Genomic DNA, 54,907 nt, shown 5'->3' with positions numbered 1-54,907 from the left:
GCGGTCGAAGAACCACGTGCCGATGTCCGGGACCAGCTCCAGCAGGTCCGGGAACAGGTCGCGGAACAGCCGCTCGACGTCGCCCGCGTCGCGCAGGGTCTCGAAGCTGCGCGGGCCGCGGAACGGCAGGACGCACGAGCAGGTGAACGAGCCGTCGCGGTTGGGGTGGGCGAACATCATGGTGTCGCCGCGCGGCCACAGGTGGAAGACGTCCGGGTCCATCCGGAACCCGCCGTCCGGCCGGGCCGGGATGTGCAGCTCGCGCCAGCCCCAGTCGAGGAACTCCTGCGTGTAGCCGGCGCGCTCGTCGCGCTGCAGGAAGCGGCGGACGGCGGAGAAGACGCCGTCGGCGCCGACCAGGACGTCCGCCTTCGCGGTCAACCCCTTGCCGGTGGTCTGGTCGACGAAGTACGCGGTCGCGGTGTCCTTCTCGATGCCGGTGCACCGCGCCTCGAAGACGAACCGGACGCCCGGGACCTTCGCGGCCGCGTCGACGAGCAGCGCGCCGAGGTCACTGCGCTGGATGGCCAGGATGCCGCCGTTGCCGTACGTCGAGAACCGCGTGCCGCCTTCGCGGTCGTGCAGCAGCCGGCCCCGCATCGGCATGACCAGGGCGTCCACTTCGGACCGGAGCCCGGCGTGCTCGAGGGCGTCGAGCCCCCGGCGGGAGAGGCCGAGGTTCATCGACGACCCCTCACCGGAGGCGACCCGCGGGTCCGGGCGGAGGTCGTAGACGGTGACCGTGTGGCCTTCGCGGCCGAGTGAAAGCGCGAGGAAGGCGCCGGCCATGCCGGCGCCCACGATGGTGAACTCCATGCGTACCCCTTCCGGGCGAAAGTGTCAGGGCGAGCGGACGGCGTCGCGGCGCTCCGTCAGCCGCCGGACGAGCTGGTCGCGGATGCGGGGCGGGATGTCCGGGGCGAACCGCCGCAGGTAGCTCTCGGCGTGCACCCCGGAGTCCATCAGGAACGGCAGGTCGAACACGACGAGCTTGCGGATGGCCAGCAGCGGCACCGGCGCGCGCAGCGCCTTGAAGTGCGGGTTCCACAGGCCCGGCTGGTCGCACGCCGGGTGGAACTGGCCGATCATCACGCCGTCGGCCACGAACCGGTCCTTCGCCCGCGCCTGCACGGCGTCGAGCGCGGCCGAGCTGAGCGGGTCGAGGTGCGGCAGCACGAGCAGGATGGTGAGCAGCTCGCGGTCCTGGCCGCCCAGCTCGGCCGCGAGCTTTTCGTACCACGATCGCAGGCTTTCGACGGCCTCGGTGATGTCGGCGCCGCCGGCGTCGGTGAGAGCGGCGAGGTGGAAGAGTCCTCTGTGGAGGGAGGGCTGGGTGTAGGGGCACACCGGTCCGCTGCGGCCGAGGCCGGGGTTCGACGTCACGAGGTATCGCCGGGCCCAGGCCAGGATCTCGGCCACCGGCGCGTGCTGCGCCGGCGGCACCTGCCCGTCGTCGACCTCGGTGGCGGTCCAGATGTGGACCCGGTCGTCACCGATCATCGCGGCCGATGCCCTGCTCGAAGGCGAAGAGCCCGTCCGGGTCCACCCGCCGCTTGATCTCCAGCAGGCGCGGGTAGTTGGCGCCGTAGTACGCCGTGCGCCAGTCCGCGCGGTCCGGGTCGGTGAAGTTCAGGTACGCCCCGCCGGAGGTGTACGGCGCCAGTGCCTCCTGCAGGCCGGTGAGCCAGTCGAGGTTGGCGCGGACGACGCCGGGTTCGTCGTGCTCGTCCCAGGACGTGTCCATCGACAGCAGGAACCGCGCGTCCCGGTGCGGGAACGCGGTGTCCGCCGCCGCGACGCGGTTGACCTCGCCGCCCCAGGAGAACAGGGCCGCGCCGCCGCCGTCCGGGTTGCCGCTGCCGGGCCACCGTTCGAGCCACGAGAGCAGCGTCGCCACGGCGTCGTCCGGCAGCGCCTGGCGGGTGAACGCCGTCCGCGTCGCGAACGCGCCCGCGGCGGTCTCGTGCCGCAGGAAGTCCTTGGCCTCCCAGAACGTCCGGTCGTCGACGTCGCACCGGAACGGGCGGGCCACCGCCAGCACCGGGTCGAGGATCTCGCGCAGCTCGGCGGCCGGGCCCAGGTGCTGCCCGATGGCCGAGACGACGGTGCCGTCCCCGGTCGTGGCGACGCCGATCCGCGCGGCGAACTCGTCGGGCGCGGTCCGGACGGTCTCCTGCAGCACCGAGAACACCTTCGGCGCGTCGGTGACGTGCCAGAGCAGCAGGTAGGTGGAGCAGTCCCGGACCGGGCGAGCCCGGAAGGTGAGGGACGTCGTGATCCCGAAGTTCCCGCCCCCGCCGCCGCGGCACGCCCAGAACAGGTCGGCGTTCTCCCGCGCGTCGCAGTGCACGACTTCACCGTCGGCAGTGACCAGGGTGGTCGCGACGAGCGCGTCGGCGGTCAGTCCGAACTTGCGCGACGTCGCGCCGTTGCCGCCGCCGAGCGCCAGGCCCGCGATGCCGACCGAATCCCCGTTGCCCAGCGCGAAAGCCATCTCGTGCGGCTGGAGCGCGGTGTACACATCGGACATCAGCGCGCCGCCCGCCGCCGTGACGAGCCCGGTCTCGCCGTCGGCGGTCACCGCGTTCAGCGCGCCGACGTCGAGGACCAGCCCGGTGCCGGTCGAGTAGCCCGCGAAGCTGTGCCCGCCCCCGCGGATGCTGACGCCGGTGCCGGTGTCGCGGGCCCAGGCGAGGGTCCGCCGGATGTCCTCGACGTTCGCCACGGCGACGCCGCCGGCCGGCACGGTCCCGGCGAACCGCCGGTTGAACGGCGTCCCCGGGCCGGGCTCACCCGGCGCGAACACCGGGCCGGTCACGGCGCCGGCCAGGTGCCGCCAGTCCGCCTCGGTCGCGGTCACTCAGGTCACCTCTTCGAGGTAGGAGACGCCGGTCGCCGCGTGCGGGCCGTAGCGCTCCCACACCTCACGCAGCCGGACCCGGCCGTCTTCGGTCACTTCCGGGGTGTTGACGGTGTGTCCGCTGATGACTTCGCCGCCCGCGAGCACGATGGTGTATCCCAAGTGGAGGGTCCCGTCCGCGGCCCGCGTGCCCGCGGTCGAACCGCGCAGCACCTCGCCGCCGGCGAACTCCGACCACACGACGTCGCCGTCCTGCCGGTACACGGTGACCGGGTTGGATTCGCTGCCGGTCTTGCGGAACTTCTTGCCGTCGTAGTCCAGCACCGGTTCAGCCCGCCTCGGCCGGCGTCGCCTGCCGCGCCAGGAACTCCTCCGACATCGAGGTGTCCCACCAGATCGCGTAGTACGCAACGTCTTCGTCGGTTTCGTTGACCACCTGGTGCGCCAGGCCGGGCGGCAGGAAAACCAGGTCCCCGGCGGCGATCTCGTACCGCTGCCCGCCGCCGCGCACCTCGGCCCGGCCGGACATGACGAAGAAGATCTCGCGGTCTTCGTGGGCGTGTTCGAGCGCGACGTCGCCGGGCCGCAGCACGCACCAGGCGCCGCGGAAGGGCGCCGCCACGCCGTCCCACGGCAGCAGCAGCTTGAGGTCGAGGCCGTCCATGCGGTGCAGGTGCTCGGGTTCCCGCTTCCGGATGGTCACGACGGCAGGTTCGAGGTCGGTCACGTCCCACTCCGATCGGTGGTGGATCAGGCTCAGGCTCAAGAGATGAGCCGAGGCTAAAATCGGCCGGTTCCCGCGGGATAGGGGAGCGGTTCCCGTCCGCCGGGGAATCGGTCCCGTGCGGTTCAGCCGCGGCCGAGCCCGGCGTCGCGCGCCATCACGATCACCCGCGCGCGGTCGGCCGTGCCGAGCTTCGTGAAGATCGCCGAGACGCGGTTGCTGATCGTCTTCGGTGCCAGGGCGAGCTCCCGCGCGATGGCGGGGTTCGACTTGCCGGCGGCGATGCGGTCGAGCACTTCCCGTTCCCGTGCGGTGAGTTGCGCGAACGGGTAGGGATCGAGGCCGGTGTCCGGGCGCAGCCACGCGCCGAGCCGGCCGGCGATCGCCTTGCAGATGATGGCCTCGCCCGCCGCCACGGCCTGCACGCCGCGCAGGATCTCCGCCGCGCCGGCGTCCTTGCCGAGGAAACCGCGCGCACCGGCGTGGAAGGCGGACGTGATCGCGCGGTCGTCGTCGACCTCGCTGAAGACGAGCACGGCGGTCCCCGGCGCGGTGCGCGAAACCCGGCTGATGACGGCGATCCCGTCGTCGTCGCCGAGCTGCACGTCGATGACGAGCACGTCCGGCCGCAGCCGGGTGGTCTCCGCGAGCGCCCCGGCGGCGGTGGCCGCCTCGCCGACGACGGTGACGGCGCCGGCGCGCTCGAGCATCGACCGGACGCCGCGGCGCACCGCCGGCCGGGTGTCGGCGAGCACCACGGTCGGTGCCGCGACATCGGGCACCGCGTCGATGTCGGCCGCGTGCAACCTGCCCCGCGGGTCCGGCATCCAGGTGATTTCGCCCGCGTTCGCCTGCTGCTCCACGTTTTCCCCCAGCACCCTTCGGCCCCGCCCCATCCGGGGACCGGCGAAGCTTCGCAGTCACCGTCGACAATCCGGTTGCAGTCCGTCGACACGGTGATGACAGCGGAGCCCTTGACAAGAAAAGTTGTCGGTGAGACGGTGGTGGCACGCGAGACGCACCGGGGAACCGCCGGTGCGGACGGTCCGGAGCAGCCGGATCGTCACCATCCGACCTCGAAAAACAGGGGGAGCAGTCATGTCCTTCCAGGCCTACCTCGACAACGCCGAGAAGCGGACCGGCATCACCCCGCGTGGCTTCCTCGACCTGGCGTCCGGCAAGAACCTGACGAAGCACGGCGAAATCGTCACGTGGCTCAAGACCGAGCACGGCCTCGGCCACGGGCACGCGACCGCCATCGCCCGGCTCGTCACCAAGGGTCCGGACTTCATCGCCGAGCACCACACCGAGGGTGTCCTGCACCTCGACGGCGTCGCCGCCCGGAGCTGACGGCCCCGGGCGGCACGGCGGGTCAGCGGTTCAGGCCGGGGCGATCGGGCCGAGGTGGGTGCCGCCGGAGACGTCGAGGGTGCGGCCGGTGATCCAGCGGCCGCCGGGGCCGGCCAGGAACCCGACCACGTCGGCGACGTCCTCGGGCTCGCCGATCCGGCCCAGCGCGGTGATCGACGCACCGGGGCGGTCAGGTCGGTCCGGATCGGGCCGGGCGCGACGGTGTTCACCGTGATCCCGCGGTGGCCGAGGTCGTTGGCCAGCGTCGGGGCGAGCGCCTCGACCGCCGCTTTGCCGACGGTGTAGGCGATCTGGCTCGACACGGCGATCCGCGAGGCCATCGAGCCGACGGTGACGATCCGGCCGCCGTCGGTCAGCAGCATCGGCGTCTTCACGTTGACGGCCAGCAGCCGGTCGAGCTCGTCCTCGGTGAGCTGGGCGAGCGTGCTGTGCGAGCCGATGCCCGCGTTGTTGACCAGGACGTCCAGCCCGCGATCGCCGAACGCCGCTTCGACCGCGCCGGCCAGCTCCTCGACGGCACCGGCGTCCTCGATCATCGTCACGGTCTCCTTGGCCGCGACCTCGTTGCCCCCGTGGTGCACCGCGACGACGGCCCCGTCGGCGGCCAGGCGGCGGGCGATCGCCCGTCCGATGCCCCGCGAACCCCCGGTCACCAGTGCGGTCTTCTCGGTCATGTCGGGCTCCTCCGGTCGGTGCCGGGCCGTGGCGACCCGGCACCGACCGAAGGTTTCCGCGCCCCGCCGACCGGACGCGCACCGCGCGCGAACCGGTCCGCGGCCGGCGGTTCACGCGCGTTGGGTGCTGCGGGGCAGCGCGACCGGTTTCGGGAGCCGGCGGACCAGCGAGACCATCACCGCGCCGAGCAGCCCGGCGAGAGCGAAGACGCCGAAGCCCGGCGCGGACAGCCCGCCCGCCACGAGGATTCCGCCCAGCCGCGGGCCGAAGACCGCGCCGAGCCGGCCGACTCCGGACACCCAGCCGAGCGCGGTGGCGCGGCTGTCGGCGGGGTAGTAGGCGCCGACGCTGGCGTAGATCAGCGTCTGCGCGCTGAACAGCCAGCCGCCGGTGAGGAACACGACCACGTACGTCACCAGGAGCGGCATCTTCAGCGCGAGCAGGCCGACACCGACCGCGGTGAGCGCGAACCACGTGATCGCGACCGGCCGCGAGCCGAACCGGTCGGCGAGCCGCCCGGCGACCAGCATGCCGGCGATACCGCCGACGTTGATCACCAGCAGGAAGCTGATCGCCGAGCCGAGGTTGTACCCGTGGGCGCGCATCATGGTCGGCAGCCAGGTGTTGACGCCGTAGACCAGCAGCAGCCCGGCGAACGACGCGACCCAGAACAGCAGCGTCGTCATCCGGACCGACGGCGCGAACAGCCCGCGCAGTCCGCCGCGGCGTTCGGGGCCGGGTTCGGGGGCGAACGCGTCCAGCGACACCGAGAACCGGTCGGCGATCGCCCGCGCCCGCTCGGTCTTTCCCTTGGCCAGCAGGAAGGTCAGCGACTCCGGCAGCATCACCGCGACCACCGGCAGCACGACGACGATCGGCACCGCGCCCAGCCAGTACACCGAACGCCAGCCGAGCGACTCGACGATCACCATGCCCAGCGCGCCGGCGAGCGCGCCGCCGGCCTGGTGGGCCGTCATCACCACGGTGACGGGGAGGTTCTTCCGCCACGGGGGCGCGTACTCCATGACCATGGCGATCGCCGACGGCAGCAGCCCGCCGAGCCCGACGCCGGCGACGAACCGCGCGCCCCCGAAGAACTCCACGCTCGGCGCCAGCGCGCACGCGGCCGAGGCGAGGGAGAACAGGACGACGCCGGTGAGGATGATCTTCCGGCGGCCGATCCGGTCGGTGATGACGCCCGAGGCGAGCGCGCCGAGCATCATGCCGAAGGTGGTCAGGCTGCCGATCGTGCCGCCGGTGACGGCGGTCAGCCCGAACCCCTTGTCGGCGAGCACGCCGGGCAGCGTCGCGCCGTAGACGAACAGGTCGAGGCCGTCGAGCAGGACGAGCACCCAGCAGAGCGCGGTCACCCGGACCGACAGGCGGCTCGAAGCGGCGGGGGAGGAATCCGGTGCGGACATCGATGTCCCTCTCGTCCGGAGATGGGGCGAAGGGGCTCGAAGTTACATCCGCCGAGATATTGTCCACAAGATTCGTGGCATGATTGTTCACAATTTAGGCGACATGGCCTAGTGATCGTGTGGTTCCTTCGACAGTTTCGCCAGCTGGTCCCGCGCCGCGCCCGCGACGTCCGACGGGACACCCAGGTCCTCGAGCATCTCCGCGGCGGCCGCCATCTCGGCCGTGCGGCGGACCGCGTGGGTGTACGACCCGGTGACCAGCCGCTCCACCGTGGACTCGTTCGCGGCGGTCAGTTCGTCGGTGATCAGCTGCCGCAGCCAGTCTTCGCACCCCGCCGCCCGCGCGGCCCGCAGGGCCTCGACCACCGCCGCCGACATGCCCTTGAAGAACACGCTGCGCAGCAGCTTCCGTTCGGCCGCCAGTCCGGCCTCGCCCGGCATGACGTCCACCGCCGCGCCGAAGCCGTTGAGCACCGCGGCCACTTCGGCGGCCGCGGTGCCGGTCGCGAGCATCGGCACCCGCAGCCCGCGGCCCGGCACCGGCGCCATGATCGCCACGTCCGCGAAGCCGGTGCCGCGCGAGGCCGCAAGGGTGTCCAGCCGCCGCTTCGCCGCTGGTGACGCCGTGTTCAGATCCGCCCAGAGCGCTTCCGGTGCCATCCCGGCGAGTCCGGCGGCGAGCGCGTCGTGGGCGGCCGACGCGCTGTTCACGCTCAGCACCACGTCCGCGCCCGTCGCCGCTTCGGCCTCCGAGCCGGTGGCGACGATCCCCTCCGGCGCGGCCACGGCGGGGTCGTAGCCCCGGACCACGGCGCCGGCCGCCGCCAGGTCGCGCGCGAGCGCGCCGCCCGCTTCGCCGAGCCCCAATACCGCGATGGTTCCGCGCATAGCACAATCCTCTCCGGGCACCTACGATCAAGTGAACGATCTGCTCGACAAAATTGTCAACAAACAGGGGTGGGAGTATGACGGAGACTGCCGCGGACCAGCGGCCGGCGGAACGATCCGTGGTGGCCGCGATCCGCGACGCCATCGTCCGCGGCGAGTTCGTCCCCAACCAGCGGCTGGTCGAGGCCGATCTGTCCGCCCAGTTCGCGGCCAGCCGCGCCAGCGTGCGGTCCGCCCTCATCGAGCTCACCAACGAAGGCCTGGTCGAGCGGGTCCAGAACCGCGGCGCGCGGGTGCGCGCGGTCTCCCTTGAGGAGGCCGTCGAGATCTCCGAAGTGCGGATGATGCTCGAGGCGCTGTGTGCGGCGAAAGCCGCCGAGCGCATCACCGACGCCGAGATCGCCGAACTGCGCGAGCTGGGGGAGGCGATGCGCGACGCCGTGTCGAGCGGCGACGTCGTCGGCTACTCCGGGCTCAACCAGCGGCTGCACCGCCGCGTCCGCGAGATCGGCGGGCAGCGCACCGCCGAGCAGGTGCTCGAACGGCTGCGCGGGCAGAGCGTGCGCCACCAGTTCCGCCTGGCCATGCGTCCCGGCCGCCCGCAGGTCTCGCTGCCCGAGCACCTGGCGATCATCGACGCGGTCTGCGCGCACCACCCGGTCGAGGCGGCCGAAGCCGCCCGGGTCCACCTGCAGAGCGTCATCGAAGCCCTGCGCGAAGCCGACGCGGCCGAGGTGTCCCACCTGCGCTGACCTGGTCCCGGCGTGCAGCGGCCAAGCGATCGTGTCGTCCATCCGCGTACGCGTGTCGTCCGTCTGAGTACGCGTGTCGTCCATCAAGGTCCACGCGAGCGTTCAGGTCGGCAGGCGCACCGGTGCCGGAACGGACGACACGCGTACCCCGGTGGACGACACGCGTACGCGGATGGACGACACGCGGGTCGGGCACACCGGAAGTATTTGTCGCCAAGATTGTTGACAATTTCGTCGGCGCTCTCTAGCGTCGACGGCATGAGACCGGTCATCGTCACGAACCCACCCCGCGCCGATGTCGGGCAGGTGACCCGGCTGGCGGAGTACGGCGTGGCCACGGTGCACGAAGCGCTCGGCCGCACCGGCCTGCTCGGCCCGCACCTGCGGCCGATCCAGGACGGCGCGCGGATCGGCGGCACGGCTGTTACGGCGCTGTGCTGGCCGGGGGACAACCTGATGATCCACGCGGCCGTCGAGCAGTGCCAGGAGGGTGACGTCCTGGTCGTCACCACGACTTCGCCGTCGCAGGACGGCCTCTTCGGCGAGCTGTTCGCCACCGCGCTGCGCCACCGCGGCGTGCGCGGGCTGGTGACCACCACCGGCGTCCGCGACGTCGCCGAACTGCGCGAGCTGGGCTTCCCCGTGTGGTCGGCCGCGGTCAGCGCGCAGGGCACGGTCAAGGCGACGGCCGGCGCGGTCAACGTCCCGGTCGTCGTGGGCGGCCAGACCGTCCACCCCGGTGACGCGATCCTGGCCGACGACGACGGCGTGCTGCGCGTCCGGCGCCAGGACGTCGAAGAGGGCTTGACGGCTTCCCAGGCCCGGCTGGAAAAGGAAGCTGCCGCGCGTGCGGCGTTCGCCGGCGGCCAGCTCGGCCTCGACCGTTACGGCCTGCGCGAGACGCTCGACGCGCTGGGTGTCCGCTACCTCACCGCCGAGGAGTACGAGAAGGAGCAGGGATGACCGGCGTGCGCTGCATGCTCATGCGCGGGGGCACGTCGAAGGGCGCCTACTTCCTCGCCGAGGACCTGCCCGCCGACCCGGGCGAACGCGACGACCTGCTGCTGCGGATCATGGGCACCCCGGACCCGCGCCAGATCGACGGCGTCGGCGGCGCGCAGCTCGTCACCAGCAAGGTCGCGATCGTCTCCCCGCCCGGTGGTCCCGACCGCGACGTCGACTACCTGTTCCTGCAGCTCGGGGTCGACGAGCCGACCGTGTCCGACCGGCAGACCTGCGGCAACCTGCTCGCCGGGGTCGGCCAGTTCGCCGTCGAACGTGGCCTGGTGCCCGCGGGCGGTGAGCGCACGAGCGTGCGGGTGCTGCTGGTCAACACCGGCGCGATCGCGGTCTCGACGTTCGCCACCCCCGGCGGCGAGGTCGACTACGCCGGAACGCTTGCCATCTCCGGTGTGCCCGGCACGGCCGCGCCGGTGGAGCTGGACTTCACCGAGACCGAGGGCTCGGTCGCCGGAAGCCTGTTGCCCACCGGCAACGTCCGGGACAACGTCGGCGGCCTCGAAGTGTCCTGTGTGGACAACGGGATGCCGGTCGTCGTGGCCCGGGCCGCCGATTTCGGGGTCTCCGGCTACGAACCGGTCGAGGAACTGACCGGTCTCGGCGACCGCATCGACGTCCTGCGTATCGAAGCCGGCAAGCTGATGGGGCTCGGCGACGTGAGCGGCAGCTCCGTCCCGAAGACGACGCTCGTCGCGGCCCCGCGCGCCGGCGGTGCCATCGCCACCCGGACGTTCATCCCGGTCAAGCCGCACCCGTCGATCGGCGTGCTGGGCGCGGTCAGCGTCGTGACGGCGCTGCTGCTCGACGGCGCGGTCGGGCACGAGCTGCTGGTCCGCCCGCCCGCCGGTGAGCCGATCGAGGTCGAGCACCCGAGCGGCACGCTCGGCGTCGGCGTCGAGTTCGACACGACGTCGGGGACACCGCGGGTGGCGCGCTCGACGGTTTTCCGCACCGCGCGGAAGTTGTTCGACGGCACCGTCTTCCCCCGTTCCTGAGGAGCCCGCCATGCCCGATCCCTCGCCCCGCCACGAGATCGCGCACCTCGGCCACGTCGAGCTGTTCACCCCGGAACCCGAGCGCAGCCTGGACTTCTTCGTCCGCGTGCTCGGCCTGACCGAGAACGGCACCGACGGCGATGCGGTCTACCTGCGCACGTGGGACGACTACGAGCACCACAGCCTCAAGCTCACCGCCGCGAAGACGTCCGGCGTCGGGCGCACGGCGTTGCGCGCGACGAGCGCGGAAGCGCTGGAACGACGGGTGAAGGCCCTCGAAGAGCGCGGCCTCGGCGTCGGCTGGGTCGACGGGGACACCGGCATCGGGCCGACGTACCTGTTCCGCGACCCGGACGGCCACGAGCTGGAGATCTACTGGGAAACCGAGCGCTACCGGCCGCCCGAGCACCTGCGGCCGGCGCTCAAGAACCAGGCGCAGGCCTACCCGGGCCGCGGGGCCGGCGTCCGGCGCCTCGACCACGTCAACTACCTGGCGCAGGAGGCGGCGGCCAACGGGCAGTTCGTCTGCGACGCGCTCGGCGGCCGCGTCACGGAACAGATCCAGCTCGACAACGGCGTGATTTCCGGGCAGTGGACGCACTTCGCGCAGAAGTCGTACGACCTCGTGTACACCACGGACTGGACGCGCTCGACCGGGCGGCTGCACCACATCGCGTTCGCCACCGACACCCGCGAGGACATCCTGCGCGCGGCCGACATCGCCCTCGACGCAGGCGTCCACATCGAGACGGGCCCGCACAAGCACGCGATCCAGCAGACGTTCTTCCTCTACGTCTACGAGCCCGGCGGCAACCGCATCGAGCTGTGCAACCCGACCGCCCGGCTGATCTTCGCGCCGGACTGGGAGCCGGTCACCTGGACCGAGGCCGAGCGGGCCAAGGGGCAGGCGTGGGGCCTCAAGACGATCGAGTCGTTCCACACCCACGGCACCCCGCCGGTGGTCTAGTCCTTGGCGGGTTCCTCCGGTTCCGCGTCGGCGTCGTCGCCGTGGGTCAGGGTGCGCAGCGAGGAGAACAGGCTGATGCGGCGCATGTCCATCAGCTGCCAGCCGCGGGCGATGCCGAAGGCCAGGTCGCCGATCAGCACGTAGTACAGCGTGCGCAGCGGGTCCCAGTTACCCGGTTCGGTGAGGAGCCGGACGCCGGCGTAGATCTCGAAGCCCGCGATCACCAGCAGGGCCGACGCCATGCGCAGCGAACTCCAGTGCCCCCGCCGGTGCCGCACCGCCGTGACGAGCGACCGGGTCGCCGCCGCGTCGAACACCAGGATGCCCGCCCCGGACGCGACCGCCCACCCACCCGGCGAGCTCCCGGGCACCAGGATCATCAGCGACAGCACCAGCGCGTTGGTGAACAGCAGCATCGCGGCGGACGCGCGCGTGTGGTACTCGGCGTGCGTCGTCGTCCGGTGGACGCGCTCCGGCGACACCGAGACGGCCACGAACAGCAGGCCGATCAGCGCGCCGCTCGCCCCGGCGACGGCGATCGCGAACTCGTGGTACTCGTCGGGGATGCCCATCGGCGCAACGTACTTCATCCGGGTGTGCCGCGCGCGGGCGATCTTTGTGGTGTGATCGAAGGCATGGGCGACACGATGCTGGCGGGCCGGCTGGATCTGGACAAACGGGAGTTCGGCGTCGAAGAGGTGCCGATCCCGGTGCCGGGGCCGGGGGAGGTGCGGATCGCGGTCGCCGCGGCCGGCGTCTGCCTGTCCGATCTGCACCTCATCGACGGCACACTGCCCGGCACCGGCCGGGTCACCCTCGGCCACGAGGTCTCGGGCACGATCGAGGCGCTCGGCCCGGACGTGCCGGAGCACCTCACCACCGGCCTGCGCGTGACGCTGCAGGCCGGCCAGTCCTGTGACGTCTGCGACCGCTGCCTGCGGCGCCTGCCGTGCCGGCGCTCGCGGGTGCGCGGGGTGCACTACGACGGCGGCTGGGCGGAGTACGCCCTCGCCCGGGCCGACACGGTCGTCCCGATCCCGGATGACCTTCCGTTCGACCAGGCGGCGATCATCCCGGACGCGGTGTCGACGCCGTACGCGGCGGTCGTCGCCACGGCCCAGGTCCGCCCGGCGAGCTCGGCGGGCGTGTGGGGCGCGGGCGGCCTCGGCGTCCACGGCCTGCAGGTGCTGCGCCTCGCGGGCGCGGCCCCGATCGTCGCGATCGACCCGCTGCCGGCGGCCCGTGAACGGGCGTTGACGTTCGGCGCGGACTTCGCGCTCGACCCGGCCGCGGCGGACTTCGCCGAGCGGATCGGCGCGTGGACCGAAGGCCGCGGCCTGGACTACGCGTTCGACTTCGCGGCAGTGCGCGAGCAGGCGGCGGGCGTCCTCGGCGCGCAGGGTGCGATGGTGCTCACCGGGCTCACCGACGCCCCGCTGCACCTCCCGGACAGCACCGGCCTGAGCGTGCGCGGCCAGCGGATCCTCGGGCACTTCGGCTCGTCGGGCGAGCACGTGCTCGAGCTGGTCACGCTGGCCCGGTACGGCCGGCTCGACCTGTCCCGTTCGATCAGCGCGCACATCCCGCTGGCCGAGGCGGACCGGGCGGTGAAGCAGCTGGCCGAGAAGTCGGGCGACCCGATCCGGCTGATCTTGGTACCGTGACGGACGTCCCATGTGGACGGTGCGCGTTCGACGGTTTCGACGGGCGCGCCGCGGCCGGCTGGAAGCCGGTGTAACGACTGGCCTTTCCGCGCCGATGTCGGGTCTGTGAGTCTGAAGGAAGCCCCGGTCATCAGCAACGGCTGGCGTGTCACGGCGAAGTTCACGATGACCGGTCGCGAGACCGAGATCCTCGACCTCATCGGTGAAGGCCTGCGCAACCACGAGATCGCCCGGCGGCTGGTGATGCGGGAGGCGACGGTGAAGACGCACATCAACAACCTCTTCGCCAAGGCGGGCTTCCACTCGCGGGAAGACGCGGTCCTGTACGCGATCGGCATCGCCGAGCCGGGCCGCTACCACCGCGCGGACTGACGCGGCGGCCACCGGTACCACCGCCACGGTTCAACCCGTGGCGGCGGCTCGGTCTCAGCTTCCGGTCACCGCCGGGGGTTCCGGCTTCGGTGTCGTCGAAGCCGCCGGGGCGTGGCGGGCGAGGAGCACGCCGATGGCCAGTGCGGTCAGCGGTGTCGTAGCCCGTCGGGGGCACCACAAGGAACCCGCTGTGCGCGGGCAGTAGAACCAGCCGTTACCGCCGCGGCGGCTCGGTCTCGGCTTCCGGTCACCGCCGCGGGTTCCGGCTTCCGTGTCACCGAAACCGCCGGGACGTGGCGGGGGAGGAACGCGGCGATGGCCATTGTGATCAGCGGTGTCGTAGCCCGTCGGGGGCACCACGAGGAACCCGCTGTGCGCGGGTAGCCGAACCGGCCGCTATCGCCGCGGCGGCCCGGTTCAGCTTCCGGTCACCGCCGGGGGTTCCGGCTTCCGTGTCACCGAAGCCGCCGAAGCGTGGCGGGCGAGGAGCACGCCGATGGCCAGCGCGGTCAGCGTCGTGTCGAAGCAGGTCGCGCGCACCACAGGGAACCCGCCGTGCGCGGGCAATAGAACCAGCCGCTATCGCCGCGGCGGCTCGGTCTCAGCTTCCGGTCACCGCCGCGGGTTCCGGCTTCCGTGTCACCGAAACCACCGGGACGTGGCGGGGCAGGAACGCCGCGATGGCCAGTGCGATCAGCGCCGCGCCCGAGCCCATCGCCAGCACCACGCGGAATCCGCTCTGTGCGGGCAAAATCACCGGTCCGAAGTGGACGGTCAGCTGGGCCAGCACCAAACCCGCCGTCGCGCTCGAGATCGACGTGCCGATCGAGCGCATCAGCGTGTTCAAGCTGTTCGCCGCGGCCGTTTCCGACACCGGGACGGCCGCCATCACCAGGCCCGGCATCGCGCCGTAGGCCAGGCCGATGCCGCCGCCGATGACGCACGAGATCAGGACCAGGTGCCAGACCTCGCTCATCAGCACGATGCCGATCGCGTACCCGATGGCGACGACGACCGCGCCGAGCATCAGCGTCGTCTTCGGGCCGCGCGTGCGGGAGATCCGCGCGGACACCGGCGCGAGCGCCATCATCACCAGCCCGGACGGCGCCATCACCAGGCCCACCACCAGCATCGACCGGCCGAGGCCGTAGCCGGTGGCCGCCGGCAGCTGCAGCAGCTGGGGCAGGACCAGCGACATCGCGAACATCGCGAAGCCGAACACCGCGGACGCGAGGTTGGTCAGCAGCACCTGGCGCCGCGCGGTGGTGCGCAGGTCCACCAGCGGCTGCCGGGTCCGCAGCTCCCACCGGCCCCACAGCAGCAGCACCAGCACCGCCGCGGCGAACAGGCCGAGCGTCGCCGCGCTGCCCCAGCCCCAGTCGGCCCCCTTGGAGATGGCCAGCAGCAGGCACACCAGGGCGATCGACAGCCCGGCCGCGCCGGGGACGTCGAAGCGGCCGCCGGTGCGCACCGGTGACTCGGGAACCAGCGCGACGACCAGCCCGGTGACGACCAGGCCGAGCCCGGCCGACGTCCAGAACAGCACGTGCCAGTCCGCGTGCTCGGCCAGCAGCGCCGCCGCGGGCAGGCCCAGCGCGCCGCCGACACCCAGGGACGCGCTCATCAGCGCGGTCGCCGAACCGAGCCGTTCGGCCGGGAGCTCGTCGCGCATGATGCTGATCCCGAGCGGGATGACGCCCGCCGCGAGGCCCTGCAGCGTCCGCCCGGCGACCATCGGCACCAGCGTGTCGGACAGCGCGCCGATCGTCGAGCCGGCGACCAGCGCGCCGAGGCTGATCAGCAGCATCCGCCGCTTGCCGTACATGTCGCCGAGGCGCCCGACCGTCGGCGTCGCGACCGCGCCCGCCAGCAGCGTCGCCGTGATGGCCCAGGTCGCGTCGGAGGCGGACGCGTGCAGCAGTCCGGGCAGCGCCGGGATCAACGGGATCACGAGCGTCTGCATCAAGGAGACCACGATGCCGGCGAACGCGAGAACGCCGACGACGAGGCTCGTTCTCGGCGCGGTTTCCGCGGCGGGAGCGGAAGGTCTGGACACGGGTGGATCCTCCAACGGGGGACGCAAGGGGGGAGGGATCGGGCGTTCGGGTCGAATTAAATCAACCGCTTGACTTAGCCTAGCAGCCTTCGGTTGACTGCTGACGAACTGACGGCCCACCACGAGGAGGATGCACGGTGACCGACGAGGTCCTGAGCTATCCGATGCCCGCCCCCGCGGCGCTGGAACCGCCCGCCGAGTGGGAGCGGCTGCGCCGGCAGTGCCCCGTCGCCGCCGTCCGGCTGCCCAGCGGCGACCAGGCGTCCCTGCTGACCCGCTACGACGACGTCAAGCAGGTGCTGTCCGACCCGCGCTTCACCCGCCTGCTCAACGCCTCCGACGCCGCGCGCCTCACCGACTCCGACTCGGGCGGGGTGTTCAACAGCGAGATGGCGAACACGCTGCCGCAGGAGGGTGACGGCCACCAGCGGTGGCGCCGGATGATCAGCAAGTGGTTCACCGCCAAGCGGATGGCGGCGCTGCGCCCGGGGGTCGTCGCGATGGCCGAGCAGCTCGTCGACGAGATGGTCGCCGCGGGCGCGCCGGCCGACCTCAAGGCGAGCGTCGGGTTCCCGCTGCCCGTCTGGGTGATCTGCGACCTGCTCGGCGTGCCCGACGCCGACCGCGCGAAGTTCGCGCACTGGTCCGACAACCTGCTCAACCTCACGCGCTACACGCAGGCCGAGACCGACGCCGCCCAGGCCGAATTCGGCGCCTACCTGCTCGCCCACATCACGGCCAAGCGCGCCGAACCCGGTGACGACCTGCTCAGCGACCTGATCACCGGGGCCGCCGAGCCACTGCCGGACGCGATCCTGGTGGCCACCGGACAGGCGCTGCTCGTGGCCGGGCACGAGACGACGGCGAACATGATCGGCAAGATGCTCGGCCTGCTGCTGTCGGACCGGCGGCGCTGGGAGCAGCTGCTGGCCGACCCGTCGCTGGTGCGCACCGCGGTGGAGGAGGCGCTGCGGTTCGACGCCAACCCCGGCATCGGCATGCCCCGCTACCTCGGCGAAGAGGTCGAGCTCGCCGGCGAGGTGCTGCCGCGCGGCACCACGGTGCTGTGCAGCATGGCGGCCGCGAACCGCGACGAAGGCGCGTTCGCCGCCGCCGGCGAGATGGACCTGACCCGCAGCCCCAACCCGCACCTGGCCTTCGGGGCGGGCTCGCACTCGTGCCTCGGCCAGGCGCTGGCGCGCACCGAGCTGCAGGTCGTCCTGGAAGTGCTGGTGCGCAAGCTGCCGTCGCTGGCGCTCGCCGTCGAACCGGGGAAGCTGCGGCGCGTCGAAGGGCTCGCCGTCGGCGGCCTGCGCGAGCTGCCGGTGCGGTGGTGAAGACCGCCCGCGCGGACGCCACCCGCGAGCGGATCCTGACGACGGCCGAGCGGCTGTTCGCCGAACACGGCGTCTACGCGGTGTCCAACCGGCAGATCAGCGAGGCCGCCGGGCAGGGCAACAACACCGCGGTCGGGTACCACTTCGGCACCAAGGCCGACCTGGTCCGCGCGATCGCCCGGCGGCACACCGAGGAGATCGAGGTGACCCGGACGCGGATGGTCGGCGAGGTGCCCGCCGGCGCGCCGGTGCGAGCCTGGGTCGCGTGCCTGGTCCGCCCGGCGACCGACCACCTGGGGGCCCTGCCCGGCCCGACGTGGTTCGCCCGGTTCGGCGCGCAGGTCATGACCGACCCGGCGTTGCGCGGGATCATGGTCGAAGAGGCGCTGGCCGTGCCGTCGCTGCACCGGACCCTGCGCGGCCTCCACGCCTGCCTGCCCGCGCTGCCCGCCGACGTCCGGGCCGAGCGAGCCGACATGGCGCGTCAGCTGATGGTCCACACCTGCGCCGAACGCGAACGAGCGTTGGCCGAAGGAACTCCCACCCCGCGCGCCGGCTGGCACGCCGCCGGGACCGGCCTGATCGACGCGCTCGTCGGTCTCTGGCTCGCCCCGGTCACCACCACGAATGAAGGAGAGCGTTGATGAAGGTAGCCGTCGACACCGAAAAGTGCTGCGGCGCGGGGACGTGCGTGATGCTCGCCCCGGACGTGTTCGACCAGGGTGAGGACGACGGCATCGTCGTCCTCCTCGAGGAGCACCCCGGCGAGGAACTGCACACCACGGTCCGCGAAGCCGCGAACGTCTGCCCGGCCGGGGCCATCTCACTCTCGTGACCCGCGTCCACTGTGGAGGAACCGCATGACCAGCACCCTCGGCATCCCCGAGTTCCCGATGACCCGCGCCGCGGGCTGCCCGTTCGACCCGCCGCCCGCCGCGCGCGCGTTGCAGGAGGAAGGCCCGCTCAAGCGGGTGAAGCTGTGGGACGGCAGCACCCCGTGGCTGGTGACCCGCTACGCCGAGCAGCGCGCGCTGCTGGCCGACCCGCGGATCAGCGCCGACATCTCCCGGCCCGGCTACCCGAGCCCCGCGCCGCTGCCGAAGGGCGGCAGCAGTGGCATCAGCTTCATCCTGATGGACAACCCGGAGCACGCGCGGCTGCGGCGGATGGTCACCGCGCCGTTCACCATCCGGCGCACCGAGAAGATGCGCCCGGCGGTGCAGAAGATCGTCGACGACCAGGTCGACGCGCTGCTGGCCGGCCCCAACCCGGCCGACCTCGTCGAGGCGTTCGCGCTGCCGGTGCCGTCGCTGGTGATCTGCGAGCTGCTCGGCGTGCCCTACGCCGACCACGACTTCTTCCAGGAGAACAGCAAGGTCATCATCCGGCGGAGCGCGAAGCCCGAGGAACGCGCCGCCGGGCACCAGGCGCTCATCGGCTACCTCGACGAGCTGATGGGCAAGAAGCTGGCCGAACCGGCCGACGACCTGCTCTCGGGGCTCGCCACGCGGGTCAACGCGGGGGAGCTGACCCGGGTGGAGGCGGCCCAGATGGGCGTCCTGCTGCTCATCGCCGGACACGAGACCACGGCGAACATGATCGCGCTCGGCACCCTGGCGCTGCTGGAGCACCCGGACCAGCTGAAGCTGCTGCGGGAGAGCGACGATCCCGCGCTGGTCAAGTCGGCGGTCGAGGAACTGTTGCGCTACCTGAACATCACGCACAACGGGCGCCGCCGCCTCGCGCTGGAGGACATCGAGATCGCGGGCGAGACCGTGCGCGCGGGTGAGGGCCTGATCATGGCGAACGACATCGCCAACCGCGACCCGGACGTCTTCCCGGAAGGCGACCGCCTCGACCTGACCCGCGACGCCCACCGCCACATCGCGTTCGGCTTCGGCGTCCACCAGTGCCTCGGCCAGCCGCTGGCCCGGCTGGAGCTGCAGGTCGTCTACAGCACGCTGTACCGCCGGATCCCGACGCTCGCCCTGGCCACGGAGGTCGGCAAGGTCCCGTTCAAGCACGATGGATCGGTCTACGGGGTCTACGAGCTGCCCGTCACCTGGTGAACCCGGGTGCGGTCAGAAGCTGCGCAGCACCGAGACGACCGTGCCGAGGATGACCGCGCGGTCGCCGTCGATGACGTCGTAAGCCGGGTTGCGGGGCTCGAGGTAGACGTGGCCGTCGCGGCGGCGGAAGACCTTGACCGTCGCCTCCTCGTCGATCATCGCGGCGACGATCTGGCCCGAGTGCGCCTCCGACTGCTGCTTGACCACGACGATGTCGCCGTCGCAGATGGCGGCGTCGATCATCGAGTCGCCGCGGACGCGCAGGCCGAAGACGGTGCCGCGGCCGGTGAGGTCGCGCGGCAGGTTCAGCACGTCGTCGACGTGCTCCTGGGCCGCGATCGGGGTGCCGGCCGCGATGTCGCCGACCACCGGCACCGAGACCGAGTCGCTGTCGGGCCGGGGGCCGCTGTCACGCAGGAACGCGCGCACGTCGAGCTGGCGCGCGACCGAGCCGCCGCGGCTCAGGTAGCCCTTGTCCTCCAGCGCCGCCAGGTGCTTGGACACCGACGACGAGGACCGCAGCCCGACGATCTCCGCGATCTCCCGGCTGCTCGGCGAATACCCGTGGTGGACCACGCAGTCCCGGATCGCGACCAGGATCCGTTGCTGCCGCTCGGGCAGGGTGGTGGCGTCCAGGTGCTCGAACGGATCGACGTCGTAGGTGGTCACGGGCGCAATCCTAGTGGCAGGCGCTTCGCGTCCCGTCGCCCGGTCCGGCTCGCCACGATCGGGTGAGTCCCGCTCACCGGAACAGCAACCAGTGGTTGGCGACTGACCAACATGAGACGAGACCTCGGCACCTGTTGACCGATGTCCGGTTTGGCCTTATGGTCTAGACCATAAATTTCCTTCGCTCGAACACCTTCCCGGCGCGGCGGTCCTCCCAGCGGGGCCCGGGCCGCGGTTCCGTCGTGCCCGGCGGCGGGAAGGCGAGCCCGTCCCCGAAGGAGCTGGAATGAAAGCGAACCGGAAACTGGTCGCGGCCGCCGCGGGTGTGCTGCTGGCACCGGTGCTGGTGCTGGTCAATCCCGCGGGAATCGCGAGCGCGCACGGCTACGTCAACGCGCCGGCCAGCCGGCAGGCGCAGTGCGCCCAGGGCACGGTGTCCTGCGGGGACATCAAGTACGAACCGCAGAGCGTCGAGGGCCCGAAGGGGCTGACCTCCTGCAACGGCGGCAACGCCCAGTTCGCCGAGCTGAACGACAACAACAAGGGCTGGAACGCCGCGCCGGTCGGCACCACGGTGACGTTCACGTGGACCTTCACGGCCCGCCACAGCACGGCCGGCTACGACTACTACATCGGCAGCGAGAAGGTCGCCAGCATCCCCGGCAACAACCAGCAGCCGCCGGCAACCGTTTCGCACCAGGTGAATCTGAGCGGCCACACCGGACGCCAGACGGTGCTGGCGGTGTGGAACATCGCCGACACGGCCAACGCGTTCTACTCCTGCATCGACCTGCAGGTGGGCTGAGCCCCGGGCTGCCCGGGGTGCGCGGCCCCGGGCAGCCCGGTCACCCCGCCGATGCCCGGCTCTCTGCCGACCGGAACGGCCAACTCGCCGACCGGAGTGGCCACACTCCGCCCGCAGCGGCCAACACACCGACAGTAGTGGCCAACGCGCCGACGACGGGGGTCCGCTGTCCCTGCTGCACGCCCGTGTTGGCCGTTCCCGTGGGCGATTCGGCTACTCCGGGCGGTGAGGTGGCCAATCCGGGGCGCCGCGGCGGTCCGCGCTGAAGATCGCGTCGATGTCGTCTACTCTGGCCGGTCCGAACAGGACCCTTCCCGACCGGAGCGGACCATGGCGGACCTGCGGGTGAAACCGCTCGACGAAACGACCTGGCCGGACTTCGCCGCGCTCGTCGAGCGCAACAACGGCGTCTGGGGCGGCTGCTGGTGCATGGGCTTCCACGTCGAAGGCGTCGGCCGCGGCCACACGCCGGAGGGGAACCGCGCCGCCAAGGAAACCCGCGTGCGCGAAGGGCGGGCCCACGCCGCCCTGGTCTACGACGGCGAAAACTGCGTCGGCTGGTGCCAGTTCGGGCCGCCGGCGGAACTCCCGCGCATCAAGCACCGGCGGGCTTACGAGGCCGAACCGGGCCAGCCGCCGGACTGGCGGATCACCTGCTTCTTCGTCGACAAGACCCGTCGCCGGGCGGGGGTCGCCGACGCCGCGCTCGGCGGTGCGCTGGCGGAGATCGCCCGGCTCGGCGGCGGCACCGTCGAGAGCTTCCCCGAAGACACCGAAGGGCGCAAGGTGTCCGCGTCCTTCCTCCACAACGGCACCGTCGCGCTCTTCGAGCGGCACGGGTTCACCCGCGACCGCCGGATCGGCAAGCACCACTGGGTGGTTCAGGCCACCGCCGGCTCCACGAAGGCCCGCACGCCGGACTCGAGCGTGTAGCTCATCGAACCATCGTTGGGCCCGTGTGCTCGCCGGCGAAGTGGAGCCGCCCCTCGGGCGCGCGGATCGCGGGCATGAGCTTGCCGTGGGCGGATCGGGCAGCACGAACGAGCCCTCGGTGGGCAAACCTTTCGCCGCAAGTCAGCCGGCGGGGTTCTCCGCGTAGTTGACCGTGATGGTCTTGAAGCCGAGGGACTGCAGCAGGCCGACCAGCATCGCCTTGGTGTTCCGCTCCGCGTCGGCGATCAGCGTGCTCTTCGCGGCCGCGGCCTGGATCTGTTTCTGGGCGAGCTCGTAGAGCGCCTGCTGCGAGTTGGGGTTTCCGCTGAGGAAGTCGTTGATCTTCGTGAACAGGCCCTGCGACTCCGCGTACACATGGGATTCGTGCACGTCCAGGGTCGCCGGCTCGAGTTGCGCGTGCCCCAGGGTGATCGTGGCGGACTGGCGGTCGTCGGAGACCTTGACCGCGTCGCCCTTCAACTTCGAGAAGTCGACGAAGGCGTTGTCCGTGCCGACGCCGATGAACAGCGTGTCGCTGCCCACGAGGAAACTGGGCAGGGCGGAGCTGGTCGTGATGTCGACGACCACCTGGAACGAACCGCTGGCGGCCTCGTAGCGCGACAGTTCGACGATCGACTGCAGCAGCACCGGGCCGGAGTGCTCCTCGGTGTGTTCGGCGAACGGATTGCGCAACTGGGGTAGCAGGTGTACAGCCGAACCGACGAGCACCGCGCCCGCCAGGACCACCACTGCCACAGCCATGATGACGAGCTTCTTGCCCCATGCACCCATACCGGGAGGAATACCCAAGCCGGCGCGGGATTAAGCGATTCCGGGCGCTGGGGATGGCAGGTGAGCGGATGCCGGAGCGCGGTGGGCCAGTCGGCCGAACGGCGTACCACGGCCGCGGGTCACCGGTCGTCGACGGGGCAGGTGCACCACTCGATGGGCGCGTGTGCCCGGCGTTCGGAGTCCTCTTTGGACCCGGTGACCGGTCAGCTCCGGTGGCCGCGGGCGTGGTCCAGTACCGCGCGCGGGTCGGCGGGGGTGGTTTCGCCGCGCCACGCGACGTACCCGTCGGGCCGGACCAGGACGTACCGGGCGCCGTAGAGACCGTGCAGGTCCGGCCGGTTGAGCCGGTGGCGTTTCACCGGCACGCCGTCCGCGGCGGTTTCCCATTCGGGCGCGGGCGGGGCGGCGACCTCCAGGAGCGTGAAGCCGGGGCCGAGTTCGTCCTGCAGCGACCGGTCCCGGCCGAGCCACTGGTGGGGCAGCCGGTTGCCCGGGGCCGCGGACGGCCGGTACTCCGAACCGGGGGAGACCGGGGCGGGTCCGTCGTCGGGGACGACCACCGGGGAGTCGGGGTACGCCGTGCCGAGCACAAAACCGAGGGTGTACATCTCGGCCGTTTTGGCCTGCCGGATCAGTTCCGCGGTCTTGGCGCGCGCGGCCCGGCCGTCCGGTCCGTCGTCGTCCAGCCCCGGCAAGGCCAGTTCGCCGGTCAGCACCCGCATGTTCCGCTCGGCCTCGGCGATGGCGCGCTGCGCGACGGGACGGCGTTCGATCTCGTAGGAGTCGAGCAGCTCGGCGCCGGCCCAGCCGCGCAGCGCGGCCGCGAGCTTCCAGCCGAGGTCGGCGGCGTCCCCGATGCCGGTGTTGGCGCCGAACCCACCCCACGGCGGGTTCTGGTGCGCGGCGTCCCCGGCCAGGAAACACCGCCCCTCCCGGTAGCGGTCGGCCACCAGCATCCGGGCCGTCCAGGGATCGGTCGCGGTGACGGTGATCGGGACCTCGGCGCCGATCATCCGGTGCACCGCCCGTGCACACCACGCGGCGTCGGCGCCGTCCGGGGCGTTGATGATGATCGCCCACCACAGGTCTTCGGTGTCCAGCGTGCCCATCAGGCCGTTGACCTCGGGGTCGACCACCCAGTACTGCACGGCGCGGCCCAGGTCGTGGCGGGCGGACAGGCCCGGCGCGTCGAAGATGACCTGCACGTTGCGGATCTCGTGGCTCCGCCCGGTCAGCGGGATGCCGCACGCCCGCCGGACGGCGCTGCGGGCACCGTCGGCGCCGACGAGGTACCGGCCCCGCACCACGCGCTCGCGCCCCGCCTCGTCCGTCGCGGTGGCGGTGACGCCGGTGGTGTCCTGCTCGGCACCGGTCACCGTCCAGCCCCAGCGCGCGCTGACCGTCTCCCGCATGGCGAGGGTGTCGCGCAGGGCCGACTCGACGTGGTTCTGCGCGCTCCACAGGGCGGGTTCGGCCAGTTCCGCCCGCTGGACGTCGCTGAGGGCGAAGACGCCGTCGAAGCGTTCCAGCTGGTGGCCGGTGAGCGAGGTGCAGAAAACGGCCGAGTCGGACCAGCCGAACGGCAGGCGCGCGTGGTCCCGCACCGCGCCGGCGATGCCCAGGCGCCGGAAGATCTCCATCGACCGGGGGTTCATCTGCTTGCACCGCGGGGACGCCAGGCTCGGCTCCGGCCGCGGCTCCAGCAGGACGCAGCCGATGCCCCGGGAGCCGAGTTCGTGGGCGAGGGTCAGGCCGACCGGGCCGCCGCCCGCGATGACGACCTCCGTGGTCTCCACCTCGGCGGCAGGTTCGGTGCTACTCGTCATGACGGGCTCCCGCGGGTCGGCTGCGCCGGAAGTGTATAGCGGGGTTCAGAGGTCTCCGGCTCGCTCGTACAGCTCGCGTACGGGTCGGTGAACGCGGCGCTCGTGAGGTCGAGGGTGACGCCGCCTTCGGTCATCGTGCCCCGGCTGGTGGCGCCGAAAACGGTGCCCTGCCGGTGCCGGGGTCGAAGTCCCGCAGCCACGGGCCGCCGCTGGAGCCGCCGGCCAGATCGCAGTCCGTCCGCCACGCGGACGCGACCGAGTTGGTTTCCAGGGCCTCGCGCAGGAGACCAGCGCTTCGCCGCCCGCCGGCCGCGACACCGGGTGGCCGAGGATCGTGGTGTCCACAAGGGACGGTGGCCTTCCGAACGAGATGTCCTGTGTACCGGCGACGTGGTGGCCGTCGACCGGGTCGAGGGCGAGCACCGCGTCGTCGTCCGTCCGCTGGTGGGTCCGCTGTAGGTGGCGGACCAGGCGAAGGCCCGGACCGGGAACCCCCCTGCGGGCGCCGCGCCGCGGTCGTAGCCGGGGACGAACACGACGTAGACGATCTTGATCGGGTTGTCGAACCGGTCCAGGCCGCCGTCGACGCCGGGGTCGGCGGTGAAGAACAGCCGCCCGACGCCCGCGGGAACCGGGCCTCCCCACAACCGGCCGCTCTTCTCGGCCGGGGCAGGGAATCGCTGCCCGCCAGCCCGCACACCGGCGGGGTTGTTGGCCGGACGGGTGATCTTGGCGTTCTGCCGGGGTGGCGGGCGGACGTTAGGCTGGCGCCCCGACGAACAGGGCCGGTCAGCGGCCGTCCGCGAGGAGCCGCCGCCATGCCAGCCGACCGTGCCGCCGCGTCGACCCGTCACCCCCGGCACAAGCGCCGCGGGGAGGCCCGCCTGCCGGCCGCCGTCGCGACCCTCGTGGCCATCGCGCTCTACCTGGCCCTGCCGGAACAGCTGCTGGTCGGACCCCGGTTCGTGGTGCCCGCGCTGGAGTTCGTGCTGCTGGTGCCGCTGATCGCGATCAACCCGCGGCGCGTCACGCGGCAGACCCGGCTTTCCCGCGTGCTGTCCTTGACGCTGGTCCTGGTCATCGCGGTCACCAACCTCGGGGCCCTGGCGCTGCTCGTCCACGACCTGATCGCCGGCGCGGCCGACAGCGGCCAGGCCCTGCTGCTGGGCGCGCTGCAGGTGTGGCTGACCAACGTGATCGCGTTCGGCCTGGCCTACTGGGAACTGGACCGCGGCGGCCCGGTCAAGCGCACCCAGTCCGGGCGCGCCGACCTGCCCCTGGCCGACTTCCGGTTCTCCCAGGACGAAAACGCCGACACGGTCGAGGAAGTCGCCGACGGCTCCAGCGTCAAGGCCGACTGGGTGCCGACGCTGGTCGACTATCTGTACGTGTCGGTGACCAACTCGACGGCGTTCAGTCCCACGGACACGATGCCGCTGTCGTCACGGGCCAAGGTGCTGATGGCGGTGCAGAGCGTCGCGGCGCTGCTGACGTCCCTGCTGGTCATCGCCCGCGCAGTCAGCGTGCTCAAGTAGCAGGCCGTCGTGGTTCAGCGACCGCAGTGCTCAATCAACCGGTCCAGTTCACCCGACGCGAGAAATCACCTGTTCCGCGCCGCACCACCAGCTGGTGCGCCCGCCGGCCTTGCCCCGCACCATCGGCGCGCCGTCGCGCGGGCACCGCGCGCCGGGCTTCCGGAACGGGATGACGTCGAGGGTGTGCACGCCACCGTGTTGCAGCGCGGCGGACACCGCGCCACGGGTGGCACGCAGGAGCCGCTCGACGTCGGGGCGAGCGAGCTCGTCGACCGGAAGAAGGGGATGAAGCCGGGCGCGCCACAGGATTTCGTCCGCGAGCAGGTTGCCGATCCCGGCGATCGCGCTCTGGTCCAGCAGCCGGGCCTTGAGGGGCGCGGTGCCCTTGGTGACGGCGGCGCGGAACTCGGCGGCGGTGATGGTCGCGGCGTCCGGGCCGAGGGCGTCGAGCGCGGGATCGAGCACCACCCGGCCCAGCCGGCGGGGGTCGACCAGCATCAGGCGGCCGCCGTCTTCGAACGTCAGGGAGAAGCGCGACCAGCGGTAGTCGCCGGGCACGCGCCGGCCCTCCCAGTAGTCCCCGCCGTCGACCTCCGTCCCGTCCGGATCCGCCACCACGATCTTCCCGGACATGCCCAGGTGCAGGCCGAGCGTGGGCCCGCCGTCCGTCTCGCACCACATCGACTTGCCCCGCCGGTGTGCGGCCACGAGCCGGCGCCCGACGAGCGCGTCACGGATCTGGCCGGGCCGGTGCGGCCGGCACACGTAACCGTCGGAGTCGTCGACGCCGGTGATCCGCCGGCCCAGCGCCGCGCGTTCGAGCACCGAGCGGGCGAACTCCACCTCGGGCAGCTCCGGCATCGTCCCTCTCCGTCCACCTGAGAACGGTCGTTCTCGCTCGAGCTTACAGAATTCTCGCCGAGGCATGTCGAGAACGGACGGCCGGCTCCGACTCAGGGGCAGCGGCGGCCGAAACGGGGCCGCCACCACGAGACGGAGCACGCACGATGACCAAGGTGACCGCCCAGATGTCGGTGTCCCTCGACGGCTTCTACACCGGGCCACGGGCCTCTCAGGACACGAAGGGCTGGATGCGCGGCCCGGAAGCACCCGGGTTCTTCCGCGTTACCCGCTGGGCCGTCGACGCCGCGGCCTGGCGCGAGCGGCAGGGCTTCGCCGGTGGCGAGCGGTCGGTCGACTCGGAGATCGTCGAGGAGACGTTCGCGGCGGCCGGGGCCTACGTCATGGGCCGGCGCATGTTCGACGCCGGCGAGGTCCCCTGGGGTGACGAGCCGCCGTTCCACGCCCCGGTGTTCGTGGTCACCCACCGGCCCCGGGAGGTGCTCGAACGCCAGGGCGGCACCTCCTTCACCTTCGTCACCGAAGGGCTCGAACGGGCCATCGACCTGGCCCGGGACGCCGCCGGCGGCAAGGACGTCGCGGTGTCCGGCGGCGGGGAGCTCCTGCGCCAGGTGCTGGCCGCCGGGCTGCTCGACCAGCTCGACCTGCACATCGCCCCGGTGCTGCTGGGCGAGGGCCAGCACCTGTTCGGCCCGGGGCTGGGCCTCGGCGCGGACGACGGCATCGAGCTGGTCCCCGAGCGGGTCGTCGAGTCGCCGGGGGTCACCCACATCCGCTATACCGTCACCGGGCGGTCGAAGCTGGTGCTGGACGATCGCGGCGCCAGCGGCGAGCTGGTCGGACCGGCCCAGGCGGAGCAGAGGAGCGCGCTGTGAAGTACATGCTGCTGATCTACGGCAACGAGGAAGCCTTCGGTTCGATCGGTGCGGAGGCCCTCGCCGAGCTCATCCGCGAGACCGACGCCCTCAACCAGGAGCTGTTCGAGTCCGGTGAGCTGGTCGGCGCCTACGGCATGGCCGACCAGATGAACTCCAAGATGGTCCGGGTCGCCGACGGGACGCCGGTGGTGACCGACGGCCCGTACGCCGAGGCCAAGGAGTACCTGGGCAGCTTCACGATCCTCGACTGCGACAGCCTGGAGCGGGCCCTGGAGATCGCCGCGCGCAACCCGTCGGCGCGCCACTGGGGTGTCGAGGTCCGGCCGCTCATGCACGAGGCCAACGTCGAGCCGTGACCGGGTGGCAGGCCGTCCGGCGGCTGGTGCCGGAGGTGCTCGGCGCGCTGGTGCGCCGCTACGGCCAGTTCGACGCCTGTGAGGACGCCGTCCAGGAGGCGCTCGTGGCGGCCACGGCCCAGTGGCCGGTCGAGGGGTGGCCGGAGAACCCCCGGGCCTGGCTGGTGACGGTGGCGACACGCCGCCTCGCCGACCAGGTGCGCAGCGACGTCGCCCGTCGCCGGCGGGAGGAGGCGGATGCCCTCCGCACGCCCGCCGGTGGCGAGGCGTACGCCGACAGCGACGACACCCTCACGCTGCTGTTCCTGTGCTGCCACCCGGCGCTGACCCCGTCGTCGCAGATCGCGCTGACCCTGCGCGCCGTCGGCGGCCTGTCGACGGCCGAGATCGCCCGGGCCTTCCTCGTGCCCGAGGCGACCATGGCGCAGCGCATCAGCCGCGCCAAGCACCGGATCAAGGCGGCCGGAGCCGCCTTCGCCCTGCCGCCGCCGGCCGAGCGGGCGCGGCGGCTCGGCGTGGTGCTCCAGGTCGTCTACCTCGTTTTCAACGAGGGCTACACGGCCACGTCGGGGACACGCCTGGTGCGGGCCGAGCTGACGGCCGAGGCGATCCGGCTGGCCCGCGAGCTGCACCGGCTGGTCCCCGGCGACGGCGAGGTGGCCGGGCTCCTGGCCCTGCTGCTGCTCACCGACGCCCGCCGCGAGGCCCGCACGGCTCCGGACGGGTCGCTGGTGCCGCTGAGCGAGCAGGACCGGACGGTGTGGAACACCGCAGCCATCGCCGAGGGCGTGGCGCTGGTGACCGGCGCCCTGTCGCGCGGCCCGATCGGGCCGTACCAGCTGCAGGCCGCCATCGCCGCCGTCCACGACGAGGCACCCACCGCCGAAGCGACCGACTGGCCGCAGATCCTGGCCCTCTACACGGTTCTCGAGAAGGTGGCACCCAACCCGGCGGTGACGCTCAACCGGGCGGTGGCGGTGGCCGAGGTGCACGGCGCCGCGGCCGGGCTGGCCCTGCTCGACGCCGTCTCGGCCGACGACCGCATCGCCGCGTCCCACCACCTCGTGTCCGTCCGGGCCCACCTGCTGGAGCTGGCCGGCGACCACGACGCCGCGCGCGCCGGCTACCACGAGGCGGCCCGGCGCACCACGAGCGAACCCGAGCGGCGCCACCTGCTGACCCGCGCCGCGCGCCTGGGCGGCTGATCGGCTTCGGCCGCGGTGCGGGCCGGGTACCTCGGAGCCGGGCAGGTGATGGTCGTGGTCGGCACCCCCGACGAGGGAAAGCGGCCGATCGAGCCGCACGACCGGCGGTTCTTCACGCCGAAGACGTTCGGCTGGGGTTACGACGTGAACGTCTCCTGGCTGTTCCCTCCGATGCGGTACGTGCGAGCGCGGCGCCGCCGAAGGAACCCCCGATCGGCTGACGACCACGCCGGAACCGGCGTCACCGCCGGCGTTTCCTCACGCTGCGCCGAGCACGCGTCCGTCTTCCGGCGGAACCTTCGCCGGGCCCTTTGACGCCGTCCGCGCGCGGCCCGTTCACTGGTCTTCGCCTCCGGGACTCGTCCGGACGCTGGGGGAGGGCGGGCACGAGGATGGATCTGGTCCGGGAATCCGCGCTGGGCGGGCGGCTGGTGCTCTGGGAGGAGTCGGCCCGCGACGGCGCGCAGGGCAAAACCCTGATGAGCGCGGACTTCCGCGTCCGGCTGGCCCGCGAACAGGGGCGGATCTTCGGGGCCGACGGGCCGCGGCACGTGGTGTTCGCGGCCGGGTTCCCCGCGGTGTGCGCGGACGAGTTCGCCGCCACCCGCCGGGTCGCGCTGGCGGCGGCCGGGTCCGTCAGTCCCGCGGCGGTCTGCCGGGCCACCGCCCGCGACGTGCGGCAGGCGTGCGACGCGGTCCGGGGTGCGCCGAACGCCCGGGTGCTGATCGTGGTGCCCGCGTCCGACGAGATGGCCGACGCGATGGTCCACCGTCCCGCCGCCGACGCGCTGGCCGAGGCCGTCACGCTGGTCCACGCGGTGCGCGACGGTGGTACCGGCGTCATCCCGGACGTGTGTCTCGCGGACGCGCCCCGCGCCGACGTCGGCGTGCTGGCGAGCGCCGCGAACGCGTCGACCGAGGCCGGCGCGGGGGTGATCGTCATCGCCGACACGACCGGCGACCTGCTCACCGAGCGCTGTGCCGAGCTGTTCCGTGGACTGGCCGAGCGGGTGAGCGGGGACGTCGTCCTGGCCTCGCACCTGCACAACGACCTCGGCCTGGGCCTGGCGAACACGCTGGCCGCGGTGCGGGCCGGCGTCCGGGTCGTGTCGAGCTCCTGGCTGGGGGTCGCCGAGCGCAGCGGCATGGTCGCCACCGAGCAGCTCCTGTTCCTGCTCGCCCACCGCACCACCGAACTGCTGGGCGACGCCGGCCTCTGGCACACGGCACCCGACCTGACCCGGCTTCCCGCGATCGCCCGCGCGGTGTCGTCGGAGACGGGCGTGCCGCTTTCGGTGACCACCCCGATCGTCGGCACCGGCGTCGGGACGATCTCCACCGGCACGCCGTTCGTCCGGCCGGCGACGTTCCAGCCGTTCGACCCGGCGGTGCTGGGTATCGAGCCGACCGTGGTGCTCACCCACCTGGCCAGCGCCCGGGTGCTGCGCGCGGTCGCCGCACGGGCCGGCCTGGTGCTCGACCGCGCGGAGACGGCGGCGGCGCTGGAGTGGGTGAAGGCCGAGGCGTTCCGCCGCAACGAGGCCGTCATCCCCGCCGAGCACCTGGCCGGGTTCGTCGAGGCGTTCCGCGCGGCCGCGCCGGTCCCGGCGTCGTGACGGTCTTCGGCCCGGCGATCGCGGCGGCCGCCGGCGCGCTGGGGGCGGGCTCGGCGGTCGTGTTCCCGAACCCGCACCCGCTGACCTCGGTGGTCGCCGCGACCGCGCCCGGCGTTGTCAACACCGCCAAAGGCCGTCCCGCAGACCAGGCCGTCGCGCTGTGGCTCGTCGGCGACGAGCCTTGGGCCGACTTCGCCGCCGTCCTCGACCTCGACGACGCCACCCGGGTGTTCGCCCGCGAACTCCTGGTGCGCGAGCGGGTGACGCTGTTGCTGCCCCTGGTACGCGGCCGGGTGCCGGATCGGGCACGGCCGGCCACCCGTGACGGCCACGCCCTGGTGTTCGGCGCCTGCTGGGACCCGCTGCGCCCGATCCTGGCCGGCGCCGGGCCCCTGCACGTCAGCAGCGCCAACCGCACCGGGCACCCGCCGGTGGCGTCCCCCGCCGAAGCGCGGGCGATGTTCCCGCCGGACGTGCACGTCCTCCACGCCACCGACGCCACCGACGACGCGCCCGCCGCCGGCCGCGCGGCGACCACCACCCTGCGCGTGGGCCGCAACCACACGCTGACGCACACCCGTTCCGGCGCCCAGGACCGCGAGCACGGCGGTCCGGAGGGCTACCTCGCGCGCTTGCGATCCGTCTACGTCAGGGCGTGAGCGCGGTAGCGGCCGCCTTGACCTCGCTCGCGGTCAGCGCCCGGTTCCACACCTGGACACCGTCCACGCTGCCGGGCCAGAAGTCGCTGTGGCCGCCGCCGGAGACGGCGCGGCCGATGGCCAGCGGGCCGGGGGCGGCGTCGCCGGCGGCCTGGCTCCAGGTCCTGGCCTGCGCCACTCCGTCGACGTAGAGGACGTACGTACCGGCGTCGGCGTCGTGCACCCCGACGAGGTGGTACCAGCGGCCCGGCTGCGGGGCGACGTCCGACAGAGCCCGGCCCGAGCTGGTCGAGAACGCCAGCCGGTCGTCGGCCGCCGAGTACTGGAGGTAGAACGCGCTGCTCGGGTTGCCGTCCTGGCTGACCGCGGTGGCCCACGAACCCGTGTGGTCCAGCCGGACCCAGGCCCCGGCCGAGTAGTTCCCGGTGGTGTCCAGGACGGGACCGCTCGTTTCCGCGTACTGGCTCGAGCCGTCGAGCTGCAGGGCTGTGCCGGCCACGCCGGGAACCCACCCGGGCGTGCCGGTCAAGGTGGCGTCGTGGGTGCCCGCGCTGTCGTGGGCGACGGTGCCGCTGCCTTCGTCGAGGTTCCAAGCACCGACCGGGTTCTGCTGCCCGGCCGGGTGCGCGATCTGGAGGTTCTGGCGCTGGTGCGTGCTTTCCGCGCGGCCGCCGGGCCCGCGATAGGACACCGTCGCGGTCAACGCGGCGGCGCTCCCCGGCTCGGCGCCCGCGGGTGCCGACAGGGTGAAGTTCCACGTCCGCGACTGGCCGGGCGGGATCGTGGCGGCGGGCCGTCCGGTGGGCACCGCCGCCCAGCCGTCCGGCACGGCGAGGCTCACCCGCGGGGCGACGAGCTGGCTCGACGTCGTGTTGTGGACCGTGACGGTCAGCGGCGTGCTCCGGCTGACCGTGATGACGCCGTTCGCGTTCGCGGGTCCGACGGCGATCCGCGCGTCCGGGCTCGACGGCGTCCAGGACTGGAACTCGGTGACGCCGACGAAGGCGCCCGGCGGGTTGGTGAACACGAGCCGGACCTTGCTGGTGGTCAGGGTGGGGAAGGTGATCCGGTTGACGCCGTTGCCCACCGGGCTCGCCTGTTCGCGGACCTGGCCGGGGACCTCCTGCCAGGCCGACCCCGTCCAGTACTCCAGGCGGTAGGCGGCGGCCGGCCTGACCCCGCCGCCGTCGTCGTAACCGTTCCAGCGGATGTCGCCGACCGGGGTGGGCGCGCCGAAGTCGACGCCGTAGAAGTCGTTCGCGTTCGGTGAGGCGTAGTTGGTCCACCGGGTGTTCTCGGGCACCTCGTGGTACCAGACCTTGCCGTCCAGGGCGTTCCACGCGTTGTCGTCGGGGAACGTGTACGAGGTGATCGGCCGGGGGTATCCGGTGCGCAGCGGGTTGGCGGCGTCGTTGACGAGGTCGTTGCGCCGGGGGACCAGCGTGCGGCCGACGTCGATCGTGGTGTTCCGCAGGGTCGCCGACCGCTGGACGAGCCGTCCGTCGACGTAGAGTCGCATCCCGGCGCCCTGGCCGTAGTGCTTGCCGTCGCGGTCCCACAGCACGGTGACGTTGTGCCCGTGGTACTGCACGTTTTCCGCGGCGAAGTGGTCCCATGTGGACGGTGTGAGCGGCCGGACGTCGAGCGTGTCGCCGGTCTGCGGGCGCAGGCCGAGCAGCCCGGACAGGACCAGGTCGGTGTAGGTCGAGTGGTTGTAGTCCTCGCTGTGGTTCTGGCCGTCGTAGATCCACGCGTCACGGTCCGGGTCGTGCGCCTCGGCGACGTACGGCTTGCCGTTCTTCGTCTGCGTCCGGGCGTAGGTGGCGAGCGCGGCCGCGTAGTCCTCTTTGGACACCGTGCGCTGGGCCGGGTAGTCGTCCAGCAGGTTGGCGAGACCGGTGAGGGTCTGCGAGGTGGCGAAGGGCCAGCTGGGCCCGTCCCAGCGGCAGCAGGAGCCGGCGTCCTTCATGAAGAACGGGCTGCGGCGCTCGGCGGTGGTCGGCCCGTAGGCGCTCGCGAATCCGCTGGGGTCGAGCAGCTGGGACCACGCCGAGGCGTCGCCGGGCTGGGCGGCGCCGAACATCCACGGGAGGTACCCGATCTGCTCGCGGCTGCCGGACAGCCGGTGGTCCGGGTTGTCGTCACGGGCCATGGCGTAGTAGAAGCCGCGTTTCGGGTCCCATAGCCACTTCTGCAGCGCGCCCTTCAGCGCGGCGGCGCGCTGGGCGTACTCGGTGGCCAGCCGGTGGTCGCCGACGGCGTCCGCGATCCGGCTGATCGCGACGGCGTCGCCGTACTGGTAGGAGTTGAGCGTCGGGCGGTAACCGGCGCCGCCGTGGTACGGCTCGGGCGACTCGTAGGACGAGGCCGAGAACTCCATGGCGTCCCACACCGGAACCGACCAGTACAGGCCGAGGTCGGCGTTGAACTGCTTGTCCCAGCCGCGGTATTGGCGCACCAGAGACGGAAGCAGCTCGCGCAGCGGCGCGAAGTCGCCGCTCACCTGGGCCTGGCCGTAGGCCGAGGTGGCCAGCCAGACGCTGTACTCGTGGGCCCAGTCGGTGGTGTCGGCGTTGACGTCGTCCGTGGCGGGCTTGGGGCCCGCGCCGGGACCGGTGAGCCAGAACTTGAGGTAGTCCTGGCCGTAGCCCGGGTCGCGCAGCCAGCGTCCTTCGGTCAGCTGGTGCCCGGCCGCCGCGTTGATCGCCTGGTAAGGCGCGGCGTAACCGCAGCAGTCGAGGAACTCCGTCGAGATCCAGCCGTCGGCGGTGTCCGTGTAGCGCAGGTGCTCCTTGAAGACGCGCCAGCGGTAGTAGTAGACGCTCTGCATCGTGGCGTCGGGCAGGTCCACGAACGGGATGTTCGCCTCGTACCAGGCCGGATCCGAGTACCCGGCGAGGGCGGCGGAGTGGTCGAGGAAGTGCGTCCCGCCCCCGGGTGCCGGGCGGGCGGTGTCTTCGGCCGCGCCGGCGACACCGCCGAGCGCCGCCTGCGCGAGCAGGGCCGCCGCGGCCAGCCAGAGACTTCCCCAGGTCAGTCGCCCGCGCATCGCGTCCTCCCGCAGGTTTACAACGTTGTAAAACTCAGACTCGACCACTATCGCTCAGAATCACTCAAAAGGGAACACCACGGTCCAGGATCGGTACCGGTTGATCCGCACCGCGGAGCAGGCAGCGTGGCGAGGCCCACCCGGGAGTCGAACCCGGTGTTCACCGCGGCTTTGCCGGCCGCGTCACGACCGTCGTGCGATGGGCCGGGGGACCGGGCGGTGCCCGGTCCGGTGGTCGCGCGCCGTGGTGCCGACCCACGTCGGCCCGGGTTATGAGACCGGGCTGGTTGCCGAACCGCGCGCGCTGCGGAGGATGCAGGAGTCGAACCTGCGCGGGCGCTCGTCGCGCCCGACCACCGTTTTCGGGACGGCTGCCTTACCGGACTCGGCCAATCCTCCTTGCCGGGTGTTTCAGCGTGCGGCCCCGGGGATTCGAACCCCGACTGGCCTGGTTCTGAACCAGGTGCCTCTGCCGTTGGGCTAGAGCCGCGTAGCGCGTCCGGGAGTCGAACCCGGGTCTCCCGGGTGAGAACCGGGGATCCGTACCGCTGGACCAACGCGCCGAGTGAAGTGGTGGAGGAGGGAGTCGAACCCCCTGTGTCACGAGGACCACCGGTTTACGGCCGGGTGGGGCTCCACAGCCCCGTCTCCACCGCGTCGATTAAACAATTTCCGGGCACCACAAATAGCGAAAGCCGCCCTGATCGGTTTCCCGACGGGCGGCTCCCAGGGCCTTGACGCTTCTCACGTCATGGCGGGGAGCCTGCGGTGGCCAGGATTTCCTGCTCCGAGACGAGGCAATACCTCCCGCAGGTGATCGACGACCACGCGGAATCGAGACAGGAAACGGCGTTGTGCCGTTCCGGTCGCGTTCGCATGGTCGTCATGACGGCTCCTCGGTTTGCGTGTCTGGAAGTATCATTACTCAGGCGAATTCTCGAGTCAACGCAGTTACCCGGGAATTCGCCGGCGGAGTCGCGGTCGTGCGAGCGCCGGCGGGACGTACGCGACGTCGATCGGTCCGACGTCGGTTCCCGGCGCCACGACCTCGTCGATGCGGTCGAGCACGTCGTCGTCGAGCATCGTATCGGCGCCGGCGAGCAGGTCGTCCAGTTGCTGGGGTGTGCGCGGGCCGATGATCGCCGAGGTGACCGCGGGGTGGGCGGTCACGAACCCCAGCGCGAGGCGGGGCAGCGACAGCCCGGCCTGTCCGGCGATCCCCGCGAGGGCTTCGACGGCGTCGAGTTTGCGTTCGTCGGTCATGTGCCGCCGCGCCCAGTGCAGCCGGCCGGCCGACGCCGTTTCGGCGTTGCCCTTGCGGAGGCGGCCGGCGAGCAGGCCCATCGCCAGCGGGCTCCACACCAGGACGCCCAGCCCGTAGCGCTCGCAGACCGGCAGGACCTCGCGTTCGATCCCGCGGTTGAGGATCGAGTAGTGCGGCTGCTCGGACCGGAAGCGCGCCAGCCCGCGTTTTTCGGCCACCCATTGGGCTTCGACGATGTCCGACGCGGGCAGGTTGGAGTGGCCGATCGCCCGGATCTTGCCCGCGCGCAGCAGATCCGTCAGCGCGCCGAGGGTTTCCTCGACGTCGGTGCCGGGTTCGGGATGGTGGGCCTGGTAGAGGTCGATGTGGTCGACACCCAGGCGGCGCAGTGATCCTTCGACGGCGGTGACGATCCACCGGCGGGAGCTGCCGCGCCGGTTCGGGTCGGATCCCATGGGGCCGTTGAACTTCGTGGCGAGAACGACGTCGTCGCGGCGGCCGCGCAGGGCCTTCCCGACGATCTTCTCGGACTCGCCGTCGCCGCCGTAGACGTCGGCGGTGTCGATGACGGTGATGCCACCGTCGAGGGCGCGGTGGACGACGCGGACGCAGTCGTCGGGGTCGGGATTGCCGTACGGCCCGAACATCATCGTGCCCAGGGCGTAGGTGCTGACCTGGATGCCGGTGCGGCCGAGCGGGCGGGTCTGCATGGGGGTTTCCTTGGGGGAGGGGGAGGAGTGGGGGCGGGGCCCGCCCCCCCCCCCCCCGGGACCCGATCGGCCCGCCCTACCCGAGGCCGCCCGCGATGATCGCGGCCGCCGCGGCCATGCCCGCCGCGTTCGGGTGGTACGGGTAGGCCGGTGACGCCGGGGCCGCGCCCTCCAGCCAGCGCGTCGCCGGTGCCGCGCACAGGCCGTGGCGGGCGCTCGGGCCCCGGATGTCCACATAGGACGCCCCGCCCCGGGCGGCCTGGTCGGCCAGCATCACCATCAGGCGGTCGAACGTCGCCTGGATGTAGCCCGCGTCGGCGGCGGTGTACGGGTCGGCCGGGTAGCAGCCGCCCGGTTGCCAGTAGGTCAGGTAGCCGGTGACGACCACCCGGGCGGCGGGGGAGCGGCGGTGGATCTCGGCCAGCGCGGCCGCCACTTTCGGTGCGGTGGCGGCGATCCGCGCCGTGAACTGGTCGACGCCGCCGGTCGTGTACTGGTCCCGGCACGACGGGACGACCGGCCGGTCCGGGCTCGCGCACGTCACGAAGGCCGAGCTCAGCGCGATGTCGTTCGCGGCGATCGCGAGCGTGACCAGGTCGGTGTCCCGGCGCAGCGCGTCGAACTGCGGGGCGACGATCCCGGCCTGCCGTCCGGTGAGGTCGGCCGTCGTCGCGCCGGAGCAGGTCACGTCGGTGAGTGACGCGCCGAGCCGGCCGGCCAGCACGTGCGGCCAGTTCCGGTTCGACCGCAGGCACGTCGCGTCGATCTGGTCCGGGATCAGCGGTCCCGCGGCCGACGAGTCGCCGAGCGCCACGTACCGGATCGCCGCGCTCGCCTCGGCCGGCGCGGCCGGCAAAGCCAGGAAGGCCACCAGCGCCACTACCAGTGCGTACCTCACGAGACCGGCTGCTCTTCGCTCGGCGTGACGGCCCGGTCCCGCACGGCGGCCCGCCGGATCGACCAGCCCAGCAGCGGCACCAGGGCCACGGCGACCAGCGCGGCCGCGGCGAACACGTAGTACGGCGCGACAAGACTGTCCGTGGAGCTTTCGACGAGGCCGTAGACGTACGGGCCGACGAAGCCGCCGGTGATCCCGAGCATGTTGATGAACGCGAGCCCGGCCGCGGCCATCAGGCCGGACAGGCGCGACATCGCGACCGACCAGAACAGCGGCAGCGTGCCGAAGGCGAAGAAGTTCGAGATGAAGAGCAAGCTGATGCTCCACACCGGGTTCCGGGAGACGAGGAAGCCCACCAGCACCAGCAGCACCGCGGCCGCGCAGCTGCCGATGAGCGTGACCTCGTGGCCGTACCGGCGTTTGAACCAGGGGAAGAACAGCACGCCGGCCAGTCCCGAGATGCCGCCACTGCCCGCGACGAGGCCGATCAGGAACGGGCTCTGCAGCCCGAGCGACTGGATGTAGGCGGGGAAGTTGAAGCCGATCCCGCCGCCGATCGACTGGTTGATCAGGTAGATCGCGCCGAGCAGCAGCACGGTCGGGTGGCCGAACGCCCGGCGCAGGTTCCCGCGGACGTGCGTCGGGGACGCCGTGGTGTCACCGACGGCCCGTTCCGAAAGCACGGCCGCTTCGTCCGCGGTGAGCCACTTCGCGTCCGTCGGACGGCTGGGCAGGAAGAACCAGACGAAGACGCCGATGAGGACGGTGACCAGGCCTTCGACGAGGAACATCCACTGCCAGCCGCGCAGCCCGGCGAGGCCGTGCAGTTCCATCAGCGCGCCGCCGACGGGGGAGCCGATGATGACCGCGACGCAGGGCGCGACGTAGATCAGGCCGACGATCGTGACCCGGTGCTTCTGCGAGAACCACTGCGTGACCAGGTACATCATCGCCGGGAACAGGCCGGCTTCGGCGGCGCCGAGCAGCAGCCGCAGGACGTAGAACGACACGTCGTCGCCCACGAACATCATCGCGGCGGAGACGAGTCCCCAGGTGATCGCGATGCGCGTGATCCACAGGCGGGCGCCGACGCGGTAGAGGATCAGGTTGCTGGGCACCTCGAGCAGGGCGTAGCTCACGAAGAACAGGCCGGCGCCGAGCCCGTAGGCCGCCGCGCTGAGCCCGATGTCGGCCGCGAGCGAGGTCTTGGCGAGCGCGACGTTGGTGCGGTCGACGTACGACATGAAATAGGCGATGCCGAGCACCGGCAGCAGCCGTGTGACGGCCTTCCTGGTGGCGAGTTCGTGCAGGAGGTCTCGTGCGTTCGTCATTGGACGCCCTTCAGGTGACTTCTCACTCTGGTACCGTCTGACCTGCAATACTACGGAGTATCACGGTAAGTTCGGCGCGTGTCGGTGTCAACCGCCGGAGTCCGGCGTGGGACGATGGGACACCTCGGAGCGAGGAGGACGACCAGGTGAGCGCGAGCCCCGACGTCGAACCCGGTGCGCGGAGCAGGATCCTCGACGCCGCGGCGGAGGCCTTCATGGCGACCGGGTTCGCCAACGCCACGATCGACGACATCGCGCGTGAGGTCGGCGCGACCAAAGGCCTGGTGTACTACCACTTCCGGTCGAAGTTCGACATCTTCCTCGCGGTGTACGAGGAGGCGATGGGACGCGTCCGCGGGCGGGTCGAACTGCACGCCCACGGCGACGGCACGGGCCGCGACAGGCTGGTCGCGATGTCGGTGGCGCACGTGGTCAACCTGATGGAGGACCTGGCCTACCACCACGTCGTCCACCAGGCGGTGCGCGGCCAGGTGGCGACGGCGCTGAAGACGCGCCAGGTCGAGGCGCTGCAGGCGCTGAACCGGCTGCGCACGGACTACGAGCAGCTGTTCCGGAAGGTCGTGGAGGCCGGCATCGCCGACGGCTCCCTGCGCGCGGTCGACGCCTCCCTCGCCACGCGGACCCTGCTGAGCAACCTCAACGCGGTCGACACGTGGTTCCGCCGGGTCGACGGCCAGCCGGCCGCCGAGGTCCACGACCTGGCGCACCGGATCGTGGACCTCGTGATCGGCGGCCTGACCGGCTGAGTCAGGGCCGCGGTTCCGGGGGCACGTACTCGAACGTCGGGCCCGCCGGTGAACGCCTCCTCCGGCAGGACGCCGTCGAAGTCGACCTTGTGGAAGGCGTCGCGGTCGCCGTCCCGCACCTCGGTGCGCGCCGCGCCCTCGCCCTGCTCGACGATCGTGGACGGGCCGGACACCGCCACCTCCGCCGCGGAGGGGCATTTCGCCGATCTGCCGCGTCGGGGCGCCGGAGAAGACCGCTTCCTCACCCGAAGACGTGCACAGCAAGCGGAATCCGGCCTCGACCGGTACTCGTCCGGCCGCGGTGGCGCGTCCGCGGTCCCGGGCTGCTCGATGCGCAGGAACAGCTCGAGCGCCTGCTCCGGCGTGTCGAGCCGGGGCCGGCCACCGACGGCGTTCAGCAGGTTCGCGGCCGGCGCGAGGTGCAGCATCTCCTCGGCGAGGACGCTGCCGACGACCTGCGCTGCCTCGGCGTTACGCCCGGTGTCCAAGGAGTAGAGGGCGCACAGGTGCGGCGGAATGGTCGCGTGCTCGAGCTCGATCGCCCACTGCGGGTGGCGACGGAGCTCGTCCAGGGTGGTGATGGCGGGAGTGCCACGGGTGTCCACCGGTGCGGTGCCGGCGTCGGACCGGGTTGTGACACCCGTGGGCTCAGAACTCGTCCGCTTTGGTCAGCTCGTGCTCGAAGGCGTCCGCCCGGGCGACGAGCGTCTTGAGGGGACGCTCGAACTCGTGCTCGATGCTGAGGTCCTCCAGGGGCAGCGTGTGCTTGAGCAGCGCGACCCCGTCCACGATCGCCGCGCCACCGGCGGCCGACGCCCCGGCCAGCTCGAGCAGCTGCCGCAGGTCGATCTTGTCGGCCCAGCCGACCGGCGAGGAGATCTCGATCCACGCGCCGCCGTCCAGCTCGGGCAGGTGGTGCACCGTCGCCTGCTGTGTCCGGTCCTCGGGACCGGCGAGGCGGAACCGCAACCAGTCGTCCTGTTCCTCCAGGACTTCGTACCGCGTCCGGACAAAGTTGATCACATCGGTCCAGGTGGTCACCCGCTCCGCCTCTCGCCTAGGACCCTCCAGCGAGAGGAGCATCTCACGCGCCCGGCACTCCGGACATACCGCCGTCCCGCTCAGCCGAGCGCCACGTCCTGGGAGCGCGACGGCACCGCGTCCAGCGTGGCGAGCGTCGCGTCGTCGAACACGATCGTGCCGGCGGCGATGTTCTCCTCGAGGTGCCCGGCCGTCGCGGTGCCCGGGATGAGGTGGACGTTCGGGGCGTGGTGCAGCAGCCAGGCCAGCCCGATCTGCGACGGCGTGCGGCCGAGGGACTCCGCGACGGCGTGCACGGCCGGCTCGTCGGTCACCTTCGGCACGCCCGGGAACGCGCCGCCGAGCGGGAAGAACGGCACCCAGGCGATGTCCTCGGCGACACACAGCTCGAGCATGTCCTCGTCCTCGCGGCTCACCAGGCTGTACGCGTTCTGCACGCAGGCGATGCCCGCCGGGAGCGCCCGGCGCAGGATCTCCAGGGTCACGCTGCTGAGCCCGATCGCGCCGATCTTGCCTTCGTCGCGCATCGCCGTCATGACTTCGAGCTGGTCGTCGAGGTCGACCAGCTGGACGCCCTCGGCCAGCACGCCGGGCCGGGTGTCCATGCGGCGCAGGTTGACGACGCCGATCTGCTCGACGCCGAGGGTCTTGAGGTTGTCCTCGACGCTCGCGCGCAGCTCGTGGGGGCGCTGCGCGGGGCGGAGCGGGAGCGGGCCCTCGGGGTTGGGGTCGGCGCCGACCTTGCTGACGACCAGCACGTCGTCGCCGGGCCGGAGGGTGTCGCGGATGAGCCCGTTGACGAAGGTGTTGCCGTAGAACTCGGCGGTGTCGAGGTGGTTCACGCCGAGGTCGATCGCGTGGCGCAGGAGCGCGAGAGCGGCGTCGCGGTCGTCGTGGAGACGCTCGAGCTGCATGGCTCCGTACCCGACGCGGTGGACGGTGCGGCCGGCGAACGGGGCGGTGGTGCTGATGGGGGGCATGGTCATCCCGTCTTCGTGCGATGATGGAGAAGCGGAGGAACCTCCGTTAAGTCGAACCGTAGCACAACCGGAGGTGCCTCCGCTTTGTCCTCGCCCGATCCGGCGTCCGCCGACCGCGCCGACCGCCCGGTCCGCTCCGACGCGCGCCGCAACCGCGAGAAGCTCGTCGAGGTCGCGCGGGCGGCCTTCGGCGCTGCCGACGGCACCGTCGCGCTCGAAGCCATCGCCCGCGAGGCCGGCGTCGGGATCGGCACGCTCTACCGGCACTTCCCGACCCGAGAGGCCCTCGTCGAAGCCGTCTACGCCGCCGAACTCGACGACGTCGCCACCAGCGCCCCGGCGCTGCTCGACCGGCTCCCGCCCGAGCGTGCCCTGCGCGCCTGGATGGACCGCTACGTGGCCTTCTTCGAGACCAAGCGCGGAATGGGCGACGTCTTCCGCGCCGGCGTGGCGTCCGGGCGGATCGCGACGCCGGTGACGCGCAAGCGCATCACCGGGGCGATCGGCACGATCCTCACCGCCGGGGCGCGGACCGGCGTCTTCCGCGCCGACGTCGACCCCGGGGACGTCACGATGCTGGTGCTGGGCGTGCTCTTGTCCACCGCGAACGACACCGAGCCGGAGCGGATCGGGCGCCTGCTGGACCTGGTGGCCGACTCCGTGCGCCCGAAGTAGGCCGCGGCTGGCGGCGTCAGGCCATCACGGCGTCGCGGAAGGCTTCGACGTGGGCGGCGGCGCACTCGGTCGGGAGGTCGGCGGGGATGACGACGCTGCCGGTGATCGTCATGGCCGGCTTGAGCGGGATCGCGCTGACGCGGGTGGAGCTGATCTCGGCGACCTGGTCGGCGGGCAGCACCGCCCAGCTGCCCGGGTCGGAGCCGACCTCGACGATCGTGTCCTGGGTCGTGCCCACCGGCCGGCCGAGCCGGGGGCGCACCCCGGCCTCGCGCAGCGCGGCGGTGAGGGCGTCGTGCAGCGGCGGGTCGTGCTGCCGGGCGGGCAGCCGCAGGACGCTGCCGGCCAGCTCGGTGATGCCGACGACCGTGTGGTCCGCGACCGGGTGGTGCCGGGACACGACCGCGAGCAGCGGTTCCGTCCAGGTCGGCAGCACCCGCAGCCCGGGGGCCGAGAGCACGCCCCGGGCCAGGACCACGTCGAGGTCCCCCTGCCGCAGGGCGTTGAGGCGGGCGTCGAGGGGCAGGTCGGCGAGGACGACGTCGAACGGCGATCCCGCCTCGCGCAACGAGTCGATGCCGCGCTCCAGCCGCGTGGTGAATCCGGCGGCCGTGCCGATGCGCATGGTGCCCGCCGACGTCTTGGCGGCCGTCGCGACCCGGTCGGCGGCCGCGAGGGCGCCGCGCGCCGCGTCGAGCACGTGGCGCCCGGCCGCGGTGAGCCGCACGTGGCGCGGCGAGCGGTCGAACAGCCGGACCCCCAGCTCGCGCTCCAGCCGGGCGATCTGCTGGCTGACCGCGGGCTGCGCGATGTGCAGCCGCTCGGCGGCCCGGCCGAAGTGCAGTTCGTCGGCGACCGTGACGAAGTACCGCAGCGCCCTCAGTTCCACCCGTCCTCCTGCCTGCGACGATAAGGCCACCTTATCGCTGCGCGTGCCCCCTGGATCTGGTTCGCGGCCGGGGCGCGGTGCTGAAGTCGTGCCATGAGGATCGATCTGGGCCTGCTCGGCGCCCACCTGCGTGAGCACGAGGTGTCCCCGGAACGGGCCGCCGGACTCGAGGAAGCCGGTTACGGCACGCTGTGGCTGGACGCCTCGCCGCCGGCCGACCTGAAGCTGGTGGAGCGGTTGCTGGACGCGACGACCCGCATGGCCGTCGGGACGAGCGTGGTGAACGCGTGGACCGCCGACGCGGAGACCGTCGCCGCGTCCTACCACCGGATCGTGGCGCGGCACCCCGACCGCTTCCTGCTCGGCGTGGGGATCGGCCACCGCGAGGTGCACACCGAATACGCGTCGCCGTACGAAAAGCTGTCGTCCTATGTGGACACCCTGACCGCGGCCGGGGTGCCCGCCGACCGGGTCGTGCTGGCCGCGCTCGGCCCGAAGATGCTGCGGCTTGCCGGCGACCGCACGGCCGGGACGGTCCCGTGCATGATCACGCCCGAGCACACCCGGCGGGCCCGGGCGATCCTCGGCGCGGGGAAACTGGTGCTGCCCGGGCACTTCGCGTCGTTGGAGACCGACGCCGGACGCGCCCGCGCGATCGCCCGCTCCGCACCGCCGGGCACGGCGCTGCAGGTCACCAACTACGCCGCCAACCTGCGGCGGCTCGGCTTCACCGACGACGACTTCGCCGGTCACGGCAGCGATCGCCTGATCGACGCGCTCGTCCTGCACGGCGGCCCCGCCGCCATCGCCGCGGGCGTCCGCGCGCACCGGGACGCGGGCGCGGACCACGTCGGGATCTACCCCCTCGGCGACGACCCGATCGCCACCCTGCACGGGGTCGCCGAGGCCGTGTTGTCCTAGCGCTCCTCGGAGATACGGCTTTCTCCACGCAACCGGGCTCGTCGTGATCACCTGTTCGTGTGATGAACATGCGTTCGAGGGCCGGTAATCTTGGCGTGTGGACAGTGAAGCGGTGTGGAAATCGGATGCGGTGGCCTTGGCCGACCGCATCTCCGTGCTGCTCGGTGTCGTGCGTTCCGCTGAGGCCGAAATCGGCTCGCTGCTGGTGGAGATCGAGTCGCGCGGTGTGATGGATCTTTATGGTTATCGGTCCGTTGCGCGATTGTTCGAGCATCTGGCCGATGTACCCAAGGCGGCTGCCGAACGTGTGGTGAAACGAGCGCGGGCTCTCAATGCCGGGCGTGCTCTCGACGGCAGCCCCATGCCCGCTGTTGCTCCGGCTACCGGTGCTGCCGCCTTGGACGGGCGGCTGAGCGCGCCGATGATCGATACCATTGTCGAGGTGCTGGCGCAGCTTGCGCCCGAGCATCGTGATGACGCTGAGGGGAGCCTGCTGTCCTTTGCGTCCTCGGCCGGGCACAAGCAGGTTGCGGCGTTGGGTGCGCGGATCGTGGCTCACCTCGATCCCGATGGTGCCGAGCCTGATGGGGCCGAACTGTCCGCACCTGCCCGGGAGCTTTCGCTGCGGCGTAAGAGATCCGGGGTGTGGGAGCTGAACGGTCGGTTCGACGAGGAGACCGGCGCTCGCGCCAGTGCCTTGCTCGACTCGCTGGCGGAGCGTCGCAGCAGTGACGAGGGCGCGGACTTCCGGTCTCCGCAGGAACGCTACGGTGACGCCTTCTCCGACGCTGTCGACCTCGCGTTGAACTCCCCGGACCTGCCGATGCAGGCCGGTGAACGGGCTCACGTGATGGTCGCGGTTTCGCTGGAGGACCTGAAGTCCGGCGTAGGCCGAGCCACCCTCGGCGACACCGGCACGATGAGCGCGGCCGAAGCGCGGGTGCACGCCTGCGACAGTATGCTCATCCCGGCGGTCCTGGGCGAGAAGAGCGAACCCCTGAACCTGGGACGCTTGCGTCGCCTGATCTCCGCGGGGTTGCGTCGTGCGTTGTTCCTGCGCGACCGTGGTTGCGCGTTTCCGGGCTGTCATCGCCCGCCGCGGCATTGTCAGGGTCACCACATCCGCCACTGGGCCGAGGGTGGATCCACGGATCTGGGGAACTTGGTGCTGTTGTGCGCTCACCACCACCGGCTGCTGCACCGTTCCGGCTGGGAAGTCCACATCGCCGCCGACGGCCTACCGGAGTTCCGGCCACCGGTGTTCCTGGACAAGCGTCGAAAAACCAGGCGCAACAACCTCCATCAACCGTTGCCGTTCGCGGCCTGAACAAGCGAATAGGGAAAGGCCCGCAGCTAAAGGCTGCGGGCCCATAACCCACGTCGCGAGCCGCCCGCCCTGTCCCGAATCGCGTCGATCAACTGGCGCTTGACCCAGAACGACGGCTGCCTCGGCTGGGCGGCAACGGTTCCACCGCCGAACTGGGCAACTCAAGCCGGGCCTGCCGACTTCGGCACAGGCACCAGGCCGTTCCGGTGTTGAGGCTGGTGGCCGCGGGCCGCCGAAGCGGTGTTGGCCTAGGCCATTCCGGCCGCGAAGGCCAGTGGTTCCGCTCCATGGACGCGCTGGCCGGGAGCGGCGCGGGTGTCCAGAATGCCCGCATGACAGCCTGGACCGACGAAGCCCGGCTGGCGGTCGAGCTGACCGTGGCCGTCCGGATCCGCATCGACCCCGGCCACGCGGCCGACCTCACCGCGCGGCTGCTCGAGTCCTTTGAGGACACACTCGGCGTGCGGTTCGGCGAGCGTCCGGACGCGCAGGTCGTGGACCTGGCGACGCGCCGCCCGGCCGTGCGGATCGAGGCGGGCTCGCGGCGGGTGCTGGTCCGGGGGAGCGCACTGGAGCTGACCCGGCTGGAGTTCGAGCTGCTGCTGTTCCTGGGCCGGCATCCGGACGTCGTGTTCGACCGCCGCACGTTGCTGACCGAGGTGTGGGGTTCGGTCCACTGCGGCGTGCGGACGGTCGACGTCCACGTGCGCAAGCTGCGCGGCAAGTTCGCACCGGAGCCGGCCCCGATCACGACGGTGCGCGGTGTCGGCTACCGGTTCGACAGCTCCGCCGAGGTCATCGTGGTCTGAGGCGTGGTCTGAAACGGGCTCAGAGCGCGATCCGCGCCCACACGGTCTTGCCGTGCTCGCGGACCCGCTGGCCCCACCGCGCGCTGACCGACTTGACCATCTGCAGCCCCAGCCCGCCGTCGGGCACCGCGGGCCGGGTGCTCTCGTCGGAGACCTCGAGCACGGCGTACCCCTCGAGGACGGTGAGCCCGACCCGGCGGCGGCCGGTGCCGTGGAGCAGCGCGTTCGAGGCGAGTTCGTCCAGCACGATCAGGACGTCGCCGACGCGTTCCGGATCGGGTTCGGGCTGCTGGCCCTCCAGCACGGCCCGCGTCCACTGGTGCACCTGGGCCAGGTCGTCCCGGTCGACCAGCCCCATGTCGCAGCGTACGGCCGCCTGGGCGGTGAGCGGGCTCTCGTGCCTGTCGTCGGAAGTCACCCGGGGTCCCCCTCGTGTTTCGGCAACGCCGGGAGGTACCCAGCTCACGCTGAGTTCAAGCCTGCTCCCCGGATGTGTCCGCCTGGTGGACACCGGATCGGAAACACCCCCGGAAAGAGGCTGGAAACGGCCGCAAGGGCACGGTACTTTCCGTCCACATGATGAGACAGTGGATCGATCACCGGTGATCGACCTTAAGGTCCGTGATCGTCACTCGAACGGCTGAATCCTGAAGGTGCTGTGGCCAACCCTCCGCCGACACCCACCGCCGGTGTCCCGCCCGTCGCGGCGCGCTCGCTGCCGTCCGCCGTCTGGCGTGCCGTCCGCTCCGGGTGGTGGACGTCCACCTGCGCGGTCCTCATCGTGCTCATCGTGCTGCTCGCCGCGGCGGCCGACCTGTTCGTGCTGGCCGAAGGGCAGAGCCTGAACCCGGACATCGCCACGCTCGGGCCGACCGGGCTGCCCGCCGGGTCGCTCGGCGGCGTCGGCGCCGCGCACTGGTTCGGGGTCGAGCCGCTGACCGGCGTCGACCTCTTCGCGCTCGCCGCCCACGGCGCCCGGACGTCGCTGCTCGTCGGGCTCGGCGCCACGGTGCTGGCCACCGCGCTCGGCGTGGTGATCGGCGTCAGCGCCGGTTACCTCGGCGGCTGGTGGGACCGGCTGGTCACCTGGACCGCCGACGTCATCCTCGGCTTCCCGTACCTGATCTTCATGATCGCGCTCGGCGCGGTGCTGCCGGTCGACTTCCCGCGGCAGTTCACGCTGGTCGTCGTCCTCGGCCTGTTCGGCTGGCCGCGCGTGGCGCGCATCGTCCGGGCCCAGGCCCTCACCCTGGGCAAGCGCGACTTCGTCGCCGCGGCGCGGGTGATGGGCGGCGGGCCGTGGCACGTGTTCACCAAGGAGCTGCTGCCCAACCTGTGGGCGCCGATCATCGTCGTGGCCAGCCTGTCGATCCCGTCGATGATCGGCAGCGAGGCCGCGCTCTCGTTCCTGGGTGTCGGCGTGCTGCCCCCGACCCCGAGCTGGGGCCGCACGATCAGCGCGGCCATCGACTTCTTCGAGACGGACCCGATGTACCTCGTTTTCCCCGGCCTGCTGCTGTTCCTCATCACGCTGGCCTTCAACGTCGTCGGCGACGCCATCCGCGACGCGCTCGACCCGCGGTCCGGGGGCGCGGCCTGATGCGCACCGCCCGCTTCGTCGCGACCCGCTTCGCCGGGATGCTGCTGGTCCTGCTCGTCGTCGCCTTCGTGACGTTCGTGGTGTTCTACGTCCTGCCCGCCGACCCGGCGCGGATGGCCTGCGGCCGCCCGTGCTCGCCGGAGAGCCTCACGATGGCGCGGGAGTTCATGGGCTACGACAGCCCCTGGTACCAGCAGTTCTTCGACTTCCTCGGCGGCATCTTCGGCGGCCGCACCTTCGGCACCGGGGTCTCCGCGATCCACTGCACCGCACCGTGTTTCGGGTACGACTTCCAGAACAACGTCGACGTCCTCGGCGAGATCGGCAGCCGGATCGGGGTCAGCTTCTCGGTGGCGCTCGGCGCGGCCGTGATCTGGATCGTCCTCGGCGTCGGGCTCGGCGTGCTTTCCGCGCTGCGCCGCGGCTCCGCCGTCGACCGGATCACCATGGCCGCCGCGATGGCCGGGGTGTCCATGCCCGCCTACCTGGCCGGGATGATCGGCATCACGATCTTCGCGTTCGCCCTCGACGTGGTGCCGAAGAACGGGTACGTGCCGCTGACCGAGGACCCCGCGCAGTGGGCGTGGCACCTGGTGCTGCCGTGGCTGGTGCTGGCGTTCCTGCACGCCGCGATCTACGCCCGGCTGACCCGCGGGCAGATGCTGGAGACGCTCGGCGAGGACTACATCCGCACCGCGCGGGCGAAGGGCCTCACCGAGCGCAAGGTGGTGGGACGGCACGCGCTGCGCAACGTCCTGCTGCCGGTGGTGACGGTGTTCGGCGTCGACCTCGGGTCGCTGCTGGCCGGCACGGTGATCACCGAGCGGATCTTCGGCATGGCCGGGGTCGGGCGGCTGCTGGTCGACGCGATCGCGTCGCTCAACCTCCCGGTGCTGCTGGGCGTGACGCTGTTTTCCGCGCTGCTGGTCACCTTCCTGAACTTCCTGGTCGATCTCTGCTACGGCGCGCTCGATCCGCGAGCCCGCCTTGTCTGAAGGGGAAACGATGAAACGGGGACACGTGCTGAGGCTCGCCGCGGGGGTGATCGCCGCCGTCACGCTGCTGACGGCGTGCGGCGCCAACGACACGCCCGCCGCCCAAGGCGGTGCGGTCAAGCCGGGCGGGAACCTGGTCCTGCTCAACGACGCGCCGTCGATCACCTGGGACCCGGCGAAGAGCTCCAACCTCGTCGTGACCACGCTCGGGCTGATCCACCGGCGGCTGACGTCGTGGGACGTCGCGCCGGGCAAGGACACCACGGTCGTGCCGGACCTGGCCACCGACACCGGGCGCCCGAGCGACGGCGGCAAGACGTGGACCTTCACCCTCAAGGACGGCCTGAAGTACAGCGACGGCACGCCGATCAAGTCCGAGGACGTCAAGTGGGGCCTGGAACGCTCGTTCGCCCCCGCGTTCTCCGGCGGCCTGTCCTACCACAAGGACCTGCTCTCGCCGGGCCTGGCGTACAAGGGCCCGTTCGACGGCGGCAAGGAGCTCGACTCCATCCAGACGCCGGACGCGAAGACGATCGTCTTCCACCTCGCCCGCCCGTACGGCGACTGGAACTGGGTCGCCAGCACCCCGGCGTTCTCGCCGGTGCCGAAGGGCAAGGGCGCCGAGGCCAACTACGGTGACCACTCGATCGCGTCCGGCCCGTACCAGATCCAGAGCTACGAGCGTGGAAAGTCCGCGAAGCTGGTCCGCAACCCGAACTGGAGCCGCGACGAGGACACGACGCGCAAGGCGTACGCGGACACCGTCGACTTCGAGCTCGGCCAGGACACCAGCGTCATCTCCAAGCGGCTGATCGACGACACGGGCAAGGACCGCAACGCCTTCGGCATGTCGTTCGCCTCGCCGGCCCAGCTGGCGCAGATCCAGGGCAACGCGTCCGCCAAGTCCCGCCTGGTGACGTCGGAATCCGGTGCGCTGGCCTACCTTTCGCTCAACACCCAGCGCGGCAACCTGACGAACCCGAAGGTGCGCCAGGCGTTCCAGTACGCCGTCGACAAGGCCGCCTACCAGGTGGCCAGCGCGGGCAGCGCGCAGCTCGCCGGCGACGTCGCCACGACGCTGATCACGCCCGGCCTGCAGGGCCGCGAGCAGTACGACCTCTACCCGGCGCCGCCCTCCGGCGACCCGGCGAAGGCCAAGCAGCTGCTCGCCGAGGCGGGCTTCCCGAACGGCATCGACGGCCTGGTCCTGGCCACCCACAACGAAAACGGCTACCCGGAGAAGGCCGCGGCGATCCAGGCGGCCCTGGCGCGGGCGAACATCAAGGTGACGATCAAGCCGCTCGACGAGGACACCTACACGTCCGAAGTGGACACCAAGGGCCTGTCGGACTACGACCTGACGCTCACCTCGTGGCAGCCGGACATCCCGTCGGCCAACGCGAACATCCAGCCGTTGTTCCAGTCGACCGAGATCGGCAACGGCGGGTACAACGAGTCCCGCTACGGCAACCCGGACGTCGACCGGCTGATCGCCGAGGCACAGGCCACCGTCGACCCGGCCGAGGCCGGCAAGAAGTGGGCGGCGCTGGACAAGAAGATCCTCGCCGACTCGCCGGTGGTCCCGCTGATCTACACCCGCAACTCGTTCCTGCACGGCTCGAACGTCGGTGACGTCCAGATCGGCAGGTTCCCGGCCTACGTCGACTACCGCAAGTTCGGGATCGTCCAGTGACCGGAGCCGGGCTCCTCAGCCTTCACGACGTAGCGGTCTCCTTCGGGGACGTCGAAGCCGTCCGCGGGGTCGGCTACGAGGTTCACCCGGGTGAGGTCGTCGCGGTGGTCGGGGAGTCCGGCTCGGGCAAGACGGTCACCGCGATGTCCCTGCTCGGCCTGCTCCCGGCCACGGCGAAGGTGTCCGGGCGCGCGGAGCTGGCCGGGCGGGACCTGTTCACCCTGACCCCGGCCGAGCTGCGGGCCGTGCGCGGCGACGACGTCGGCATGGTGTTCCAGGAGCCGATGAGCGCGCTCAACCCGGTGTTCACCATCGGCGACCAGCTCGTCGAGGCGATCCGCACGCACCAGGAGCTCACGCCCGCGGCGGCCCGGGAACGCGCGATCGAGCTGTTCGGCCTGGTCGGGCTGCCCGCACCCCGCGAGCGGTTCCGCTCCTACCCGCACGAGCTGTCCGGCGGCCAGCTGCAGCGCGTCGTCATCGCCATGGCCGTGGCCAACGACCCCAAGCTGCTGATCGCCGACGAGCCGACCACGGCCCTGGACGTCACGGTCCAGGCCGAGATCCTCGAGCTGCTGCGGGATCTGCGGTCCCGGCTCGGCACGGCGATCCTGCTGATCACGCACGACATGGGCGTGGTCGCCGACCTCGCCGACCGGGTCGTGGTGATGCACGACGGCGTCGTCGTCGAACAGGGTGACGTCCGGACGGTCTTCACCGCGCCCGCCGAGGCCTACACCCGGCAGCTGCTCGGCTCGGTCGTCTCGCTGAGCACCGCGGCCACGACCGGGCTCCAGCGGGCGCTGGCCGCCGACGTCGAGGTCTCGCCCGGGCACGTCGCGGCGGCCGACCACCCGGCCGTGGCGTCGGTGCCGGACGTTCCGGCCAGGACACCGCTGCTGCGCGTGGAGGACCTCGCCGTCACCTACCGCGGGCGGTTCCGGGCGGTGGCGGTCCGCGCCGCCGAGGGTGTGAGCCTGCACGTCGAGCCAGGAGAGGTCCTCGGCCTGGTCGGGGAGTCCGGGTCCGGGAAGAGCACGGTCGCGCGGGCCGTCACCGGCCTGCTCGCGCCGACGGCCGGGTCGGTCCTCATCGGCGACGTGGACATCACGCGCGCTCGTGGCCGGGCCGCGAAGGCGCTGCGGCGGCGGATCGGCGTGGTGTTCCAGGACCCGCTGTCCTCGCTCAACCCGCGCACGACGGTGGGGGAGAGCGTCGCGACACCGTTGCGGCTGCACAAAGCCGTCCCGTCGTCCGAAGTGGACGGACGAGTCGCCGAGCTGCTCTCGGCGGTCCAGCTCTCGCCGTCGCTGCGGACGCGCTACCCGCACGAGCTGTCCGGCGGGCAGCGGCAGCGCGCCTGCATCGCGCGGGCCCTGGCGCTGCGCCCGGACCTGCTGGTCGCCGACGAGCCGACGAGCGCCCTCGACGTCACCATCCAGGCCCGGATCCTGGACCTGCTGCGCGACCTGCGGCACGAGTTCGGGTTCGCGTGCCTGTTCATCAGCCACGACCTCGCGGTGATCGAGCAGCTCGCCGACCGGGTGGCCGTGATGCACCGCGGTCACGTCGTCGAGCAGGGCCCGACCAAGGAGGTGCTGACCGCGCCCGCCCACGCCTACACCCGGCGCCTGCTGTCGGCGGCCCCGGTGGCCGACCCGGACGCGCAGCGTCTGCGCCGGGAAGCCTGGCGACTGCTGCGTTAGGCCGCACGCGCGTTCAGGATGTGGACGGCCTGTCCGGCACCCGGCGCCGCGCCGACAATGACCCGCATCCGGCTTTCCGGCGGGAAAGGGGCGGCCGTGCGCATCCTCCGGGCCTTCGCGAGGGCCTTCACCGGGTTCGGCTGGGTGCTGACACCCCCGGCCGGGCCGTACGACCTGGGCACCGTCGTCCCGCTCCCCCGTCCGGTGGTGAGCGCCGACGTGCCGAGCGTCCCGTTGAGCGCGCGGGAACGGGAGACCTTCCGGCGGATCGTGGGAGGCTGAGGGACGTCCGCGAGGTGCCGGCCGACGCAGATCACCCGGCCCGTGACGGTCGCGACACGACTCGGTGCGTGGGGCGCGGGTTCTCGGGGTATCCGGGGATTCCTTGAACCTATCTGGAGGTCCAATGCGCCTGCCCGCCACGCGGGGTCCCGTCAGCGAGGAGGTCGTCCGCCTCCTGCGCGGCGCCACTCCGGCCGAGGACCTGGACCACGGGCCCGCACAGCCGGCCGTGCACGACGAGGACCTGCAGCTGTCCCTGTGGATCTGCTACGAGCTCGGCTACCGCGGGTTCGACGACGTCGACCCGGACCAGGACGGCGGGCTCGCGCTCTACGCCCTCCGGAAGGACCTCGAAAAACGGTGGCTGACCGGGCTGACCGACCTCGTCGCGCCGATCGCGGCCGACCCCGCCGACGTGCCGCGGGCGCTGGCCGGGCTGGCCGCCGCCGACGACGGCCCGTCGCTGGCGAAGTTCCTGCAGCGCAAGGCATCCGCCGCGCAGTTCGCCGAGTTCGTCGCGCACCGGTCGGTGTACCACCTCAAGGAGGCCGACCCGCATAGCTGGGCCATCCCGCGCCTGAGCGGGCGCACGAAGGCCGCGCTGATCGAGATCCAGGCCGACGAATACGGCGGCGGGCGCGTCGAACAGATGCACTCGGAGCTGTTCCGCACGACCATGCGGTCACTGGGCTTGGACGATGGCTACGGCCACTTCGTCGACGACGTGCCGGCCGTCACGCTGGCGGTGAGCAACCTGATGTCCCTGTTCGGGATGAACCGGCGCTGGCTCGGCGCCGCGCTCGGGCACCTCGCGGCGTTCGAAATGACCTCGTCCCTGCCGAACCGCCGCTACGGCAACGGGTTGCGGCGCCTCGGCGGCGATCCGGCGGCGACCCGGTTCTTCGACGTGCACGTCGAAGCCGACGCCGTGCACGAGCAGATCGCGGCCCACGACCTCTGCGGCAGCTACGCCGCCGAGCACCCCGAGGCCGCCGGCGACATCCTGTTCGGCGCCGCCTGCGGGCTGGCGGTGGACGCCGAGTTCGCGGCCCATCTCCTCGGCAGCTGGGAGGCCGGGCTGCCGAGCCTGCGCACCCGCGCGCTCTCCGGTGCGGCGTGACACCCTCACCGCTCGCGGCGTGGCACCTTGTGCGTGCCGTCGCAGAAGGGCTTCACGGCCGACCGGCCGCACCGGCACAGGGCGACGACGGTGCCGCGGGGCCGCAGGACTTCGCCGTCCTGGGACCGGATTTCGACGTCGCCGCGGACCAGCAGCGGGCCGTCTTCGTAGGGCGTGATGGTCGCCGGGGCGGGCTCGTGTTCCATCGGCGGCGGGTACCCCGGCGGGCCGGCGGCCAACCGGCGGGCGCCCGATGACCGACGGCGGCCCGGGCACCACGGTCGGCGTCGAGGAGGAGTTCCTGTTCGTCGGCACGGGGTCGCGGCGCCCCGTCCCGAAGGCGGCCGCGGTGCTCGCCCGGCTGGGCACGGACGCCGCCGGTATCAAGCCGGAGCTGTACGAGTCCCAGGTCGAAGCGGTCACGCCGGTGCTGACGAGCCTGCTCGACGTGTCACGGGCGCTCGTCACGAACCGCGCTTCGCTCGCGCGGGCGGCGGCGGCGGAAGGGGTGGCCGCGATCGGCGTCGGCACCCCGGTCCTGGCCGGGCCGAGGCCCGAGCTGTCCGCCGGTGACCGGTACCGGCTCGTCGCCCGGACCTACCAGGGCGCGTTCGCCGACTACGAGGCCTGCGGCTGCCACGTCCACGTCGGCGTGCCCGGCGGCGACCTGGCCGTCGCGGTGGTCGACCACCTCCGCCCGTGGCTGCCGACGTTGCTGGCGCTGTCGGCGAACTCGCCGTTCCACCGCGGCCGCGACACCGGGTACGCGAGCTGGCGGACGATCGACCAGGCCCGGTTCCCCGGCGGCGGGATACCGCCGCGCTTCGGCGATTTCGCCGGCTACGAGCGGTGCCTGGACCAGCTCGTCGACTGCGGGGTCCTGATCGACGAGCGCATGACCTTCTGGGCGGCCCGGCCGTCACCGCGGTACGCGACGGTCGAGGTCCGGGTCGCCGACGTCGCGGCGTCCCCGGACGGGGCGCTGCTGCAGGCCGCCCTCGTCCGCGGCCTGGTCCGCGCCGCGCTGGACGACCTCTCCCACGGCCGGGAGGCGCCGGAGATCGACGGCCAGCTCGCCGCCGGCGCCCTGTGGTCGGCCGCCCGCTACGGCGTCCACGGCCACGGGATCGACCCGATCGGTGGCCGCCGGATGCCCGCCCGCACCCTGCTCGCGGCCCTGGTGCGCCGGGTCCGCCCGGCGCTGGAGGACACCGGGGACGTCCCGGTGGTCGACGCGCTGCTGCCCCCGGTGCTGGCCGGCGGCGGCGCCCGGCAGCGCGTGACCGCCGCCGGCGGCCTCACCGCCGTCGTCGACGAGCTGGCCGGGCTGCTGACGGAACCGGTGACGGGGCCGCTGAACGGGGAGTGGCGCACGGAGGAAGCACCGGTGGCCCGGTGATCCGCTCCTCGTGTGTGGTGGGCCGGGGTTCGGACCCGGCCCACCACACACGCCCCCCGGGGGCGGCCCGCGCCGGACCGGCCACACGGGCGGGTGGCGCGCGCCGGTGCGCAGCCCGCCGGGCCGGTGACGTCGAGGCTGTTCC

At 72.2% G+C, this 54,907-nt stretch carries 55 protein-coding genes, 4 tRNA genes and 2 pseudogenes (1 of these 61 cut by a window edge); 31 read left to right on the top strand and 30 right to left on the bottom strand.

Features of this window, described 5'->3' with window-relative positions:
• From ACGFMK_RS27365 to ACGFMK_RS27340, 6 genes are all read right to left on the bottom strand, one after another.
• Positions 1-816, bottom strand: the 5' portion of a protein-coding gene (locus tag ACGFMK_RS27365; RefSeq protein WP_392768817.1) for an FAD-dependent oxidoreductase. It extends 492 nt beyond the left edge of the window; the window shows 816 of its 1,308 coding nt (coding positions 1-816); its start codon is at positions 814-816; the stop codon falls past the left edge of the window.
• A gap of 24 nt (positions 817-840) precedes the next feature.
• Complete coding sequence (locus ACGFMK_RS27360; RefSeq protein WP_392768815.1) at positions 841-1,500, bottom strand: DUF6875 domain-containing protein; 660 nt, start codon at positions 1,498-1,500, stop codon at positions 841-843.
• Positions 1,490-2,860, bottom strand: a complete 1,371-nt coding sequence (locus tag ACGFMK_RS27355) for an FAD-binding oxidoreductase (protein WP_392768812.1) — start codon at positions 2,858-2,860, stop codon at positions 1,490-1,492. Before ACGFMK_RS27355 ends, ACGFMK_RS27360 begins: the two co-directional genes overlap by 11 nt.
• Positions 2,861-3,184: a hypothetical protein gene (locus ACGFMK_RS27350; RefSeq protein WP_392768809.1), complete on the bottom strand. Its 324-nt coding sequence runs from the start codon at positions 3,182-3,184 to the stop codon at positions 2,861-2,863.
• 4 nt (positions 3,185-3,188) lie between these two features.
• Complete coding sequence (locus tag ACGFMK_RS27345; protein ID WP_392768806.1) at positions 3,189-3,587, bottom strand: cupin domain-containing protein; 399 nt, start codon at positions 3,585-3,587, stop codon at positions 3,189-3,191.
• Positions 3,588-3,709: 122 nt separating this feature from the next.
• Positions 3,710-4,447, bottom strand: coding sequence for a response regulator (locus ACGFMK_RS27340; protein WP_392768803.1), 738 nt, complete (start codon positions 4,445-4,447; stop codon positions 3,710-3,712).
• 235 nt (positions 4,448-4,682) lie between these two features.
• On the opposite strand from ACGFMK_RS27340, the gene ACGFMK_RS27335 reads away from it, so the two are divergent.
• Positions 4,683-4,934 carry a DUF4287 domain-containing protein gene (locus ACGFMK_RS27335; protein WP_392768902.1) on the top strand — a complete coding sequence of 84 codons (252 nt, stop codon included), beginning with the start codon at positions 4,683-4,685 and terminating at the stop codon, positions 4,932-4,934.
• Positions 4,935-5,155: 221 nt separating this feature from the next.
• Here ACGFMK_RS27335 and ACGFMK_RS27330 read toward each other — a convergent pair.
• From ACGFMK_RS27330 to ACGFMK_RS27320, 3 genes and pseudogenes are all read right to left on the bottom strand, one after another.
• Positions 5,156-5,629 (bottom strand): annotated as a pseudogene (locus tag ACGFMK_RS27330) (SDR family NAD(P)-dependent oxidoreductase); the annotation flags it as partial.
• 111 nt (positions 5,630-5,740) lie between these two features.
• Positions 5,741-7,051, bottom strand: a complete 1,311-nt coding sequence (locus ACGFMK_RS27325) for an MFS transporter (RefSeq protein WP_392768800.1) — start codon at positions 7,049-7,051, stop codon at positions 5,741-5,743.
• A gap of 108 nt (positions 7,052-7,159) precedes the next feature.
• Positions 7,160-7,939 (bottom strand): DUF1932 domain-containing protein, encoded by a 780-nt coding sequence (locus ACGFMK_RS27320; protein ID WP_392768797.1) that lies wholly within the window; start codon positions 7,937-7,939, stop codon positions 7,160-7,162.
• Positions 7,940-8,016: 77 nt separating this feature from the next.
• On the opposite strand from ACGFMK_RS27320, the gene ACGFMK_RS27315 reads away from it, so the two are divergent.
• From ACGFMK_RS27315 to ACGFMK_RS27300, 4 genes are all read left to right on the top strand, one after another.
• On the top strand, positions 8,017-8,691 hold the full coding sequence (locus tag ACGFMK_RS27315) for a GntR family transcriptional regulator (protein WP_392768794.1): 675 nt from the start codon (positions 8,017-8,019) through the stop codon (positions 8,689-8,691).
• Positions 8,692-8,949: 258 nt separating this feature from the next.
• On the top strand, positions 8,950-9,654 hold the full coding sequence (locus ACGFMK_RS27310; protein ID WP_392768791.1) for a 4-carboxy-4-hydroxy-2-oxoadipate aldolase/oxaloacetate decarboxylase: 705 nt from the start codon (positions 8,950-8,952) through the stop codon (positions 9,652-9,654).
• The gene (locus ACGFMK_RS27305; RefSeq protein ID WP_392768788.1) at positions 9,651-10,706 is read left to right on the top strand and encodes a 4-oxalomesaconate tautomerase; all 1,056 of its coding nucleotides are present in this window, start codon (positions 9,651-9,653) and stop codon (positions 10,704-10,706) included. Before ACGFMK_RS27310 ends, ACGFMK_RS27305 begins: the two co-directional genes overlap by 4 nt.
• Positions 10,707-10,716: 10 nt before the next feature.
• Positions 10,717-11,673 carry a VOC family protein gene (locus ACGFMK_RS27300; protein ID WP_392768785.1) on the top strand — a complete coding sequence of 319 codons (957 nt, stop codon included), beginning with the start codon at positions 10,717-10,719 and terminating at the stop codon, positions 11,671-11,673.
• On the opposite strand, the gene ACGFMK_RS27295 is transcribed toward ACGFMK_RS27300, so the two are convergent.
• On the bottom strand, positions 11,670-12,245 hold the full coding sequence (locus ACGFMK_RS27295) for a hypothetical protein (RefSeq protein WP_392768782.1): 576 nt from the start codon (positions 12,243-12,245) through the stop codon (positions 11,670-11,672). The genes ACGFMK_RS27300 and ACGFMK_RS27295 overlap by 4 nt on opposite strands.
• A 51-nt stretch (positions 12,246-12,296) precedes the next feature.
• Here ACGFMK_RS27295 and ACGFMK_RS27290 point away from each other — a divergent pair, with 51 nt between their 5' ends.
• Positions 12,297-13,337, top strand: coding sequence for a zinc-binding dehydrogenase (locus ACGFMK_RS27290; protein WP_392768779.1), 1,041 nt, complete (start codon positions 12,297-12,299; stop codon positions 13,335-13,337).
• Positions 13,338-13,442: 105 nt separating this feature from the next.
• Positions 13,443-13,709 (top strand): response regulator transcription factor, encoded by a 267-nt coding sequence (locus ACGFMK_RS27285; RefSeq protein ID WP_392768777.1) that lies wholly within the window; start codon positions 13,443-13,445, stop codon positions 13,707-13,709.
• 417 nt (positions 13,710-14,126) lie between these two features.
• Here ACGFMK_RS27285 and ACGFMK_RS27280 read toward each other — a convergent pair whose 3' ends face one another.
• A complete protein-coding gene (locus ACGFMK_RS27280; RefSeq protein ID WP_392768775.1) occupies positions 14,127-14,249 on the bottom strand; it encodes a hypothetical protein in 123 nt (40 codons plus the stop codon).
• A gap of 61 nt (positions 14,250-14,310) precedes the next feature.
• A complete protein-coding gene (locus ACGFMK_RS27275; RefSeq protein WP_392768772.1) occupies positions 14,311-15,765 on the bottom strand; it encodes an MFS transporter in 1,455 nt (484 codons plus the stop codon).
• 164 nt (positions 15,766-15,929) lie between these two features.
• Here ACGFMK_RS27275 and ACGFMK_RS27270 point away from each other — a divergent pair, with 164 nt between their 5' ends.
• Genes ACGFMK_RS27270 through ACGFMK_RS27255 form a run of 4 tightly spaced genes read left to right on the top strand, consistent with a single transcriptional unit; the run spans position 15,930 to position 19,171 of the window.
• Positions 15,930-17,102 (top strand): cytochrome P450, encoded by a 1,173-nt coding sequence (locus ACGFMK_RS27270; RefSeq protein WP_392768899.1) that lies wholly within the window; start codon positions 15,930-15,932, stop codon positions 17,100-17,102.
• Positions 17,099-17,746, top strand: a complete 648-nt coding sequence (locus tag ACGFMK_RS27265) for a TetR/AcrR family transcriptional regulator (RefSeq protein WP_392768768.1) — start codon at positions 17,099-17,101, stop codon at positions 17,744-17,746. Before ACGFMK_RS27270 ends, ACGFMK_RS27265 begins: the two co-directional genes overlap by 4 nt.
• The gene (locus ACGFMK_RS27260; RefSeq protein ID WP_323327211.1) at positions 17,746-17,937 is read left to right on the top strand and encodes a ferredoxin; all 192 of its coding nucleotides are present in this window, start codon (positions 17,746-17,748) and stop codon (positions 17,935-17,937) included. Before ACGFMK_RS27265 ends, ACGFMK_RS27260 begins: the two co-directional genes overlap by 1 nt.
• Positions 17,938-17,962: 25 nt before the next feature.
• The gene (locus ACGFMK_RS27255) at positions 17,963-19,171 is read left to right on the top strand and encodes a cytochrome P450 (protein WP_392768766.1); all 1,209 of its coding nucleotides are present in this window, start codon (positions 17,963-17,965) and stop codon (positions 19,169-19,171) included.
• Positions 19,172-19,183: 12 nt separating this feature from the next.
• Here ACGFMK_RS27255 and lexA read toward each other — a convergent pair whose 3' ends face one another.
• A complete protein-coding gene (gene lexA / locus ACGFMK_RS27250; protein WP_392768763.1) occupies positions 19,184-19,840 on the bottom strand; it encodes a transcriptional repressor LexA in 657 nt (218 codons plus the stop codon).
• Between the two features lie 286 nt (positions 19,841-20,126).
• Between lexA and ACGFMK_RS27245 the strand changes: the two genes are divergently transcribed.
• Positions 20,127-20,645, top strand: coding sequence for a lytic polysaccharide monooxygenase auxiliary activity family 9 protein (locus ACGFMK_RS27245; RefSeq protein ID WP_392768760.1), 519 nt, complete (start codon positions 20,127-20,129; stop codon positions 20,643-20,645).
• A gap of 330 nt (positions 20,646-20,975) precedes the next feature.
• Positions 20,976-21,578 (top strand): GNAT family N-acetyltransferase, encoded by a 603-nt coding sequence (locus ACGFMK_RS27240; RefSeq protein ID WP_392768759.1) that lies wholly within the window; start codon positions 20,976-20,978, stop codon positions 21,576-21,578.
• Between the two features lie 141 nt (positions 21,579-21,719).
• Here the strand turns inward: ACGFMK_RS27240 and ACGFMK_RS27235 are convergent, their stop codons facing one another.
• Both ACGFMK_RS27235 and ACGFMK_RS27230 read right to left on the bottom strand, forming a co-directional pair.
• On the bottom strand, positions 21,720-22,340 hold the full coding sequence (locus ACGFMK_RS27235; protein WP_392768756.1) for a DUF4230 domain-containing protein: 621 nt from the start codon (positions 22,338-22,340) through the stop codon (positions 21,720-21,722).
• Positions 22,341-22,573: 233 nt separating this feature from the next.
• On the bottom strand, positions 22,574-24,196 hold the full coding sequence (locus tag ACGFMK_RS27230; RefSeq protein WP_392768754.1) for an FAD-dependent monooxygenase: 1,623 nt from the start codon (positions 24,194-24,196) through the stop codon (positions 22,574-22,576).
• An 818-nt stretch (positions 24,197-25,014) separates the two neighbouring features.
• Between ACGFMK_RS27230 and ACGFMK_RS27225 the strand changes: the two genes are divergently transcribed.
• Positions 25,015-25,731 (top strand): hypothetical protein, encoded by a 717-nt coding sequence (locus ACGFMK_RS27225; protein ID WP_392768752.1) that lies wholly within the window; start codon positions 25,015-25,017, stop codon positions 25,729-25,731.
• Positions 25,732-25,779: 48 nt separating this feature from the next.
• Here the strand turns inward: ACGFMK_RS27225 and ACGFMK_RS27220 are convergent, their stop codons facing one another.
• On the bottom strand, positions 25,780-26,592 hold the full coding sequence (locus ACGFMK_RS27220) for an Fpg/Nei family DNA glycosylase (protein ID WP_392768749.1): 813 nt from the start codon (positions 26,590-26,592) through the stop codon (positions 25,780-25,782).
• Between the two features lie 146 nt (positions 26,593-26,738).
• Between ACGFMK_RS27220 and ACGFMK_RS27215 the strand changes: the two genes are divergently transcribed.
• The 5 genes from ACGFMK_RS27215 (at position 26,739) to ACGFMK_RS27195 (ending at position 31,306) form a co-directional block, all read left to right on the top strand.
• The gene (locus ACGFMK_RS27215) at positions 26,739-27,467 is read left to right on the top strand and encodes a dihydrofolate reductase family protein (protein ID WP_392768746.1); all 729 of its coding nucleotides are present in this window, start codon (positions 26,739-26,741) and stop codon (positions 27,465-27,467) included.
• 5 nt (positions 27,468-27,472) lie between these two features.
• Complete coding sequence (locus ACGFMK_RS27210) at positions 27,473-27,826, top strand: YciI family protein (RefSeq protein ID WP_392768896.1); 354 nt, start codon at positions 27,473-27,475, stop codon at positions 27,824-27,826.
• The gene (locus ACGFMK_RS27205) at positions 27,823-29,031 is read left to right on the top strand and encodes an RNA polymerase sigma factor (RefSeq protein WP_392768744.1); all 1,209 of its coding nucleotides are present in this window, start codon (positions 27,823-27,825) and stop codon (positions 29,029-29,031) included. The genes ACGFMK_RS27210 and ACGFMK_RS27205 overlap by 4 nt, the downstream gene beginning before the upstream one ends.
• A 392-nt stretch (positions 29,032-29,423) precedes the next feature.
• A complete protein-coding gene (locus tag ACGFMK_RS27200) occupies positions 29,424-30,647 on the top strand; it encodes a 2-isopropylmalate synthase (RefSeq protein WP_392768741.1) in 1,224 nt (407 codons plus the stop codon).
• The gene (locus ACGFMK_RS27195) at positions 30,644-31,306 is read left to right on the top strand and encodes a hypothetical protein (RefSeq protein ID WP_392768739.1); all 663 of its coding nucleotides are present in this window, start codon (positions 30,644-30,646) and stop codon (positions 31,304-31,306) included. The genes ACGFMK_RS27200 and ACGFMK_RS27195 overlap by 4 nt, the downstream gene beginning before the upstream one ends.
• On the opposite strand, the gene ACGFMK_RS27190 is transcribed toward ACGFMK_RS27195, so the two are convergent.
• From ACGFMK_RS27190 to ACGFMK_RS27155, 8 genes are all read right to left on the bottom strand, one after another.
• Positions 31,296-34,355 (bottom strand): LamG-like jellyroll fold domain-containing protein, encoded by a 3,060-nt coding sequence (locus ACGFMK_RS27190; protein ID WP_392768736.1) that lies wholly within the window; start codon positions 34,353-34,355, stop codon positions 31,296-31,298. The genes ACGFMK_RS27195 and ACGFMK_RS27190 overlap by 11 nt on opposite strands.
• Before the next feature lie 307 nt (positions 34,356-34,662).
• Positions 34,663-34,754, bottom strand: a tRNA-Ser gene (locus ACGFMK_RS27185).
• An 18-nt stretch (positions 34,755-34,772) separates the two neighbouring features.
• Positions 34,773-34,845, bottom strand: a tRNA-Leu gene (locus ACGFMK_RS27180).
• 1 nt (position 34,846) lies between these two features.
• Positions 34,847-34,918 (bottom strand) — tRNA-Glu (locus tag ACGFMK_RS27175).
• Between the two features lie 8 nt (positions 34,919-34,926).
• Positions 34,927-35,009: transfer RNA gene (locus tag ACGFMK_RS27170), tRNA-Tyr, on the bottom strand.
• 297 nt (positions 35,010-35,306) lie between these two features.
• Positions 35,307-36,329: an aldo/keto reductase gene (locus tag ACGFMK_RS27165; protein ID WP_392768734.1), complete on the bottom strand. Its 1,023-nt coding sequence runs from the start codon at positions 36,327-36,329 to the stop codon at positions 35,307-35,309.
• Positions 36,330-36,405: 76 nt separating this feature from the next.
• The gene (locus ACGFMK_RS27160) at positions 36,406-37,227 is read right to left on the bottom strand and encodes an SGNH/GDSL hydrolase family protein (RefSeq protein WP_392768731.1); all 822 of its coding nucleotides are present in this window, start codon (positions 37,225-37,227) and stop codon (positions 36,406-36,408) included.
• Positions 37,224-38,558, bottom strand: coding sequence for an MFS transporter (locus ACGFMK_RS27155; RefSeq protein ID WP_392768730.1), 1,335 nt, complete (start codon positions 38,556-38,558; stop codon positions 37,224-37,226). Before ACGFMK_RS27155 ends, ACGFMK_RS27160 begins: the two co-directional genes overlap by 4 nt.
• Positions 38,559-38,704: 146 nt before the next feature.
• On the opposite strand from ACGFMK_RS27155, the gene ACGFMK_RS27150 reads away from it, so the two are divergent.
• Positions 38,705-39,325, top strand: coding sequence for a TetR family transcriptional regulator (locus ACGFMK_RS27150; RefSeq protein ID WP_392768728.1), 621 nt, complete (start codon positions 38,705-38,707; stop codon positions 39,323-39,325).
• 359 nt (positions 39,326-39,684) lie between these two features.
• Here the strand turns inward: ACGFMK_RS27150 and ACGFMK_RS27145 are convergent.
• The 3 genes and pseudogenes from ACGFMK_RS27145 to ACGFMK_RS27135 all read right to left on the bottom strand — a co-directional run.
• Positions 39,685-39,930, bottom strand: a pseudogene (locus ACGFMK_RS27145) (ferritin-like domain-containing protein); the annotation flags it as partial.
• Between the two features lie 43 nt (positions 39,931-39,973).
• Positions 39,974-40,366, bottom strand: a complete 393-nt coding sequence (locus tag ACGFMK_RS27140; protein ID WP_392768725.1) for a hypothetical protein — start codon at positions 40,364-40,366, stop codon at positions 39,974-39,976.
• Positions 40,367-40,446: 80 nt separating this feature from the next.
• Positions 40,447-41,352: an aldo/keto reductase gene (locus ACGFMK_RS27135; protein WP_392768723.1), complete on the bottom strand. Its 906-nt coding sequence runs from the start codon at positions 41,350-41,352 to the stop codon at positions 40,447-40,449.
• Positions 41,353-41,430: 78 nt separating this feature from the next.
• Here ACGFMK_RS27135 and ACGFMK_RS27130 point away from each other — a divergent pair, with 78 nt between their 5' ends.
• Positions 41,431-42,021: a TetR/AcrR family transcriptional regulator gene (locus ACGFMK_RS27130; RefSeq protein ID WP_392768720.1), complete on the top strand. Its 591-nt coding sequence runs from the start codon at positions 41,431-41,433 to the stop codon at positions 42,019-42,021.
• 16 nt (positions 42,022-42,037) lie between these two features.
• Here the strand turns inward: ACGFMK_RS27130 and ACGFMK_RS27125 are convergent, their stop codons facing one another.
• Complete coding sequence (locus tag ACGFMK_RS27125; RefSeq protein ID WP_392768717.1) at positions 42,038-42,910, bottom strand: LysR family transcriptional regulator; 873 nt, start codon at positions 42,908-42,910, stop codon at positions 42,038-42,040.
• A 93-nt stretch (positions 42,911-43,003) separates the two neighbouring features.
• Here ACGFMK_RS27125 and ACGFMK_RS27120 point away from each other — a divergent pair, with 93 nt between their 5' ends.
• From ACGFMK_RS27120 to ACGFMK_RS27110, 3 genes are all read left to right on the top strand, one after another.
• Positions 43,004-43,831, top strand: coding sequence for a TIGR03620 family F420-dependent LLM class oxidoreductase (locus ACGFMK_RS27120; RefSeq protein ID WP_392768714.1), 828 nt, complete (start codon positions 43,004-43,006; stop codon positions 43,829-43,831).
• 97 nt (positions 43,832-43,928) lie between these two features.
• Positions 43,929-45,158 (top strand): DUF222 domain-containing protein, encoded by a 1,230-nt coding sequence (locus ACGFMK_RS27115; RefSeq protein ID WP_392768712.1) that lies wholly within the window; start codon positions 43,929-43,931, stop codon positions 45,156-45,158.
• Positions 45,159-45,490: 332 nt separating this feature from the next.
• Positions 45,491-45,967, top strand: a complete 477-nt coding sequence (locus ACGFMK_RS27110) for a winged helix-turn-helix domain-containing protein (RefSeq protein ID WP_392768709.1) — start codon at positions 45,491-45,493, stop codon at positions 45,965-45,967.
• 19 nt (positions 45,968-45,986) lie between these two features.
• Here the strand turns inward: ACGFMK_RS27110 and ACGFMK_RS27105 are convergent, their stop codons facing one another.
• Entirely contained in the window at positions 45,987-46,385 is a 399-nt protein-coding gene (locus ACGFMK_RS27105; RefSeq protein WP_392768706.1) for an ATP-binding protein, read from the bottom strand.
• Positions 46,386-46,625: 240 nt separating this feature from the next.
• Between ACGFMK_RS27105 and ACGFMK_RS27100 the strand changes: the two genes are divergently transcribed.
• The 6 genes from ACGFMK_RS27100 (at position 46,626) to ACGFMK_RS27075 (ending at position 53,363) form a co-directional block, all read left to right on the top strand.
• Entirely contained in the window at positions 46,626-47,567 is a 942-nt protein-coding gene (locus tag ACGFMK_RS27100; protein WP_392768703.1) for an ABC transporter permease, read from the top strand.
• Positions 47,567-48,562 carry an ABC transporter permease gene (locus ACGFMK_RS27095; protein ID WP_392768700.1) on the top strand — a complete coding sequence of 332 codons (996 nt, stop codon included), beginning with the start codon at positions 47,567-47,569 and terminating at the stop codon, positions 48,560-48,562. The genes ACGFMK_RS27100 and ACGFMK_RS27095 overlap by 1 nt, the downstream gene beginning before the upstream one ends.
• Before the next feature lie 10 nt (positions 48,563-48,572).
• Positions 48,573-50,255, top strand: coding sequence for an ABC transporter substrate-binding protein (locus ACGFMK_RS27090; protein WP_392768697.1), 1,683 nt, complete (start codon positions 48,573-48,575; stop codon positions 50,253-50,255).
• Positions 50,252-51,961 carry an ABC transporter ATP-binding protein gene (locus tag ACGFMK_RS27085; protein WP_392768695.1) on the top strand — a complete coding sequence of 570 codons (1,710 nt, stop codon included), beginning with the start codon at positions 50,252-50,254 and terminating at the stop codon, positions 51,959-51,961. The genes ACGFMK_RS27090 and ACGFMK_RS27085 overlap by 4 nt, the downstream gene beginning before the upstream one ends.
• Before the next feature lie 96 nt (positions 51,962-52,057).
• Complete coding sequence (locus ACGFMK_RS27080) at positions 52,058-52,243, top strand: hypothetical protein (protein WP_392768693.1); 186 nt, start codon at positions 52,058-52,060, stop codon at positions 52,241-52,243.
• A gap of 124 nt (positions 52,244-52,367) precedes the next feature.
• Entirely contained in the window at positions 52,368-53,363 is a 996-nt protein-coding gene (locus ACGFMK_RS27075) for an iron-containing redox enzyme family protein (protein ID WP_392768691.1), read from the top strand.
• 5 nt (positions 53,364-53,368) lie between these two features.
• Here the strand turns inward: ACGFMK_RS27075 and ACGFMK_RS27070 are convergent, their stop codons facing one another.
• The gene (locus tag ACGFMK_RS27070; RefSeq protein ID WP_392768688.1) at positions 53,369-53,569 is read right to left on the bottom strand and encodes a CDGSH iron-sulfur domain-containing protein; all 201 of its coding nucleotides are present in this window, start codon (positions 53,567-53,569) and stop codon (positions 53,369-53,371) included.
• A gap of 47 nt (positions 53,570-53,616) precedes the next feature.
• On the opposite strand from ACGFMK_RS27070, the gene ACGFMK_RS27065 reads away from it, so the two are divergent.
• Positions 53,617-54,762 carry a glutamate--cysteine ligase gene (locus ACGFMK_RS27065; protein ID WP_392768686.1) on the top strand — a complete coding sequence of 382 codons (1,146 nt, stop codon included), beginning with the start codon at positions 53,617-53,619 and terminating at the stop codon, positions 54,760-54,762.
• Positions 54,763-54,907 lie beyond the last annotated feature (145 nt).

This window comes from Amycolatopsis sp. NPDC049252, assembly GCF_043197175.1.
Classification (GTDB): domain Bacteria; phylum Actinomycetota; class Actinomycetes; order Mycobacteriales; family Pseudonocardiaceae; genus Amycolatopsis.
Note: the sequence above shows the minus strand (reverse complement) of the source record. Positions and strands in the feature narration are given on the sequence as shown.

Excerpts from the sequence above, each read along its gene's own strand:
- ACGFMK_RS27305 (WP_392768788.1), top strand. The coding sequence starts at position 9,651 with ATGACCGGCGTGCGCTGCATGCTCATGCGCGGGGGCACGTCGAAGGGC.
- ACGFMK_RS27230 (WP_392768754.1), bottom strand. The coding sequence starts at position 24,196 with ATGACGAGTAGCACCGAACCTGCCGCCGAGGTGGAGACCACGGAGGTC.
- ACGFMK_RS27255 (WP_392768766.1), top strand. The coding sequence starts at position 17,963 with ATGACCAGCACCCTCGGCATCCCCGAGTTCCCGATGACCCGCGCCGCG.
- ACGFMK_RS27335 (WP_392768902.1), top strand. The coding sequence starts at position 4,683 with ATGTCCTTCCAGGCCTACCTCGACAACGCCGAGAAGCGGACCGGCATC.
- ACGFMK_RS27120 (WP_392768714.1), top strand. The coding sequence starts at position 43,004 with ATGAGGATCGATCTGGGCCTGCTCGGCGCCCACCTGCGTGAGCACGAG.
- ACGFMK_RS27070 (WP_392768688.1), bottom strand. The coding sequence starts at position 53,569 with ATGGAACACGAGCCCGCCCCGGCGACCATCACGCCCTACGAAGACGGC.
- ACGFMK_RS27165 (WP_392768734.1), bottom strand. The coding sequence starts at position 36,329 with ATGCAGACCCGCCCGCTCGGCCGCACCGGCATCCAGGTCAGCACCTAC.
- ACGFMK_RS27210 (WP_392768896.1), top strand. The coding sequence starts at position 27,473 with ATGCTGCTGATCTACGGCAACGAGGAAGCCTTCGGTTCGATCGGTGCG.
- ACGFMK_RS27270 (WP_392768899.1), top strand. The coding sequence starts at position 15,930 with ATGCCCGCCCCCGCGGCGCTGGAACCGCCCGCCGAGTGGGAGCGGCTG.
- ACGFMK_RS27065 (WP_392768686.1), top strand. The coding sequence starts at position 53,617 with ATGACCGACGGCGGCCCGGGCACCACGGTCGGCGTCGAGGAGGAGTTC.
- ACGFMK_RS27240 (WP_392768759.1), top strand. The coding sequence starts at position 20,976 with ATGGCGGACCTGCGGGTGAAACCGCTCGACGAAACGACCTGGCCGGAC.
- ACGFMK_RS27295 (WP_392768782.1), bottom strand. The coding sequence starts at position 12,245 with ATGGGCATCCCCGACGAGTACCACGAGTTCGCGATCGCCGTCGCCGGG.
- ACGFMK_RS27300 (WP_392768785.1), top strand. The coding sequence starts at position 10,717 with ATGCCCGATCCCTCGCCCCGCCACGAGATCGCGCACCTCGGCCACGTC.
- ACGFMK_RS27075 (WP_392768691.1), top strand. The coding sequence starts at position 52,368 with ATGCGCCTGCCCGCCACGCGGGGTCCCGTCAGCGAGGAGGTCGTCCGC.
- ACGFMK_RS27190 (WP_392768736.1), bottom strand. The coding sequence starts at position 34,355 with ATGCGCGGGCGACTGACCTGGGGAAGTCTCTGGCTGGCCGCGGCGGCC.
- ACGFMK_RS27215 (WP_392768746.1), top strand. The coding sequence starts at position 26,739 with ATGACCAAGGTGACCGCCCAGATGTCGGTGTCCCTCGACGGCTTCTAC.
- ACGFMK_RS27090 (WP_392768697.1), top strand. The coding sequence starts at position 48,573 with ATGAAACGGGGACACGTGCTGAGGCTCGCCGCGGGGGTGATCGCCGCC.
- ACGFMK_RS27110 (WP_392768709.1), top strand. The coding sequence starts at position 45,491 with ATGACAGCCTGGACCGACGAAGCCCGGCTGGCGGTCGAGCTGACCGTG.
- ACGFMK_RS27325 (WP_392768800.1), bottom strand. The coding sequence starts at position 7,051 with ATGTCCGCACCGGATTCCTCCCCCGCCGCTTCGAGCCGCCTGTCGGTC.
- ACGFMK_RS27155 (WP_392768730.1), bottom strand. The coding sequence starts at position 38,558 with ATGACGAACGCACGAGACCTCCTGCACGAACTCGCCACCAGGAAGGCC.
- ACGFMK_RS27320 (WP_392768797.1), bottom strand. The coding sequence starts at position 7,939 with ATGCGCGGAACCATCGCGGTATTGGGGCTCGGCGAAGCGGGCGGCGCG.
- ACGFMK_RS27360 (WP_392768815.1), bottom strand. The coding sequence starts at position 1,500 with ATGATCGGTGACGACCGGGTCCACATCTGGACCGCCACCGAGGTCGAC.
- ACGFMK_RS27245 (WP_392768760.1), top strand. The coding sequence starts at position 20,127 with ATGAAAGCGAACCGGAAACTGGTCGCGGCCGCCGCGGGTGTGCTGCTG.
- ACGFMK_RS27200 (WP_392768741.1), top strand. The coding sequence starts at position 29,424 with ATGGATCTGGTCCGGGAATCCGCGCTGGGCGGGCGGCTGGTGCTCTGG.
- ACGFMK_RS27310 (WP_392768791.1), top strand. The coding sequence starts at position 8,950 with ATGAGACCGGTCATCGTCACGAACCCACCCCGCGCCGATGTCGGGCAG.
- ACGFMK_RS27260 (WP_323327211.1), top strand. The coding sequence starts at position 17,746 with ATGAAGGTAGCCGTCGACACCGAAAAGTGCTGCGGCGCGGGGACGTGC.
- ACGFMK_RS27225 (WP_392768752.1), top strand. The coding sequence starts at position 25,015 with ATGCCAGCCGACCGTGCCGCCGCGTCGACCCGTCACCCCCGGCACAAG.
- ACGFMK_RS27220 (WP_392768749.1), bottom strand. The coding sequence starts at position 26,592 with ATGCCGGAGCTGCCCGAGGTGGAGTTCGCCCGCTCGGTGCTCGAACGC.
- ACGFMK_RS27235 (WP_392768756.1), bottom strand. The coding sequence starts at position 22,340 with ATGGCTGTGGCAGTGGTGGTCCTGGCGGGCGCGGTGCTCGTCGGTTCG.
- ACGFMK_RS27315 (WP_392768794.1), top strand. The coding sequence starts at position 8,017 with ATGACGGAGACTGCCGCGGACCAGCGGCCGGCGGAACGATCCGTGGTG.
- ACGFMK_RS27135 (WP_392768723.1), bottom strand. The coding sequence starts at position 41,352 with ATGACCATGCCCCCCATCAGCACCACCGCCCCGTTCGCCGGCCGCACC.
- ACGFMK_RS27095 (WP_392768700.1), top strand. The coding sequence starts at position 47,567 with ATGCGCACCGCCCGCTTCGTCGCGACCCGCTTCGCCGGGATGCTGCTG.